Here is a 57671-nt window from a genome sequence, read left to right as displayed (position 1 = left end):
TTGTCAGTCATCAGTAAACATCCTTCTGGTAACGCTTCGCTTTGCGCAACTCTGTCACATAAGCCTCGGCAGCCTCACGATCCAGGTTGCCATGTTGTTCAACGATTTGAACCAAGGCGTCATGTACGTCTTTTGCCATGTGTGTAGCATCGCCACAGACGTAGATGTGGGCGCCATCCAGCAACCACTGGTAGACGTCAGCACCGTGCTCCAGCAAACGATGCTGCACATAAATTTTTTGTTCCTGATCGCGGGAGAAGGCCAAGGTGATTTTATCCAGCACCCCTTCTTTGACAAATCGCTGCCACTCGGTCTGATACAGGAAGTCCTGGGTAAAGTGAGGATTGCCGAAAAACAACCAGTTTTTCCCCTCGGCATCCTGCATTTCACGCTCTTGCATAAACGCTCTAAACGGCGCGACGCCAGTACCGGGACCAATCATGATCACCGGAGTATCGGGGTTTTCAGGTAAACGGAAGTTGTCGTTATGTTCAACAAATACCTGTACTTCGGCACCTTCTTCCAGACGCTTGGCCAGGTAACCGGAGGCGCCCCCCTGATGAGTATGTCCATGGGCTTCATACTCGACCAAAGCAACCGTCAGATGAACTTCGTCTTCTACCTCTGACTGGCTGGAGGCAATGGAATACAAACGGGGCGTGATACCACGCAAACTGTCCACCAGTTGTTGGGCTGACACCCCTTCTGCGGTGTGTTCTCGCACGATGTCGATGATCTGGCGTGTTTGCAGATATTCCCGCAACGCCCCTTTGTCCGCCAGTAAGGCTGCTAAGTCATCGGACTGAACCGTTGCCTGATAGGCCGTCACGAAGGTCGGGTAGCTTTGCGTCAGTTCGAGCCGCTCCACCAACGCTTCCTTAACCGTCAACTCATCATCACCAAGGCGTACTGTCTCTTGCGCATCTATTGCCAACAACGTCAGCAGGTCATCAACCATGTGAGGATCATTTTTGAACCAGATCCCCAATGCGTCTCCAGGCCGGTACTGAATGCCGGATCCTTCGAGGGATATTTCGATGTGTCGGATATCCTTGCTGGAATCCCTGCCAGTGATTTTCTGCGCTTCGGACAGGGTTGCCGTAAACGGGTGTTTCTTGGTGTACGTCTGGCTCGCCACACTCAACCCGACAGGGCCACTGGGCATGGCTACAACCTGCGATGAGGGTGCAGACAAGGCATCTTTGAGATCAGCAATCAGCGCCTCACCAAAGGCCTCGGTAGCGCTGTCATAATCAACATCGCAATCCAGACGAGGCTTGATCGCAACCGCGCCAAGGGCGGCCAGACGTTGATCAAAATCTTTTGCCGTTTGGCAGAAAAACTCATAGCTGCTGTCACCCAAGCCAACCACGGCATATTTCAGATCAGCGAGCTTTGGCGCTTTCTTGCTGGCCAAAAACTCGTGCAATGCCATGGCATCATCGGGTGGCTCACCTTCCCCATGGGTACTGACGACGATCAGCAGGTGGGTCTCATTCTTGATCTGCTTGGCTTTGTAGTCCGCCATGTTGCTCAGCGTGACTGCATAACCCGCCGCCTCAGCCAGCGCTTTGTAGCCGCTGGCAACGCCTTTGGCATTGCCGGTCTGAGATCCATACAGGATGGTCAGCGAGGCACTGGTTGCCGCCTCGGATGTCGGTGCAGCTACCACTTGCTGAATCGGTGTCTGGGCAAGGCCTGCCAGATACCCACTGAGCCACGTCAATTGTTGTGGATTGAGTGGCGAAATGGCCTGATTAATTTGATTCCACTGGCTATCACTGAGCACAGCGGGCGGCACGGCCGCCGGATTGTTGGAAGACATATACGCTAACCTTAACTAATACGGGGCTAAGGTTAGCGAGTCTTTTAAATAACAGGAAAGAATAAATTCAAATTTTTTATTACCGAATGAACTTAAGCGTCAGCCGGTTCAGAAATGCACTTCCAGGCCAACAAAGGGCCCATCAAAGTCCAGATCTGAATAAATATTGTCCAGGTCGTCCAGTTCCATTTGAATTTTCCGGTAACCCAACTGAAGGTTGGCATCGACTGCAGGGTTCTCCACCAACTCATAGGTAACGGCCAGTTGATAATCCTGCAATGTGTGATCATCTACTGACAGGAAGCTACCCTCCGCACCCAATGAAAAGCCGGTGCCCGGCAAGCCAAATGAGATGCGTGAGTACAACATCGGTACGAAACCAGAGAAAGACTCCTGACCGTCCAAGGTAGGATCTGACGTGTCAACAACCAGGAAATCACCGTCAACATACTTGGCATTAAGCCCGAAATCCAATGACAACAAGTCGTTGTCGAACAACTCGTAATAGAGCACCACATCGGTACTGGTCAGAGTAACATCCGTCATGACCTGTGATTGACTGACAAACACCTGGTCGCCGAAGGTAAAGCTGCTCGACAAGGTTGTTACCCCATCGGTATCCATGCTCGTGCGTTGCACTTTTATGTTCGGGATACCGGGGATCGGATGCTCCAATGCCACGTACAGGTTGTTGCGCGTGGCATCGTCGAAATCAAATTCGGTGATGGTGCTGGTATTCGCATACCCCCCCGAGGCATCCATTTGCCAGGCCTGGGCCCCCGCGTAGATGCCAAATACGGTGTCACTGTACGCAGCACCGCTGAACAACAGCGTCGCTGCAGAGAGCAAAAGTGTGTGCTTTTTCAACGTTTATCCTTGGTTTAACAGCTCTGTAAGCTCAATTAAAGCAGCATTTGCACGGGAAATATAGTTCGCCATCACTAACGAATGATTGGCCAACATACCAAAGCCACTGCCGTTCAAAATCATCGGTGACCAGACCGTTTGCTGGGTAGCTTCCAATTCGCGAATGATTTGTTGCAGACTGACTCGGGCGTTTTTCTTCTCCAACACCTGGGCAAAGTCGACCTCTACGGCTTTAAGGAAATGAATCAATGCCCAACTGGCACCTTTTGCTTCGTAGAAATTGTCATCCAGTTTCCACCAGCTGGTTTTGTCGATCCGTTGCGACGGTGTTGGTGTGGACTGGCGTGCTTCTGCATCACCGGCAAGGTCGGTGTTGAGGCGTTCCTGGCCGACACTGGCGCTGAGCTTCTGAGACAGACTACCAAGCCGTTTTTCGACTTGCTTTAGCCAATCACGCAGGTTATCCGCGCGGGTATAGAACTGGGCATCACCGTCGGCACGGTCGGCCAGATCACGTTGATAGCGCATCAACTGTTCGAGCGCATCGCCATAGGCCGATTCTGCCGAAGGAATGATCCACGAACGGTGATTAATGTTCAGGTTTGGCTGCGCTTTAACAAGGTGTGGGTTCTCAATCGACTGGGACTGAGAACGACTGAAATCTTTACGCATCGCCAGCGCCAGGTCGCGCACCATTTCCAATGCGCCAAATTCCCAGGCGGGCATATTGTCCATCATTACACTGGGCGGCATCACATCGTTGGAAAGATACCCTCCAGGCTTTTCCAGCAGGGTTTCGGTCACCGTGATCAGGGTATTGGTCAGTGTGTAGCCCGTGACCACCTGCTCCTGGTGCTGTGCCGCGCGCTGCTCTGCTTCTGCCCGCACGTCAAACGTCGACGGTGCGAAACTCCAGTACACTGACAGCAGCCACAGCAAGACGACCACTGCACCGGCGGCCAATGAGATCCATCGTGTATTCCACGTCAAAGACATACGTTACTCCTCGTGATGACCATGGTGTTCCTGACTGACAGACTGACCAGGCCGTACCGCCGTTGCCTGAAACGCAAACGGCGTACCTTTGTCAGTATACACCGTAATTGTCACCGACTGCCCCGGCGTCAAAGGCTCGCGAACACCAAACACCATTAGATGATAGCCTCCAGGCTGGAATGCCTGAGAGCCCTGAGCGGGAATGGTCAGACTGTCCTGTTTTTCCATCCGCATCATGCCGTCGTGCATAACATGACTATGAATTTCAATCCGCTGGGCGATGTCGCTCTCGGCGCTCACCAGCACCAGGGGAGCATCGGTATCATTGTGCAGTGTAAAATAGGCTGCGGTATTAGGCACGCCAGGCGGCAACACCCGAATGTGCGCCTGTTCAAAATGCACATGTGCTTTTGCGCTTAGCGTCATTAATGCCAACGCGGCAATCCATTTTTTCATATCATTTCCCCTGACCTTGGTAAGAGGATTATTCAGAAAAACACCTTCGATGGCTACGGAAATCAAAAAAAAAGCCACCGGGTCTTTAGGACCCGGCAGCACCAGGGAATGGATTTACGAGTGTGCCGGGCCTTTGCGCTTTACCAGCCAGACGATAATCGCCAATAACAACAGCATAGGCCAAAAAACACTCAGTCCTGCGACCAACAGACCAACCATCACTGCACCAATGGCAAGCACAATGGCGCCGACCACACTCAGTGCGATGACAAATCCAACAACTGCCATGATCACGCCCGCCAGAGTCACGCCAACCACTGATTCGAATGGCGTCAGGGTGTGGTCATCCACGTTGATGCCAATATCAAACCCTTCAGCGGCGATGAAACCAAAGCTGTAACTCAACAGCAGCGCCAGTAATACCACTATCGCGAACGTTCTCATGGTCTTCTCCTGTGATGGATGTTCTTCTCAGCCGTGAAGCTGTGTTTAATAATTTCGTGAGGGCAGCAACACCACACCCAACACGTAAGCCAGTGCAACGGCAACCGGGACGAACAGGAAAGCCGCGATGGCCACCCCACGAACCAACCATGGTTCTTGTCCGAAATAGCGTGCTACACCTGCACACACCCCGGATACCATGCGCCGAGCGGTGTCTTTGTATATCCGTTGTGTATCAAATACGCTTTTCATACCTTACTCCTCAGCTTGCCGTCGGTGGCGGAAACCGCTACCGACGGAGAACAATTAGGCTACTTTTTTACGCAGCGCTTCGAGTTCCTGCTCAACCGCATCGTTGGCTTCAAGGGCAGCAAACTCATCCTTCAACGTTGAGCCACTGGACACCAGGTCATAGGCATCAGCTTGTGCTTCGAGGTCATCGATTCGACGCTCGTAGTGTTCGAAGCGCGCGATGGCATCATCAATCTTCTCAACATTCAATTTACTCTTGGCTTTCAGTCGCACCGTGGCAGATTCCTTGCGTACCTGCAGGGACTTCTGCTTGGCTTTGGCTTCTGCAAGCTTTTCATTCAACCTTGCACTGTCATCCTGCAGTTTGGTCAGCCCTTCTTCTACCGTGCTAAGTTCATCGTTCAACGTTTGCACGTTCGCCTGGCATTGTTGACGCTCGACCAGCGCTGCCCGTGCCAAATCTTCGCGACCTTTCTGCATCGCCAGTTCGGCTTTTGCTTGCCAGTCGTCTGACAATTGTTGCTGTTTGTTGAGCTTGCGGGTCAACTCTTTCTTGTCTGCTAATCCCCGTGCTGCGACAGAGCGCACCTCAACCAGCGTTTCTTCCATTTCCTGTACCATCAGACGGATCACTTTGTGCGGGTCTTCTGCTTTGTCCAGCATTGCGTTGATGTTTGCCTGAATGATGTCGGTCATACGTGAAAACATTCCCATGATTTGTTCCTCCACATGCTAAATCGGTAATGTGCGTTGCACGTTGCAACTTGCATTAACCTTTTCAATTGCTGTGCCAACTCAGGCAAATATTTTAAGCTACTGTTTTATATGGATATTTTTAAAATCAGGAAAACAGGCAAATGTGCCAGTGTATTTTGAAGTGAAATGAATTTGGTGAAATTGACGAACTGTGTGGTCAATTTGCTCATTAAGAGAAACGGAACCGAATAGCGAGTGAATATTGCGGGTGGCACCAAGCTGAAACAAAGGGTTTCAGGCCGGTACCACAACCACTAGAGAGACTGTAGTCGCTGGGCTTCGGCGACAAGTTTAGGAAAATGCTCCATCGGCAGATAGCCGGATAGCTTTTCCAGACGGGCTCCCAACGCTGCATAGCTCTCAGCACTGACATTGATGTGTCCCATCTTACGTTTTTTACGCACCGACTTGCCGTACCAGTGCAGATGACACTCGGGAATACTCAACAACTGCTGAGAAAACTCTTTGCAACCGATGATGTTGATCATGGCACTGGGTCGTAACGCAGCCGTGCAGCCGAGTGGTAAGCCACAGATTGCCCGAATATGGTTTTCGAACTGACTGGTATCGGCTCCCTGCATCGACCAGTGACCTGAGTTGTGCACCCTTGGCGCAATCTCATTGACCAATAAACGGTCATCGACCTGGAAAAACTCCACGGCCAGCACGCCCACATAATCCAGTTCAGTGGCAAGTGCAGTAAATGCCTGTTGTGCCTGAGTTGTCAACGCTTCGGTAATACCCGGTGCTGGCGCCAACGACACATGCAACTGCCCCTGATAGTGCAGGTTTTCTGCCAACGGGTAGAACTGACAGCGTCCTTTTGCATCCCGAACACCGACCAGGGATAACTCACGACTGAAATCAGCCATCTGCTCCACAACCAGGGGAACCTTGTTCAGATCTAACTCGGCCAATGCGGTTTTCAATCCGGCGAGATCAGCCGCTTGGGCCAGCCGCCATTGTCCATAGCCATCATATCCATCTCGACTGGCCTTGAGTATGAGACGCTCCCCCAACGCCGCTACCGCTTCCTCCAATTGCTCAACATCCGTGACAATGCGGTGAGCACAATTGGCGATCCCCAGGCGTTCCAGCAAGCGCTTTTCGCGAACGCGGTCGGCACCGGTAAGGATCGCTTCAATGCCGGGTTTTAATTTACCGCTCACGTGGGCCTGTTCCAGAAGGTGTTCCGGCACGTGCTCAAACTCCACCGACAATACGTCGGCTTCTTCAATCGCCTGTGACAATGACATGCCCGCCGGCAACTTACTGATCGGATCTACAACCGTTTCTGACCCGACGTCGACGGCCTGTACTTCAATTCCCATAGGAACAGCTGACAGAGCCATCATTCGTGCCAACTGACCGGCACCGTATATCAGTACCCTCATTCAGGTAGCTCCAACTGACCATTGGCCAGCACCGTCTCTGTTTGTTGCTTCCGGAAGGCTTTTATTGCGGCAGCAACGTCCGGTTCTTGCAATGCAATGACCTGGGCGGCCAGTAAACCCGCATTTGCCGCACCTGCCTCACCGATTGCCAGCGTTCCCACAGCGACACCTTTGGGCATCTGCACGATAGACAACAAGGAGTCCAGCCCGCTGAGCTGACTTGAACGGACGGGAACACCAAACACTGGCAAGTGTGTGTGAGCGGCAATCATTCCAGGCAGATGAGCTGCCCCCCCGGCACCCGCAATGATCACGTCAATGCCGTTATCTGCAGCGGTTTCAGCAAATTCTGTCAACAGATTGGGGGTTCGATGGGCAGACACGACTTTGGCCTCGAAAGGTACGCCAAGTTGTTTCAGCATGAGTGCTGCTTTTTGCATCGTCGGCCAATCAGACGTTGAACCCATTACTATCGCCACTTTTGGCATAATCACTCTCCAGAATCTTACTGCAGTCTTGATGAATGTGGTTTACTCGTTCAGACCGTAATGTTTGTTATGCGGCCTGACCGGCTAAAAAGGGGGCAGATTGTAGCCCAAAAGTGCGCTAACCCCAATACTCTGGCATCACCAAGCCGCTAAACACTGTCGATTTCGCAACGAATCTGCTAAAACATCGCTTGACCTTATTGTTTTTGCCCACATTTACTATTCTCACAATGCGTCCTTAAAAAGCTATCAATATCAATGACGCACGGTATTCACCATCACATTTGAGGAACCCCATGATCAATGAATTTCTGAAAAAGGAGTCGGCCAGCGGGATACTGCTGATGATCGCAACGGCACTGGCAATGATTGCTGCCAATACGCCGTTTGCTGCGCAGTGGTACAACCAACTGATTGATCTACCGGTCATGTTTCAGGTTGGCGACTTGATCATCAACAAACCTTTGTTGCTGTGGATCAATGATGGCTTGATGGCAGTGTTCTTTTTTCTGGTCGGTCTGGAGCTGAAGCGGGAAATTCTCGAAGGCGAATTGTCTGAGCCGCAAAAAATCATATTGCCTGCGGCAGGCGCAGTAGGGGGAATGCTGGTACCTGCGTTGTTCTATGTCTATTTTACCTGGGACAATCCGGTGGCGCTGGCGGGCTGGGCCATTCCTGCTGCAACTGACATCGCTTTCGCGCTGGGCATTCTGGCCCTGCTGGGAAGCCGGGTCCCTGTCAGCCTGAAAGTATTTCTGGTTACCCTGGCAATCATCGATGATATCGGCGCCATTGCGATCATCGCCCTGTTTTACACCGAAAACATCTCTCAGGGCCCGTTGATTGTTGCCGCGGTCTGCCTCGCGATTCTCACGTTTCTTAACTTGCGCAATGTGCAAAGCGTACCGTCCTACATCCTTCTCGGCGCCGTATTATGGGTGGCAATGCTGAAGTCAGGGGTCCATGCCACGTTGGCGGGTGTCATGCTGGCGTTCTTTATTCCGATGCGTGACCCGGATCAACCGGAAAAATCTGCGCTGAAGGATTTGGAGCACAACCTTCACCCTTCCGTCAGCTTGGTTATCCTGCCCGTGTTTGCGTTTGCCAATGCAGGGATTGATTTGTTCTCTATCAGTATTGAATCCCTGTATCACCCGGTGACCCTGGGGATTATTCTGGGACTGTTCGTTGGTAAGCAACTCGGTGTGTTTGTATTTGCCAAGCTCGCGGTCATGCTCGGCTGGGCAAAATTACCGGAAGACATCAACTGGAAACAATTGTACGGCTGCGCCATCCTTTGTGGTGTTGGTTTCACAATGAGTTTGTTTATCGGCTCTCTGGCGTTTGAAGAGACCGGCAATAACCAAATCGCCGATGAGCGACTGGGGATATTGATGGGTTCACTGGCGTCGGCCGTGTTTGGTTACTTCTGGTTACGCAAGACCGCTGTCGACCAATAATCGCCACAGCGTCTCCAGCAATGCCTGTTTGTTGACCGGTTTTGACAAATAGGCATTCATGCCGGCTTCCAGACATGCTGCACGGTCTTCGCTAAACGCGTTGGCCGTCAGCGCCACCACCGGTACGCGCTGGTTTACCCCGTCCATTTCCCGCAACCGACGGGTTGCAGTTAACCCATCCATGTTCGGCATCTGACAATCCATTAACACAACGTCAAAGCGATGGGATTGAAGCGCTTCCAACGCCTGAAGGCCGTCCTTCGCTCTGACGATCCGTATTCCTTGATCAGACAGCATATCGAACAGAATTTCGGCATTGATGTCGTTGTCTTCAACCAATAAACAACGTAACCCGCTGGGCAATCGCAGGCTGGAGGACTCGGTGACAAGCTGTGCCGGCGGTTCGCATGCCGTAAACGGGATACTGACACGAACCTGAGTGCCCTCCTCAACCCGGCTGGACAGGGTGATATGTCCGCCCATCAGCTCTGTCAGTGCCCTGCAAACGGCCAGCCCCAATCCTGTCCCTCCGAAAATCCGGGTAGTGGAAATGTCGGCTTGTGAGAACTCATCGAAAATGTGCTGTTGCTGGTCGTCCGGTATGCCAACACCGGTGTCAGAAACGGTGATCTGAGCCCCGCCATCAGACCAACTCAGTTGCAATTCAACGCGCCCTTTGTGAGTAAATTTTATTGCATTACTGATCAGGTTATTCAGGATCTGGCCCAGACGGGTTTCATCGCCGACCACCCACGGCGGCACATCCTTGTCAATGTCAAGCAACAGGTCTATGCCTTTGGTTTTGGCGGTTTGCTGATGCAGTCCAACCACCTGTTGAACGGTTTCGAAGAGGTTAAACGGGATATGTTCCAGCGCCATCTTGCCGGCTTCAATTTTTGACCAGTCAAGGATGTCATTAATGATGTGCATTAACGCATCGGCGCTACGGGCAATGATATCGACCTTGTGACGGCTGTTATCATCCAATGGCGCCTGAATGAGGTTCTGACAACTGCCGATGATGCCGTTCATTGGGGTGCGAATTTCATGGGACATATTGGCCAAAAAGCGTGATTTCGCCTCACTCGCCTGGTTTGCCTGCAGCAGTGCCACTTCTAGCGATGCCGTTTTCTCTTCAATACGCTGTTCCAGCACATCGTTCAGTTCGCTGAGTTGCTGATTGAGTTCCAGTTGTTGCTCCCGCCCCGCGCGCACTTCATCAAACAACTGGACGATGCGCAGACGTAATTGTTCGAAACCCTGCTCCAACGCCGCGATCTCAGTAAGATAGGACGGTAGTGTTTGTCCACTGCCAGCGACAGAAGGATTAGAGGGATCAAAGTGACGAAATTGTTCCATCAACCCCTTCAATGGCTGAGACAAAATGCGGGCGACAATATGACTGACAAGGTTTGCTGCCACCGTCAGTAGTACCATCAGCACCAAAGCAATCATGATCCGGGTGGCAATTTGCTCTGCAAATTGGGCCCTGGGATACAACTTGATAACCCGCCAGCCCTGAACATTTTTATTGCTTGAAGCAGTGATCCATTGTTGCCCGTTCAACACTTTGGTGTTGGCTGCCGCACAAGCCTCGCAGTCAGCCAAAGACAACGGCGAAAGTGGCGGTAAATTCAGCGCATCAGAGGCAAATACCACATTGTCTGCCGGATCGATGATCAGCATTTCGACACTGACATCATTTTCACGGGCGTCGTATTGTTTGAAGCTCGACAGGTCGAGAGAGCCCTCAACGATGCCGCGGAACCCCAGCGTTGGATGAATGACCGGCGCAGAGACTGCAACAATGGGATCATTGCCAAACCCTCTGCCCTGCAAGGCATGTGATACATACGCGATACCGGTATCGCGAGGAAAGGTAAAATAGTCACGGTGGGCGACGCTAAGCTGACCGACCTGCTCCGCTTTTTCAACCAGCGCGGCGGGATATGCGTGAGCTATCAGCCCTTCAGCATCAGTGGTGAGCAAGGTCAGGAATGCCGGATATTGTTCCGCCAACTTGCCAATCACGGATTGTTGACTGTCGGGATATTCTGTCACCACGCCAGCTGCGATTCGTATCCCCCGTAAATGACCATCGAGAAAGTGCTCAAGCTGGTCATTGACAACCCGCGAACGCTGATGAAGATAGCGCTCAAGGCTGGCTTGATGTTGCTGCAAGTCGTAACCCAATCCGACGTAGGTGATAGCCACCGTTGAGAAAAAAAACAGTCCGGTAAACACATAACGAAACAGAAACGTCATATTGACCGGCGGTATGTCGTTTCTGGCCCAGATAAGGCAATAGCCTAAATACAGGAATTGCCCTAACAAGGTGATAGCCACCCCATTGGTCAGGTCTGTGAGTAATGTTCCGAGCCTCTCGAGTGTCACTCCCTGAGGAGTGAAGACCGCATATATTGGCACGGCAATCACTATCACCAACACCCAATACACCAGTGTCACGCGCACCGGACGGCTCAGTTCGCGCTCAAAACAGGTAACACTCAACAGTACCGGCTGTACCAGAAACACCCACACCATCCAGGACTCTGATGGCAGTAAGGGCATCAGTGCCGCGACACTGACCAGCAATGCGCCCCAAACACCAAAGCGCAGCGCTGCCACTACAGCAGCGCTGAAACCAATCGCAAAGGTCGCATCGGAGGAAAACGGTGCCGGCAGCAGGTTGCCGGCAACCCCCAGTAGCGCCAGGATCAGCAGAGAAAAAATGTCTCTGGCTACCATGACACCTCGTTCCTTGCTCAGATCATTCCCCGTACTGCATGTAATCGAGGGTCAGGTTAGTCAATAGTTTCACGCCTGTGATCATGCCACTGTCATCCACGTAAAATTCCGGAGTGTGGTGAGCAGGCGCTTGTGAAGCCGGCACATCCAAGGGTTTTCCTCCTACCCATAAATACAGGCCTGGCACTTTTTCCTGAAAGAAAGAGAAGTCTTCTGCACCGGTCACTGCCTTGCTGTACAGGGCATTTTCCTCTCCAACGGTACGGTGCAAGGTAGGCAACATTTTGCTCATCAACGCCGGGTCATTAAAGGTGATGGGGTAATTGTAATCCAGCGGCAAGGTCACCTCGGCTTGCGCACGCATACTGTCAGCAATGCCTTTTACTTTGCGCGGCAGCGCTTCATAGATGTGATCACGAGACGCCTGATTCAGGGTCCGAATGGTCCCCACCAGTTCGACTTCATTGGGGATAATATTGGACCGGTTGCCGCCATGAATAGAGCCGATGGTAATCACCGCCGCATCATCAATCAGTTTCAACTCTCGGCTCACGATGGTTTGCAAGCCCATGATGACCTGAGCAGCAGTCGTGATAGGGTCAACACTGAGCCAGGGATAGGCGCCATGGGCCTGTTTCCCCTTAATCACCACTTTAAACGGATCCACAGCAGCCATGGTGCCACCTTCGCGGTAACGCACTTTGCCAACATCAGTATTGGCACTGATGTGCAAGCCAAAAATAACGTCCACATCCGGGTTTTTCAGCACCCCTTCTTTGACCATAACTTCAGCACCGCCTTTCTCCCCTGCCGGTGCACCTTCTTCAGCCGGTTGAAAAATAAATTTCACCTTGCCACGCAGCTCATCCCGCTTGGCGGTGAGAATCTTTGCCGCCCCCATCAACATTGCCATATGGGTATCATGACCGCAGGCGTGCATGACCGGAACCTCATTACCGTTGAACTCTCCCCGCTGGGTCGACTTCCAGGGCAAATCATTTTGTTCAGGCACCGGCAGGCCGTCCATATCAGCACGTAGCGCTACCGTTGGACCTGGCTTGCCACTGTCCAGAATCGCCACAACACCGGTCTTGGCAATGCCCGTTTGCACCTCCAAACCCAACCCTTGCAGGAACTTGGCTACATACTCTGCGGTTTTATACTCGCGGTTTGACAGTTCCGGATACTGGTGTAGGTGATGTCGCCATTCAATCACCTGAGGATTGATGTCTTCTGCCATGGTTGCCACATCAGCAGCCGTTGCAGACAGTGAAAGTGTTGCAAGTGCAAACAGCACGGTTTTCATGTTGTTGATCCTTTCCGAGTTAGGTCAGTCCTAACGCTAAACCCAATCGGCCGACGACGCAAAAAAAAATCCGCTGTCACCTTGCGGTGAAGCGGATTTTTCAATCCTAAAAAAGGTTAACTCTTCTGACGCTTCATCGCATCAAAGAATTCGTCATTGGTTTTGGTCATGGCCAACTTGCCAATCAGGAATTCCATTGCGTCAATTTCCGACATTTCATGCACGATTTTACGCAGGATCCACATTTTCTGTAGTTCTTCCTGAGACGCCAGCAGTTCTTCACGACGGGTACCACTACGGTTGAAATCAATCGCCGGGAATACACGTTTTTCCGCAATCTTACGATTCAGGTGCAATTCCATGTTGCCGGTGCCTTTAAATTCTTCGTAGATGACTTCATCCATCTTCGAACCGGTATCAATCAATGCCGTGGCGATGATGGTCAGGCTACCGCCTTCTTCCACGTTACGTGCAGCACCAAAAAAGCGCTTCGGTTTATGCAATGCGTTAGCGTCCACACCACCGGTCAGTACTTTGCCCGACGAAGGGATAACCGTGTTATAGGCGCGGGCAAGACGGGTAATAGAATCCAGCAGGATTACCACGTCTTTTTTGTGCTCAACCAGGCGTTTGGCCTTTTCAATCACCATTTCTGCGACTTGAACGTGGCGGCTGGCCGGTTCATCAAAGGTAGACGCAACAACTTCACCCTGGACCAATCGCTGCATTTCCGTGACCTCTTCAGGGCGCTCGTCAATCAGCAATACCATCAATTCACATTCTGGGTGATTGGCAGCAATCGACTGGGCAATGTTCTGCAGCAACAGTGTTTTACCGGCTTTGGGTGGCGCAACGATCAAGCCACGTTGCCCTCTGCCAATAGGAGATGCTAAATCCAGCACTCGGGCAGTAATGTCTTCCGTACTGCCATTGCCACGTTCCATGCGCAAACGAGAATTGGCGTGTAAAGGTGTGAGGTTTTCGAACAGAATCTTATTGCGGGAGTTTTCAGGCTTGTCGAAGTTAACTTCTCGGATCTTTAGCAGTGCAAAATATCGTTCGCTGTCCTTCGGTGGCCGTATCTTCCCGGCAATGGTATCACCGGTACGCAAATTGAATCGGCGGATCTGGCTGGGCGATACATAGATGTCATCAGGACCTGCCAAATACGAAGAGTCTGCGGAACGCAGAAAGCCAAACCCGTCTTGCAGGATTTCCAGCACACCATCACCAAAAATGTCTTCACCGCTTTTTGCATGCGCTTTGAGGATAGAGAAGATGATGTCTTGTTTACGGGCCCGGGCCATGTTTTCCAGGCCCATTTCTTCCGCCAACGCGACAAGCTCGTTGATCGGTTTATTCTTAAGTTCCGTTAGGTTCATATCGGTGGGTCTTGTTAATTGAAGTCGTGCGAATTACCGCGATGTTTGTTTTCAAGAAAGTTTGAATGTTACGTAATAAATCTCTGATTCGAGCGAGAAAAAGATGCGTTCAAGGCTTGAACGGTTAAAACTTAGCACCAATTCCCAAGCCCGTCTAGTTAAAATATGGCTTTGTCTGGGGTTGGTGAAGAGAATCGCTCAGAAACGGCGTGCAATAAGGTCTTGAGTGAATGACAGGGGTCACTCACGGTAACCCCTGCAAATTGAGAGCGAATTACAGGTTATCGTTCAGGAATTCAACCAACTGTGTTTTCGACAGCGCGCCGACTTTCGTGGCTGCAACATTTCCGTCTTTAAACAACAACAAAGTGGGGATCCCACGGATGCCGTACTTTGGAGGCGTTTCATTATTTTCATCGACATTCAACTTGGCAACTGTTAACTTGCCGTCGAACTCGCCTGCAACTTCTTCAAGAATCGGCGCGATCATTTTGCACGGGCCACACCACTCCGCCCAGAAGTCAACCAAAACAGGACTTGCTGCATTGATAACATCTGCCTCGAAACTATCATCTGATAACTTGATAATTTTGTCGCTCATATTTTTCTCCAAATTCGGTCTCGCGCTGATAGCAAATCAGCGTAGTCATGAGTGTTATATAGAAACTGTTTTTTAATGCAAGCACTGATAAGCTATAAGCTATGCAAACGACACATTTAACAAATACGCATTTCGCCGACCTGCCCATCCATCCGGATGTCGTTGCAGCATTGTCGGCAGCGAACTTTAAACACTGTACCCCAATCCAGGCACTCAGCTTGCCACACTTGCTTGATGGCCACGATATTGCCGGTCAGGCCCAGACGGGTACCGGTAAAACCATCGCCTTCCTGGTCGCTACTTTTCATCAATTACTGAAAAACCAAGCAGAGAATAAGCAGCAACCTCGTGCCATTATTATGGCCCCGACCCGGGAACTGGCGGTACAGATCCACAATGATGCAGAATTGCTCAGCCAACACACCGGATTGTCTTTAGGGCTCATTTATGGGGGCGAAGGTTACCAAAGTCAACGGGAGACCCTCGAATCCGGTGTGGATATTATTATCGGCACCACCGGGCGCATTATCGATTACTACAAGCAGGGCGTGTTCAAACTGGACCACATCGAAGTTGCAGTATTGGATGAAGCGGACCGGATGTTTGACCTCGGTTTTATTAAAGACATTCGCTACATGTTTCGTCGCATGCCCGCCGCAACCCAGCGACTCAGTATGCTGTTTTCAGCCACCTTGTCATACCGGGTGCAGGAACTGGCCTATGAGCACATGAACAACCCAACCCATGTGCAAGTGGAACCGGAACAAAAAACCGCCAGCCGCGTAAAAGAAGAACTGTTTTATCCATCCGATGAAGACAAAATGCCGCTGTTGCTGACATTGCTCGAAGAAGAATGGCCGGATAAAGCCATTGTGTTTGCAAATACCAAACACGGCTGTGAAAAAGTCCACGACTGGCTGGCCGCAGACAATCATCGGGTAGGCCTGTTGAGCGGTGATGTGCCGCAGAAAAAGCGACTAAAAATTCTTGATGATTTCAGCAAAGATCGGCTGGATATTCTGGTTGCCACCGATGTAGCGGCGCGAGGCCTGCACATTGAAAAGGTCACCCATGTGTTCAACTATGATCTGCCTGACGATGCGGAAGACTATGTACACCGTATCGGTCGTACCGGTCGTGCAGGCCGCAGTGGTCATGCAATCAGTTTTGCGTGTGAAAAATACGCCCTGAATCTGCCGGCTATCGAAGCGTATATCGACCACCCTATTCCGGTGACCGATTATGATGCCAGCCAGTTGTTGCAAGATATCACCACGCCCAAGCCAACACACCGTAAGCGAATGCAAAGCGGACGCTCGTACAACAAGCGCGGCACAGGCAGTGGCAGTGGCAGTAATAATCGTGGCCGGAGTCGTCAACGTTGATGGACAGACCGATCGCAGCACAAGCTGCGGTAGACACACAGCTCTACGCAGCTGTTGATCTCGGTTCCAACAGCTTTCACCTGGTGGTGGTCCGCGTGGTCGCGGGCAATGTCCAAATCATCGGCAAGGTTAAGCAAAAAGTCAGACTGGCCGCCGGCCTGGATGACGAAATGATGCTCGATGACGCCAGCATGCAAAGGGGCTGGGAATGCCTGAAAACCTTCGCGGAACGATTGCAGGACATTCCCGTCAATCACATCCGGGTGGTTGGTACTGCCACCCTTCGTCTGGCCAAAAACGCCAACGTTTTTATCCAAAAAGCAGAAGCCATTCTCAACCACCGCCTGGAAGTCATCAGCGGTGAAGAAGAAGCGCGCCAGATTTATCTGGGTGTTGCTTACACCTCCGCCAACCAGGGCAACACGCTGGTCATAGACATAGGCGGCGCCAGTACCGAAGTCATCGTCGGCAATGACATGAACCCCATTAGCCTAGTCAGCCTGGAAATGGGCTGTGTCACCTTTATGGAACGCTATTTTGTCAACGGTGAGCTCAGCGAGGCAAACTTTCGCAATGCCATCGCTGCCGCGCAACAAAAACTATTGCCGGTCAGGGATGACTTCGTGTGCTTTGACTGGCAGCAATGCCTTGGCGCATCCGGTACGCCCCAGGCTATCACTGAAATACTGGTTGCACAGGACATCAGTGATGCCATTCGGCTGGATTATTTGCACAACCTGATGCAACAGTGCATTGACTGTGGTCATATTGACCGCTTGAGTATTGAGGGTCTGGAAGAGCCCCGGCGGCCGATTTTTCCGAGTGGATTGAGCATTTTGATCGCGCTGTTTGAACAGTTGAAGATTGACGAAATGCAAATCAGTGGCGGCGCTCTGCGCGAAGGCCTGATTTATGGCATGCTGGACAATATTCAACACACCGATCGTCGCCTGCAAACCCTGCAGGAACTGGTCGCCCGGTTTCACATCGAAGCCACGCAGGCGCAACGGGTAACCCAGCTGGCGTTGCGGCTTTATGAACAACTGTGCGCACAATCGAACATCTGTAATTTTGATGCCCGCGCGGTGCTTGAAGCTGCTGCGACGCTGCATGAAATTGGTTTGCACATCGAATACAAGCAATACCATCAGCACGGCGCTTACATACTCAATCATCTGCCCATGCACGGTTACACTCAATTACAGCGAAAATGTATTCGGGATCTGGTCAGAAGCCACCGTCAGGAGCTCCAGGCGTCAGCCTTTGACAATTACCATCCGGATGTACGTCCGCTGATGTGGGCGTTGTCACGTATTTTACGTCTGGCTTGTTTGCTGTCCATGCGACGTAAAGATCACTTACTGCCAGACATTCAGCTGACGGTCACGACGGATACCTGGTCACTGACCTTCCCTGATGGCTGGCTGAAAGCCCACCCATTGATTGATGCAGAACTCGCCAATGAAAAGTGGCTTCAACACAAAGCCGGCTTGGTGCTGAATTGCCAGGGATAAAAAACGGGGCGCCTGGCCCCGTTTTTTATCAGTACAATAAGCTGTATATCTTACGCCGGAAGGTCGACTTTAACGGCTCACCATCGGGCAAGGCGTTAATCATATCCAAGGTGACTTTTTTGGCGTCACCAAAATTCAGGTCCGCACGCAACACATCAAACAACAGCGCTAAGGCTTCTTCGGGCTGATGGGCCTGATGCAATTGGACGGCCAAATCGACCTTTACCTGCATGTCATCAGGATGGGCGGCGAGTTTTTCCTGCAATGCTTTGATTTCAGGGGACTCGGCGGCTTGCTCGGCCAATTCAATTTTGCCACTGATAGCATGGTAGTAACCGTCCTGATCAGCCAACCCCACCGGCGCTATCAGGGACTTGGCCAATGCCAAATTGCCCATTTCCACCGCGCAATCGGCCAGTGCCAGACGAATATCGACGCGGTCGGCATTCAAATCATGGGCCTGTTTAACCAGCGGAAAAGCCTCGGCATAGTTGCCTTGCTGAATCAAAGCAACGGCTTGTTGGTAATCATCATCTTCCGGTTGTGGCAAATGACGTTGCAGCATTTCACGGATCTGTCCCTCAGGCTGGGCGCCAGCGAAACCATCAATGGGCTGACCGTCTTTCACCAACATCACCGTTGGTAAACTACGTACACCGAATTGGGCTGCGATCTCTTGTTGTTCATCGCAATTGACCTTGGCCAGGATCATGTGCTGAGAATACTCTGCGGCCAGCTTTTCAAGCACTGGCATCAGGGTTTTGCACGGCTCACACCAATCCGCCCAGAAGTCCACCAATATGAATTTTTCGGTGGACATCTGCAAAATCACTTGCTGAAAATTTTCCAGCGTAATATCGACAACATTATCCATGGTTAATCTCTGACTTTCGTTTGTCGCAATGATGGGGGCATCACTGGCAATTTACAACCTTCCCCACCCAGCTAAATCACTTTGCCGACAAGATTTATCGGTGCATCTTCAGGCACGCTGCAAGGGCTATCACAATCTGCTAGTCTAGGATGACGGGTCTCAATCAGACAGGGAAACACCAGTGCATCACTTCAGTGTCATCAGCTCACTGTTTTCAGCATCCATTGCGATCTGTCTGATGACCTTGTTGATGGTCGCCCTGACCCACCGAATTAAACAGGACGATGCGCCTTACTATTCGTTGCTATTGCTGTGTCTGAGCACCGCGGCTTACCAGGCGTGTACCTGGCAATACCACCTCAGCACCTCAGAGGCTGAGGCACTGTATTGGCTCAGAGGTCAAATCAGTGCCGCAATCATCGGCCTTGGCGCCTATGGGTGGGGCTTTGCCCAATGGAGCCGACAGGCCTTCCCACGGGTATGGCTGACAGCCATCTGTGTAGTTTCTGGGGTGCTGTTATTGGCCAATATGTTTGCCCAGTACCCATTACGGTTTGCCAGCATAACGGGTTTTGTTCCGGCACAGATCAGCGAGGGTGGAAAATTCGCGCTGCTGAGCGGAGAGCCCGGTAGCTGGAATTATCTGTATCATGGTTTCGGCGTATTCATTCTAATTTGGTCTTTGTGGCGGATTCAGTCGTTTTTCCGGCGTCGCAATTACTTGCTCAGTTTCGGCCTGCTGATGTTTGTAATATTGCAGTTATCAGGTTCTGTGATTGCTGTGGCAATAGATGCGGGGCAGGTGCACAGTGTGTACTTGTCCGGTTTCCCAATGGCATTTTTGTTGCTCTTTGTGGGTGTCGCATTTGCCCTGAGACTGACTCACCAAACCTATTATCTACGCCGCCAGATTGTTCGACGGCAGCAAATCGAAGGAGCCCTGAGCGCGCTGGCCAAAGGGGTATCCTCCCAATCTGAAGGTAACTACTATCGCCAATTATTGGACAATCTACTAAGCCTGTTCTCAATGCGCATGGGGATGATAGGGCTGCTTGATCCAAGTGGTCAGTCAGTGACCACCACATTGGCCATCGACAACGGTGAAACCCTTGAAAATTTTACCTATTCCCTCAACAACACCCCTTGTGAAAATACCCTGGCCTCGGATATTTGCCTGTACACGGATCATGTGGCGGAAGTGTTTCCTGATGATCAAGCCTTACAACATATGGGCATGCAAGCCTATGTGGGCGTGCCGCTGCAGGATGCGGGTCAAAAGCCCGTAGGACTGCTGGTGCTATTGCACGATGCGCCCATCAAGCCAAGGGAGGAGCATCTAAAGGTTTTACACGTTTTTGCGTCCCGCGCCAGCGCCGAACTGGCACGGGATAAGGTCGAAGCCAACCTGAGGGATGCGGCATTTACCGATGCGCTGACTCGGTTACCGAACCGCCTCGGCTTTTTACACCAGTTATCTGCGCGCCTGGAAGGTTCTGATGAGCCACAACTGCCCGCAATTTTGATGTTGTTCAACATCGATGGCTTTCGGGATATCAATCGCATCTATGGCCACGACATTGCCGAACTGGTGCTTCTGGAGGTCAACCACCGTTTAAGAGAGTACGCCATAGACGGCTACCTGCTGGGCAGAACTGGCGGCGACGAGTTTGCCGTTCTCATCGTACATACCTCCCCCCATCCGGCACCTCTCATCCCCCTGCATTGGGAAGCGTTAAGCGTCAAACTGGGCGCACCCATTTTACTCGGTAATCGCCATATTACCCTGCAGACCAGCATGGGCGCGGTTGTACTACCCGATATGGCAGAGTCTGCATCTGAGGCGTTGCGCCATGCTGAATCAGCGTTACGACAGGCGAAACAAGCCGGTAAACAACAATACCGGGTGTATGATCCGGTCTTACAGAAAAGCCAGGATCGCAAAGAATATCTGGAGCGGTTGCTGCAACAGGCATTGCGCGACGACCAGCAACTCAAGCTATTCTTCCAGCCCCAACTGAATGCCAATAACGAATGCGTTGGTGCAGAAGTCCTGTTGCGCTGGGATCACCCGGAGGAGGGTCCCATTTCACCGGCCGAGTTTGTGCCAGTGGCAGAGAAATCCGGCCTGATAAACGGGGTCGGACAATGGTTGTTCCGTGCCATCATCGTACAACTGAGAACCTGGATTGACCAAGGTGAGCAGTTGCCGCCCCAATGCTCCGTCAACGTATCAGCGCTGCAGTTGGCCGACGAGGGTTTTGTCAGTCACCTGCTCGCCTTGCTGAACCGGTATGAGCTGCCTGAAGGACTATTGGTGCTGGAAATTACCGAGTCAGGCTTTGTTGAAGACATGCAACAGGCAATTGAAAAGCTCCATCAACTCAGAAACCAAGGCTTGCGCATAGCCTTAGATGACTTTGGCACCGGCTACTCGTCCCTGAGCTACATACGTCAACTGCCGCTGGATGAAATCAAAGTCGACAAATCCTTTGTCGATCAACTCGACGACCCCACCAATCGAGGCTTGATTGAATCGATCCTGGCGATTGGTCGTCACATGTCATTGGACGTGGTACTGGAAGGCGTCGAATCAAAACAGCAATTGCGCCAATTGATCGCTCTGGGGTGCCACCGATTCCAGGGCTACTATTTCAGCAAACCTCTACCCGCCTCGGCTTTTCTCGCGTTTATAAAGCAACATAGCGATAAAAAAGCCCCTTTAACCTGACGTTTACCCCTTCCCCCCGCGGCATCTGCGAAGGAGATGTCCCACCAGCTTTATCACATGGCCTGATATTGAAAGCGCCACTGTCGTCTTACCCTAAGCTCAACCTGTCAGTCACTTGCAAGCTTCGGCTCTGCTAACACTGACAAAACAGGGAAGCGAGCCAGGAAGGCTTATTGCCAGGATGGCAATAGGGCGTGTCACCAAGGATGTTGTGCCAATGTCTCGGTAGATACCGGACCGATGCTACCGATTGTCACTGCGCGCCTTCAGGGAAGAGTGTCTCCAGGGAGGGAGCCCTGTTTTTCACCCATCGCTGTGGAGGAGCGCGACATGCATCAACCGTTGTTCAGACAAGCCGCCATTGACGCCCCGCGCAATGCGCATCACGGGCAGCCCCTGCTACAACCGACACGCCGACAATCGCTGTTCGCGTTAATGGTGCTGCTATTGCTCTGCGCTGCCGTGGCATGGCTGACATTGACGCAAAGGACCCAATACTTATCCGTTAATGGCTGGTTGGTGCCAGAAAACGGTCTGCTTCGGGTTTATGCCCCCCGCGGCATTGATCACGTTGAATCGGTATTGGTTAATGAAGGCGATAGGGTGCAGAAAGGACAAGTCGTCGCCCACTTGAGGCATGCTCAATCCTCGTTGGGCAGAGACGTGACGGCAACATTGTGGCAACAACAACTGGATGCTGTTGCCAAACAAGCGGCACTCGACCAGCAATTATTGTCCCATCAACGCATGTCTGCACAGCAGCAATTGGCCTCGGCGCGCCGCCAACAAACGCACCTGGAATCCCAATTGGATGTTATCCGTCAACGCATAGCTTCGATTCAACAACAGGTTGCACGAACGTCAAGATTGGTAGCCAGCAATGTAGCTGCCCGAGAAACCCTAACCCAACGCCAACAGCAGTTGATGAGTGAACAAAACACCCATTTATCTGTGCAACAACAACATGAATCAGCACAGGCAACCGTTCAACAGCACCTTGCTAAACTCGAGCAAATCCGGCTGACGGAGCAACAACAGCGTATTGCGGCACAAGCTTCGCTAAGCCAACTAAACCGTCAAATGGCCCTGCAACAGACAGCACAGACCTATGCCGTCCTGGCGCCTGCAGATGGGATCATCGCCAATCTGCACGTTGTTGCTGGTCAACGCGTCGCTGACGCATCACCGGTCGTAAAAATTATTCCTCGTCATAGCAGGCTTCTGGCCCGCCTGGCGGTACCAACGCACATGGCCGGCCAATTGATCCAGTATCAATCGGTAAGGTTGCGCATTGATGCGTTCCCGTACCGGCAGTTTGGCAGCCTGAAGGGCACCGTCATTGATATTGACGATGCCGTGACCTTGCCCAGTGAATTGCAGGATAGTCCGCTTTCGCTCGCCTCCGCCGCGTACCTGGTCACCGTCGCAATCGACGCTACTGACCATGGCAATCAAGTGTCGGCATTGCTCGGGTCTCTGCGTCTCGGAATGACCCTCATCGGGGACATCGCCACTCGGGAGCAATCCATGCTGGCGTGGATGCTGGAACCACTTAAAGGCTTCAGGAGTTGAGCCATGACATCAACTCACCTGACATTGCTTCCGGCGACCAATCGACTGTCTTTCTCGGTACGTCGACGACTGGAAATCCTGTTGCAATCACAAACCGGAGAGTGCGGCCTGGCATGCATCACGATGATCGCAAATTACCACCAGCACCTCACCGATCTGTTTACCCTGCGTCATCGCTACCCCAACCACGCGCAAGGCATGAATTTGCAGGATGTCTTACAGGTAGCAGCATCGCTTAACCTGGCAGGAAGAGCCATGCGGCTCGAACTGGAACAACTCCATGAGCTGAGTCTACCGTGCATTTTGCACTGGGATCTTGACCACTTCGTCGTACTGAAGCAGGTCAAGCGACGGGGCGTGTGGATCCATGACCCTGCCCAGGGTGAACGATGGGTTGACCTCAAAACCCTGAACACCGCGTTTACCGGTATTGCATTAGAGCTGACACCAACCGTCCCTCAATCAGCACAGCAGCCGGTCGCCAAGACCACCTTGGCCTCACTGTTTCCAGATACCAAAGTCCTGCTACCCGGACTGGGTATCATGGCCGTACTGTCATTGATATTGCAGGCACTTGCCATCGTCTCACCACTCTATTTGCAGTGGGTTGTGGACGATGTATTGGTGTTTGCCGACGTCGGCTGGCTCAAAGCGCTCACCCTGGGGTTTGTGCTGTTATTGCTGATTGAATTGCTCACTCGCTACGTTCGTCAACGGGTGGTGCTGCGCATGTCCAGTCAGATTGGCGTATTGCTGTCTCAGCGGGTTTTCATCCATCTGGTGCACCTACCACTGTCGTTTTTCCACACCCGCCATCTGGGCGACATTATGTCCCGATTTCAATCCTTGCATCAGGTCAGAGACTGGCTTGCCCAGGGCGTGGTGACTGTCATCGTCGACGGATTACTCGCCATCACGACTTTGTTCGTCATGTGGCAGTATGCGCCGACACTGACAGCTTGCGTGATCTTTTCGTCGCTGCTGTACCTGTTGGTGAGACTGCTAACTTTCGCCCGCTTTCGACGCACCTCGGAGCAACAGCTAAATGCCCAGGCAAGCGAACAAACCCATTTTATGGAAACCCTTCGCTCGATGCAGGCAATCAAGCTGTTTGGTTTGGAAGTCCAACGCCAAAATGACTGGGTTAATCGTTGGGTGAATGCCACCAACGAGCAAATCCGTCTCGGCCTGTTTAACCTCTGGTTTGATACCAGTTACGGCTTGCTGTCCGGGCTGACAAACGTGTTGGTCATTTTCCTGGGGGCAAGTGCGGTGTTACAAGGTCAGTTATCGGTCGGCATGCTGTTTGCGTTCGTTGCCTACAAACAGCGCTTTACCCACGCCAGCGAAGGCCTGATACAACAATGGTTGACCTTCCTGATGTTACGTCTGCACTTTGAACGTCTGGCCGACATTTTATCCACCCCGCACGAAGCGATTGGCGAACAAGCCGCCGCCGGCGTTCCCTGTGATGGCCGGGCTACCCCCGGTGGATTGTGTGTACGTGCACTGACCTTTTGCTACCCGGGTGCAACCTCCCCGCTCCTTGACCAGTTGTCCTTTGACATTGAGCCCGGCCAAACCATCGCCATCACCGGCACCAGCGGTTGTGGTAAATCAACACTGCTGAAATGTTTATTGGGACTGCTCAGGCAGGACAGCGGCGACATTTTATTTAACGGTACCGACATTCGCCAACAACCAGGCTACCGGCAACGCGTCGCAGCGGTACTCCAGGATGACACCTTGCTAAGCGGTTCGGTGCTCGAAAACATCGGCTTTGGCGAAACCACTATAGACATAGAGCGGGCCCATGAGTGCGCCCGGTTGGCGCAGATTGAACAGGATATTCTTACCATGCCCCTTGGCTATCACACCCTGATAGGGGATCTGGGCAGTCACCTCAGTGGCGGTCAGAAACAGCGGCTTTTGTTGGCTCGGGCCCTTTACCGCAAGCCGGACATCCTGTTCCTCGATGAAGCGACAAGTCACCTCGACATCGGCTGTGAAAACCATATCAACAGCCTGGTAGCAACCCTTTCAATGACCCGGGTGATCATTGCCCACCGACCTCACTCCCTGGCCCTCGCACAACGGATTTTGCGCCTCGAGAATGGTCGGCTGACAGATGTCACCCAGGTTGTGAAAAACGCAGTACCTCAACCATCACTAACGCAAGGATAAAGCTATGAAAACCCAACAACTGACTCACCAGGACGCGTTGTCTAAACGTGAATGGCAGGTGGCCAATAAAGTCTCTGAAGGACTCAGTAACCGATCGATTGCTGACCAACTGTTTATCAGCGAACGTACGGTTAAGTTTCACTGCACTAACATTTTTCGCAAGCTGGCGGTGTCCAATCGAAAGATGCTGATAACGTTGTTCGCTCGGCAACGATTTGAAAATGCCTGAGTTGTACATGGGGTGAGACACCGGTCGCGCCCCAAATCCCATCCAATGTCCAGTGTCAACGGCGCATTGATTGACTAGGCTTAATGTGGCAATCAACCGATTGCAAGGACATTTAAACCACGACAAGGAGTCGACCATGTCACACCCTTTTTCACACTTTACACCGATGGAAGATCATCAAACAACGGCCATTCAAGGCGGCGCACTGGTGCCAAAAACATCTCCCCCGCTGTCTGAGCAATCTCCGCCCGAGCCCATCATCAAGCCACCGGTTGGTTCAACCATGGCGATGGGTGAAGAAGGTGGGTTTCGCTACCCCTATGAATGATTAGCCAAGGCAGGCATAGGTCTGCCTTTTTTTCGGATGACAATTGATGACCTGTAGCATTATTTTGGGCAGTGAGCGTGACTACCATGCCCACCACCTCGCCAACTACTGCAAAAAACGCGGATGGCTCGTTCATTTGTTCGACGCGGCGGCGTTCCCTCATCGCGACCAGATCAGTTGGTCAACCGCTCCTCAACAAGGCTGGCTGAACATCAACGGAAAACATGTAGGGTTTGAGGATATCCACAGCGCTTTCTGGAGCTCTCTGGAGCCCCACGCACTGGCACCGTCACTGCAACCTCAGCAGCAAGGCATCGCCCTGGCGGATTGCAGTGCCATGCTGAAAACCTGGTTCCAATGGGATGGCATCTTTTGGGTGAATTCGTACGCGGCGATTCACGCCCACCGGGTCAAGCCTCGCCAAATGGCGGTAGCGCAAGCCCTCGGTGCTCTGATCCCGAAAACGTACACTGGCAATCAGCCAGCTGCCATTGTATCCCTGGCGCGACAATTTCCGTGTATTTTCAAACCCGTGTTTGGCGGAGATCATGCTGCACCGCTCACCCCTCACCATGTCAATAATGGTCACCTTGAGCGAGTGCTTCGCTATGCCCCGGTCACCGTGCAGCAATACATTCCCGGCACAAACGTCCGCACCTATGTGGTGGGACAGCGGCATTTCAGCGCAGAGATTCGTGCCACAACCATCGACTATCGCCAGGACCCCGACGCCAGAATTGTGCCCGTGACACTGCCTGACAAAATGGCTCGATTAGCGCTCTCGCTGGCTGACTCACTGGGAATGGTGTGGGGAGGCATTGATTGGCGTCTCAGTGATGACGGCGACTATTACTTCCTGGAAATCAATCCCAGCCCTATGTTCATTGGCTTTGAGCGTCAAACCGGTTTCCCCATCACTGAAGCGCTTTTTGACCTGTTGACCAACGTCACTGGTAGCTGTCATTCATCGCCGGAAATCAACCACTCAGCGCAACTCACCCCACCACCCAGACATCCGATACCCTGATCTGATCACATCCGCACAGTTATCACGTATAGTGGTTTGGAAAATCAATAATCAATGCTCGTTCGATGTTATTTACCGACCGTATTGATGCATAACAACAAACACAAACTCTCAGGAAATTGTCATGGTTACTCAGCTACAACGCATCCTGCGAAACGGGCTGCTGATCGGCACTGCCAGTTGCGCACTGACGATTGCATCCCCCGTCTTAGCTCAGTCTGAAGACGACACAGATTCTAAACCAGAATGGGACATCACAGCCCCGCCTTTCCCGTTGCATGATTTGACGATCAAAACCGATGAAATCACCTGGTCCAGCCTCGATATCACGCCCGACGGTGAGCAGATGGTGTTTGATATGTTGGGCAACATTTTCGTGGTCGATGCCAACGGCGGTGACGCAAAAGCCCTGACCCAGGATTTTGCCTGGAATCTTCATCCTACCGTCAGTCCTGACGGCAAGAAGATCGCTTTCATTTCGGATCGGGATGGCTTATCCAACCTGTGGGTAATGGATATCGACGGTAGCAACCCCACCCAAATCACCACCGAAAAAAATAACCTGATCCATTCCCCCAGTTGGAGTCCTGACGGACAATACATCGCGGTCATGAAAGGCATCATGTCGAGCCGCAGTATTCCAGCCGGCGAAATTTGGATGTATCACATCAGTGGTGGGGATGGCCTGCAAATCAAAGCGCGCCCGCACGGTAATGTCGAACAGAACAACATCGCTGATCCGGCGTTCTCACCTGACGGAAAATACCTGTATTTTACCACCGATGTCACGGGCAGCTCGCGATTCAACTACAACCGAGATCCACTCAAGGAAATCTTTGCCATTACCCGTTATGAACTGGCCACCGGGGAAGAACAAACCTTTGTGAGTGGTACCGGTGGTTCTGTCGTACCGACGCCTTCACCGGATGGAAAGTCACTGGCCTTTATTCGTCGCATCAAAGACCGCACTGCGCTGTTTGTCAAAGATCTGGAAACCGGCGTAGAACGGGTTATCTACCAACACCTTGAGCGCGACATGCAGGAGGGATTCGGTTCAGAAGGCTATTTTGCCTATTTTGACTGGACCCCGGACAACAAAGCAATTGTGTTCTGGACCGGTGGTAAATTTCACCGTATCGACGTCAACAACCAGCAACTGACAACACTGGCGGTGAATGTTGAAACGACCATGCAATACGCTGACGCTGTGCGCCATCAGGTCGATGTAGCTCCAGATGATTTTGACGTCAAGATGATCCGCTGGGCGCAAAAGTCACCCGATGGTGAATCACTTGTTTTCCAGGCGTTGGGTAAGCTTTACGTACGTGATGTTGACAGCGGTAAGACACGACGTCTGACCAAACAAGACGACCACGATGAGTACTACCCCCGCTATTCCAACGACGGCAAGTACATTGTTTACACCACCTGGAACGATCAGGCACTAGGCAGTGTGCGCATGGTGTCTGCCCGCGGCGGCAAAGGGAAAGTCGTTACCGAGCATCCGGGTCACTACATTGAGCCGAGTTTTTCCAACGACGGTTCCAAAATCGCCTATCGCAAAGTCACCGGTGGTTACCTGCTCAGTCCCAAATGGTCAGTCGACCCCGGGCTGTATGTGGTGGATGTAAAATCCAAACAAGCAACCCGCATAGCACAAAGTGGCTCGGCTCCGCATTTTTCAGCCGATGACGAGCGGGTCTATTTCACCACCAGTGTGTCCGGCTCAGACTATCCCGAAACCCAATTGGTGAGTGTTAACCTGCAAGGCAACGATCAACGGGAACACCTGTACGGTGCCGACAAGGTCAGTGAATACCGCGTATCGCCCGACGGTAAATGGGTTGCGTTTGTGCATCAGTACAATGCCTACGTTGCCCGTTTTCCAACCATCGGCAAGCGCGTCAATATCGGTCCTGACACCACCGCTTATCCTGTCCGGCAGGTCTCCAGTCGTGCCGGCGAGTACCTGACATGGTCTGCCGACAGCCAGCGCTTGAGCTGGTATCACGGTCCCTATTTCTTCGAACGTCCGTTAACAGAGGCCTTCGCGTTTATGCCCGGCGCGCCGGAAACCTTGCCTGAGCCGTTGAAGGAAGGTCTGGATCTGTCGTTTAAGCGCCCGTCTGACAAACCTAGCGGTTACAAAGCATTGGTTGGCGGCAAAGTGGTCACCATGCGCGATGCAGACAACACCCAGGAAGTCATTGAAAACGGCGTTGTTGTGATCAAGGACAATCGTATCGTTGCCGTTGGTGCCCAAGGTGAAGTCGAAGTGCCCGAAAAGGCTCAGATCATTGATGTAAGTGGCAAAACCGTGATCCCTGGATTGATCGATGCCCACGCGCATGGTGCCATGGGCTCCTACGAAATCATTCCGGATCAAAACTGGAGCCAGTTGTCCAATCTGGCATTTGGTGTCACCACAATCCATGACCCCTCAAACGATACCACCGAAATTTTCGCCGCCAGTGAGCTGCAAAAAGCCGGTGAACTTGTCGCTCCGCGCATCTTCTCAACCGGTACCATACTGTATGGTGCGGAAGCCCTGGGCTATAAGGCCATCATCAACAACTACGACGATGCACTTTTCCATCTGCAACGTCTTAAAGATGTCGGTGCCATCTCCGTCAAGAGCTACAACCAACCCCGTCGCGACCAACGACAGCAGGTTCTGGCTGCAGCGCGGGAGCTGGAGTTGATGGTTGTCCCTGAGGGCGGCGGTAAGCTGATGCAAAACCTGACCATGATGGTCGATGGTCATACCGGCCTGGAACACTCCCTGCCGATCGCCAAAGGCTACAATGATGTCACGCAGTTGTGGGCGGCTACCGATTTCGGTTATACACCGACCTTTGTTGTCTCCTACGGCGGCATGATGGGTGAAGAATACTGGTACGATCGCACTGAAGTGTGGAAAAACCCGCGCCTGACCCGTTACACCCCTTCCTTCCTGTTGGATGGTCGTGCCATTCGTCGTCCTACCGCGCCGGATAATCAGTACAACCACGTGAATGTCGCCAGTTACGCAAAAACCCTGCGCGACAAAGGTGTAGGCGTTCACATTGGTGCCCATGGTCAGCGTGAAGGTCTGGCCGCTCATTGGGAGTTATGGATCATGCAACAGGGTGGCTTCACGGCCTGGGAAGCCTTACGCGGCGGTACCATTGATGGCGCCAGACACCTCGGTATGGATCACAGTATCGGGAGTATCGAGTCCGGCAAGCTGGCTGATCTGGTGGTGATTGACGGAGACGTACTGACCGACTTACGTCGCAGTGAATACGTCACCTACACCGTGATCAACGGTCGGGTATATGACGCCGCGACCATGAACGAAGTGGGTGCCAAGCATCGCCGTGCCCCCTTGTTCTTCGAACAGGACAACGCGCTGTACATGCCGTCGGAAACACAACAGTACATCGATGCGAAATCCCACAAGCATCATTGGGTACACAACTAAAACCGTTGCAGCAATTGCAATAAAAAGGGCGCTTCAAGCGCCCTTTTTTTATCCCCTTCACAGACCTAACGGTTGCGACCGTACGCCTCGTGGGATGAAACCCAGTCTGATGATGAAATCGCCGACGCCAGGGAGATTTCTCCGGCCAGCGCCACAGCACCGACAATTTCGGCAAATTTCAACACCCGGTCACGGCCGTAACAGTCCATCAACTCCAGACACTCCCGCTGGGTACCAATACCCGTACCGCCGCCATAGGTCGCCACGATCAATGAAGGAATGGTCAGCGACAAGTACAGATCACCTTCGTCGGTCAGTTCGGAATACAGAATGCCGGCAGACGACTCCGACACATTCGCCACGTCTTGGCCGGTGGCAATGAACATCGCGGTGATGCCATTGGGTGAATGCAAGCCGGTGTTATTCACACCCGATAAAAATGACCCCACGGCGGCAACGCGACCGTGATAATCAATCTGTTTGGGTTCAACACGCATGACATTGAGCAAATGCTCTCGCTTAATGGTCGCCTCAGCGATGACCCGCTTACCCCGCGTCCGCATAATGTTGATCTGTGACGCTTTCTTATCCGTCGCCAGATTGGATTCCAGATAGAAATTCTTGATCCCCGGATAGTGATCCAATATCCAGCCGCAGGCCGCAAACGTAGCCCGACCGACCATGTTCTGCCCGGCTGCATCACCGGTTTTGTAGTTAAAGCGCAGGTAAGCAAATTTGTTCGACAGGATCCGGTCAATGTACGTCAGCTTGGCCACCGTCGACGTGGCTTCGGCTTCTTCACGAATTTGTTCAATGTTTTCATCCACCCACTGGACAAAATCCCTCGCCCCGCGGGCATCCTCGAACACAAAAACCGGCGCGCGCTGCATGGCGTCTTCGACCACGGTGACTTTTGCACCGCCGTTCATGTTGAGCAGCTTAATTCCACGGTTGTACGAAGCCACCAGTGTTCCTTCGGTGGTCGCTAACGGCACCAGGAACTCACCTTTGGCATGTTCACCGTGCACAATCACAGGCCCAGCCAGGCCCATCGGCACCTGCGCTACACCGATAAAGTTCTCGATATTGCCTTTCAGGGTCTGGGGATCAATGGAGTACTTGCCAACATGATTGACGGTACCACCGGTGTACTGCTCAAAATACCGCTGGCGTTCAGCAATCACCTTTTCACCGTAGTCGTCCATCGGGTCCCGGGGAATTTTGCTGTCATCCTCTGTGGGTTCCGTCAGTACATCTTCCACCGCAAAACTGAGCTTGCCAAACGGCGTTGCTTCAAAGCTGATTTCAATGCAAGATTTTTGCTGCTCGGGACCATGCTCAACGTGCAAAATGATGCCAACACTGGCCCGCAACGGAAAGGGTAGGTCATCACCGTCATTGAGCTCGGTAAGCGGCATCATGTGATCGGGACTGATCTGCACACTGATCTTTTCCGCCGGCACTTCACGCCCATCCAGAATGATCTTATTGACTCGCTTCAATGTGGCGTCTTTGAGTCGGTTTTTGAGCAGGAATTTGACCCCGCCAGGCACACTGCTCAGGCTGCCGTGGGTATACAGTTGTTTCAGCAAAATTTTGGGTATAAACACCGAACGCTCTCCTGTTGTACTGCGTTTTTTTAAAGCTGTAGGTTCGAGGTTGACCCGAACCCGCGCTTGTCACCATGATCTGGCGCAAGCCTGTTGTAAATTTTTTGTAACTACTACACATTCTGTATAGGCTGTAAACAGAGCTTTTGGCAACGTATTTGGTACCGGCATGAGCGATAAATCCATAGAACAGACTTTTGAAAACCTGAAGAAAACCGTGCCGCTGCTGATCAAACACCACCTTTCGGCCATTCCGACCCACTATGCCCTGTGGTACACCTACGTGGCCAATGAACAACCTTCGCTGAACAAAGCCATTGAGCAAGCGTTGGCCGATGGTGGCAGTGTGTCGGCAGCAAAGTCTGAAGCGCTGTTTCGCGAATTTGTTGCCGACGAGCAAGACATGACAGCCTGGCAACTGCGCCAGTCCATGGAGGCCATGCTGCAGGAGCTGGACCATTCCATGCAGGACACTCGCAGCGACACGCAGGTGTTCAAGCAGGTCATGGATTCAACCCTGGACGACCTTTCCAAAGTCGAAAAAGAGGGCTGGAGTATGCAGGAGGTGATGGCACTGGTGCGTAAACTGGTTAAAGAAACCCAGGCCATCCGCAAAAGCACCATCACCTTCAATGGCGCGTTGCAAAGTGCCAATCAGGAAATTCAACAATTGCGGGCGAAGCTGGCCGAAAGTGAACAGGCTGCATTGTATGACGCGTTAACCGGCTTGTGTAACCGACGTTATTTCGACTCTGAAATTGACAGCAAACAGGGGGTCACCCCCTTGAGTATCATCCTGCTGGACCTCGATCATTTCAAACAGATCAATGACAACCACGGTCATTTAATGGGCGACTTGGTGTTAAAAGCGGTTGCCAAAAAACTGCAGGATGTGTGTCGGGATACCGCCCAGGTCTTCCGCTACGGCGGTGAGGAATTCGCCGTTCTGATGCCCGGGTCTGCCCTGCCAACTGCGCGACAGTTGGCGGAAACCATGCGTCGCAGTGTGGAGAAATTGGTGGTCAAAGACCGTCGCAGTGGTAACGTACTCGATGGCATCACGGCATCGGTTGGCGTCGCAGAGCGGCGCAGCAAGGAATCGGTTGAGCAGTGTATCGACAGGGCAGACGGTTACCTGTACGATGCGAAACGACTGGGGCGCAACCGCGTGATGCCGATGTCCTCCTGACACAAGCCGAATTCCGATCATTTACGCGCGTTTTCTGCAAAATTCGCCTTTAATTGTCATATTCCGGCGCAATACTGCGACTCACCGGTGATTATTTTAGCACCCATTTTAGTCCGAAATTTGTCCTAACTGACTGGGAACTAGGGAGTTTTTACTTGACGCCTAAACAGCCTATTTCAAGTAATTGATTTAAAACGAAAACGAATCATGTATCTGTGGCCAATTTCTTGTATAATGCCGCGCAATTTTTTATCAGAACATAGAGTGAAGCAATGTCCGACCTATCGTTATATCGTAACATTGGTATCTTTGCCCACGTTGACGCGGGTAAGACCACCACTACTGAACGTATTTTGAAACTGACCGGTAAGATCCACAAGACCGGTGAAGTACACGACGGTGAATCTACCACCGACTTCATGGAGCAGGAAGCTGAGCGTGGTATTACCATCCAGTCAGCAGCGACTACCTGTTTCTGGAAGAACCACCGCATGAACATCATCGACACTCCCGGACACGTTGACTTCACCGTTGAAGTTTACCGTTCACTGAAAGTGTTGGACGGTGGTGTTGGTGTATTCTGTGGTTCTGGTGGTGTTGAGCCCCAGTCAGAAACCAACTGGCGCTATGCTAACGAATCTGAAGTATCACGTATTATCTTCGTGAACAAACTGGACCGTATGGGTGCAGACTTCTACCGCGTTGTTGACCAGGTCAAGCGTGTTCTGGGTGCAAACCCACTGGTCATGACCCTGCCTATCGGCATCGAAGATGACTTCAAAGGCGTTGTTGACGTACTGGAACAGAAAGCATACATCTGGGATGACTCTGGTCTGCCAGAAAACTACGAAGTCGTAGATATCCCTGCTGACATGGTAGAAAAAGCTGCTGAATACCGCGAGCAACTGGTTGAAACTGCCGTTGAGCAAGACGACGACCTGATGATGGCTTACATGGACGGTGAAGAACCTTCCATCGAAGACCTGAAGCGTTGTATCCGTAAAGGTACTCGTGACCTGGCGTTCTTCCCCACGTTCTGTGGTTCAGCGTTCAAAAACAAAGGTGTTCAGAACGTTCTGGACGCGGTTGTTGACTACCTGCCTTCACCCACCGAAGTTGATCCTCAGGACCTGACAGACGAAGAAACCGGTGAGCCTACTGGCGAGAAAGCGGTTGTTTCTGTAGATGAGCCTTTCCGCGCGCTGGCATTCAAAATCATGGACGACCGTTTCGGCGCCCTGACCTTTATCCGTATTTACTCCGGTAAACTGAACAAAGGTGACACCGTACTGAACTCTGCGACCGGTAAAACCGAGCGTATCGGCCGTATGGTGGAAATGCACGCCAATGACCGTACTGAGCTGACGTCTGCCCAAGCCGGTGACATCATCGCTGTTGTGGGTATGAAGAACGTACAAACCGGTCACACCCTGTGCTCTACTGCGCACCCTTGTACGCTGGAGCCAATGATCTTCCCTGAGCCGGTAATCTCTATCGCTGTTAAGCCTAAAGATAAAGGCGCAACTGAGAAGATGGGTATCGCTATCGGTAAACTGGTTGCAGAAGATCCTTCCTTCCAGGTTGAAACTGACGAAGATTCCGGTGAAACCATCCTCAAAGGTATGGGTGAATTGCACCTGGACATCAAAGTTGACATCCTGAAGCGTACTTACGGCGTTGAGCTGGAAGTGGGTCAACCGCAGGTTGCATACCGTGAAACCATCACTCAGTTGGTTGAAGATTCTTACACCCACAAGAAGCAGTCTGGTGGTTCTGGTCAGTTCGGTAAGATCGATTACCGCATCAAGCCTGGTGAAGTGGGTTCTGGCTTCACGTTCCAATCTACTGTTGTTGGCGGTAACGTACCAAAAGAATTCTTCCCTGCCATCGAGAAAGGTTTCAAGGTGATGATGGAAGAAGGTCCTCTGGCGGGTTACCCGGTACTGGACGTTGAAGTTGAGCTGTTCGACGGTGGCTTCCACGCTGTTGACTCCTCTGCCATTGCGTTCGAAATCGCCGCTAAAGGTGCATTCCGTCAGACCATGCCAAAAGCTGGTCCTCAGTTGCTTGAGCCGATCATGAAAGTTGACGTGTTCACGCCAGACGATCACGTAGGTGACGTTATCGGTGACCTGAACCGTCGTCGTGGCATGATCAAAGACCAGGAAGCCGGCGCTACCGGTGTTCGTGTTAAAGCAGACGTACCTCTGTCCGAAATGTTCGGCTACATTGGTCACCTGCGTACCATGACCTCTGGTCGTGGCCAGTTCTCCATGGAGTTCAGCCACTACATGCCTTGTCCGCAAAACGTTGCTGAAGCTGTCATGGCTGAAGCCAAAGAGCGTAAAGCGGCCAAATAAGGTCAACTGACCCTATCTTCTGAAAAGCCCCGCCAATGCGGGGCTTTTTTTTATGCCCGCACAATTGCTTTTCAGACAATTATTCAGTTAGATAAGCAGATGTAGCCAACCTGCCCGCTGAAGTCTGATGGTCGATAACCGGCGCCGTTCAAATGTCATTCCACTGTTTTCTAACAGTGCATCCCGCCGCGGTGTCCACCCGGTGGTTGAACATTTCATGCATTACTTCGAACCAATCCCGGTCACCGACAGCCACCAGCAACAACAGTGTTATGCATTGCGGCACCAGGTGTATTGTCACGAACTCGGCTTCGAACCGAGGCGGGACAATGGCGAAGAAAGTGACAGTTATGATGAATATGCCCGCAGTGTGATGGTTAATCACGCCCCCAGTGGCCAGCTGGCCGGGTGTATCCGTATCATCTGCCCCGACAATGACCAGCAGTTGCTGCCGCTTGAACGACTCTATGCTGCAACTGAGGGCGCGCTGTCCATCCAACCTTCAACCTTGCCCAGAGACAGCATCTGTGAGCTTTCCCGCATCGCCATATCGCCGTTGTTTCGACGGCGTACCGCGGACAGTCATCCCGGTGCCGCCACCGGTGTCATCGATGCCAGTGCCTACGGGGATCTGGAAGTGCGCTGTTTTCCGCTGCTTGCCATGGGGTTGTACTTATCTGCTGTGGCGCAGTGCTGTCAGCTTAAGCGTCAGCACGCCTTTGCGATGATGGAACAGTCACTGGTCAGCAGCGTTGAGCAGGCCGGACTGACCCTTGAACAGATTGGTGAGTGGCGCGACTATCACGGCCAGCGTGCACCATTTTTGATCTCACCGATGGCACCAAACCGCCATTCAGACGGCCTGCGCAGCTTACAACAGGCCATTGAGGCGGCGTTGTCCGGTTGATGATGACGTTGTATTGGGATTAAAAAGGCGCGGTAAAACGCTTTATCACTGCCGCAACCGCCGCTTGCGCCTCGTCACTCAGTGACAGGTCAAAGGCAGCCAGATCCTCTGCCAGTTGTTGCGTTGACGTCGCGCCGATAATGGTCGAGGTCACACCATCGACCTGATGGCACCAGGCCAATGCCAGTTGCGAAGGGGTAAAACCCAACTCCTGCGCCAATGCCACATAGTGTGCCACCGCTTGTTCCGATTGCGGGGTATTGCGAAACAGTCCCTGACGCTGAGTTAAGGTCCAGCGGCTACCATCAGGGCGGGCACCATTGAGGTATTTTCCGCTCAGCATACCACCGCCCAGCGGCGACCACGGCAAGTAGGCCACTCCCTCATGCGCGCATTGTTCTATCAGGTAAGGCCAGTCTTTACTGTGTAACAGACTGAATTCGTTTTGGATCGACACGATACGTGGCAGATCATGGGCTTCGCTGAGGGACAAAAATTGGCTGATCCCCCAAGGCGTGTCATCAGACAGCCCGCAATAACGGATCTTGCCCGCTTTCACGCAGGCGTCCAAACCACGCAAAATATCCAGCATACCGTCCCGTTGTGCCTCAGTATCAACGTCCGTAAAGCGCACCTGATTTGGCCATTGCTTGCCGAAATGAGGAGAGGTGCGGTTCGGCCAGTGCAACTGAAATACATCGATGTAATCGGTTTGTAGCCGCTGCAGCGACGCATCGACCGCGGCTTGCACAGCAGCTCCGGTGATGTCTCCGCCACCCCGTATATAGCCAAGACCATTGCCGGCTATCTTGGTGGCGAGTACCAGTTGGTCCCGTTTGTCGGCATGCCGGGATAGCCAGTTGCCAATGATGCGTTCTGTGTCTCCGTAGGTGTCCTGATTCGGCGGTACCGGGTACATTTCCGCGCTGTCGATAAAATTCACCCCGTGATCGAGTGCCATGGCCAATTGCTGGTCGGCGTCTTGCTGGGTGTTTTGCTGCCCCCACGTCATCGTCCCGAGACAGATAGGAGATACCCGCAAATCACTGCGGCCAAGAGTTACGTAGCGCATGTCAGAAAGCCTCACGTTCAACACTGATGAACGTATTGCACCATGTTTGACAACGAGGCACCAGTGCCGACACGACGAAAAAGGCCCGCCATAAGGCGGGCCCAATCGTTCTATGACACAACAAGACTATTTGCGGTCGCGAATGTTGCGCAACTGCACGCGGCCGGACCCGTCATCGATAAGGTGGAATGACTGGGCGTCATCAACATCGATATTACCTGAGCCGTCATCCACCACCACGTCGCCGTTAATGGTCACCAGCTCGATATTGCCGGAACCGTCTTCCACTTCAACGTCACCGGTCACCGTGCGCACTTCGATATTACCCGAGCCGTCATCAATTTCGACGTTTCCGGTCACGGTATACAGCGCCAACGCGCCAGAGCCATCGTCAATGTTAACATTCCCGGTTACCGTGGTGATTTTCAGGTCACCGGAGCCATCATCCACATAAAGCGCACCGGTGATCGTGTGGATTTCAAGATCACCGGAGCCATCGTCCACCCGTACCGTGTTCTTGATATCACTGATCACGGTGTTGCCCGCGCCATCGTCAACCTCAAGCATCAATCGCGACGGCAGTTTTACATCCACATCCATGTAGACATCAGCATTGCCCATGCGGCGATGGAATTTCGCCACCAACAACGCTTTATCGCCCCGCTGGGTCAATGACAATTCAATATCACCGGGTTCCAACTCATCGAATTCGCGACCACCGAGTTTCACGTCGACCTGAATATCTTCGAGTCCATCGACACCTTTGACCCGCAGTTCGCCCCGTCCGGCATCGATGTACAGTTCATTGATATCAGCACTATTGAGTTCGAGGTTACGGGTTTCATCGGCGTGAGCTGCGCCCTGGGCCAACAACAATGCGCTGAGCGCAATAGGCAGTGTTTTCATGATAGTCCTTGTCTTTACACGTTGATTTGAACCTTAGTCGCCAGCCCACCCAAAAAGGTTTAAAGGGCCGGCGAAAAGAATGTTATCAGGCTTGGCTGACCGGAAGGCGCTCGGTCATGTTGCCGGGTAACCAGCGCAGCACCCAGGCACGGCTGTTGTGCCAGTAGGCTGACAACAACAGCAAACTACCACCGACGATAACACCGGTAATCGCAAAGCTGTAGTTGGCCAGTGCCGACGTTTCCATCAGATTCGATAGCGCATAGACCACGTACACCAGCGCAGAGACCATGATTGCCCGGCGATCGACCGCCATGGAAATTAACACCAGAAACAGGTACAGGCCAATCACAATCAACGATGTGCTCAAACCGGTGATGCCGTCGATGATGCCCAGGCCGGAAAATACCGGATGAACCAGCATAGGCGCGGCCAACAGGTGTAACCAGAACGCCACGTCACTGCGACGAGTCTGGCGCTCAGGATCAGACATGTCCCAATACATCGCCAGGCCAAAGGTCAGCACACCAAAGGCGAACAACAATTGCAACAGCAAGGACGACGCCATGGGATACACAGACGCAATGACGCCCATGGTCGCGCCGATGCCGGCGGCACAGCCGGCAGCAACCGTGATCGGCACCCGGAAACGACGCCAGTGCAGCCATGCGGCGCCTAACGCCAGCACACCAGCAATGATGAAATGCAGCTCCTGCGGATGGTGCTGATAAGTCACCGGTACAGCGAACACTGCGCCGACAAAGGTCAGCAACAAACCAATACCGGGTAACGCCATACGACGGCGTTTAACAAAGAATTCGGCCAATAACCAAGCCGCGATTGCAACGGCACTGGCACCTAGCATGGGATGCACGATCCCACCCAGACCGCCCAGAGAAACCAATAACAACGCGCCGGCGATCACGACAAAGACATCATTAAAGCCACTCAGTAAGCGAAACGATTCTTCGTCGGCCAGGGACGTTTGGCGGGATTGCGCCACAAAGTGGCGGAAAGCGTTAACCTGCGCTGTATCGAGCACCTGATGCTCTACCGCAGCATTTAAATCATCATCAGTGTACATGTGTTAATCCTTTTTGTTTTTGACACACCGATAATGCAAGTGCCAAGCCAGCAAAAATACTCTTTATATTCAATGATTTAAATATTAATGCCAACTTCACTGTGGTTAATTTCGCCACCCAATTGGCGTAATTGACAGCGATTCTGCGATTTTACTCATTGGTTTCGCTGTCTAGCTCATCGGGCTGTAGTGGCACAGTTTCGACCTCGCTCACAGGGCTGGCTACTGTGTCGACGTAACGTGGAATACACGCCGCAACATCAAATTCAAACCCAATCTCATTGTCCGCTTTTTGGGCCACTAACATCGAGTCTTCATCGATGATCAGTGAGCGCTGATGTGGTGCTTTCTGACACATCGAATCGGGATAGGTTTCAAACCAAAAGATGAACGAGGCGATGAGACGATTCAGTATCGGAGTGACCGGTTCGACCTCAATGTTGCTTTGCGGCGTTTTGCGTCCAACTGTTACCTGCAACTGAGTCTCCTCTGTGCCATCTTCTTCAGTCGCCTGGCTCAGGGTTGCCAGTTGCTCGTCAAACAAGCCTATCTGCTGGGTGTACGGCTCCATCACCGCCACCAACACACTCATCACAAAGGGGATCATCACAACACGCATCAACATGGTCACAATCACAAAATGTTCATCTTCCCAGTGCAGGCGCACTTTAATCCGTACCAGGCGCAGTAAAATCCCCAACATCAACCACAAGTTAAGTAACAACAACGCGAGTGCCAGAAAAGCCACCGACGCAATCAGCAACCAGTAGGGCAACATCAATAGCGTGGTAAAACCAAGCGTAAACACAAATGGCGTGGGCTCCATGCCGACAATGGCACTGATTTTCATTGCCGATACCGCGAGCGACACATTGGCGGTGGTGGCGTACAAAATAACGATGACGCCTTTACCGAGACGATGATCCCACAACCGTTGGAACAAAAACCACAATTCCCGCAGCAAACCAACGCCGGCGATGGCCCCTACCAAAAGCCATTGCTGGTCTTTTTCAGGTGTTTCGTTTGCCAGCCCACCAATGGCCACCACCGCGGCCAGCAAATAGCACCATTGAGTAAAGTTTAACCCGGCAATTTTCTGACTGAAGCTTGCGCCTCGCCATGGCAGTTGGGGTAGCCAACGTTTCCAGGCCGGTTTTTCAAGATTGGGAAGGGCATCCATGTTCAATTCACTGCGCGTAAGTATTTTGGTGTACTATACGGGAAGAGTTAAACGCGCAGCAACCAAGGAGAGCCGGTGATCACTGTTGGGTTTCGCAGTTGGATACTGACAGCGGCTTTATTTGTGTCTGGCGTTGCAGTTGCCAACGCCCCCCGGACTTTTGTGATTGGTGCCCAATCCATCGACTATTATCCCCATTACGACTTCGCCGCCCGCAACGACAAAGGCTTTGCCTGGACGGTGTTAGAGGACGTGGCGCGGGAATACAATTTTCGCTTTGTTTATCTGGCCATGCCGATCAAGCGCCTGCAACGGGAACTGGCCAAGGGTAATGTCGATTTCCTCTACCCTGACAATCCCAAGTGGCACAGCGGTGCGGATCAAGAACAGGTCAAACGGCATTATTCAGCGCCACTGTTTCACGCCATGGGCGGTACCATGGTGTTACCGGAGTTTCGCGACAAGCCGGTATCAGCGTTTCGGGCGCTGAGCGTCCCATTCGGCTTTTCACCAGTGATGTGGATAGATAATCCGCAATTCAGCCATGTACGCATCGTAGCCGTGACAGATGCCTGGGCGGCATTGGATATGGTGGCCCGGGAACGGGTCAGTGGGGCTGATATTGAGTATCATGTGGCAAGACACCAGATGCGTCGTAAACGTCTCACCCATCCGCTGGTTTTGGATCCACGTTTACCCTACGACATTGTGGGGTTTCATATGGTCACGCTAAAATACCCGGAGATCATCGAGCTGATTAACCAGTACATCGAAAAGTACCCCCAGCGCATGGCCGCCTTTCGCCAGCGCTATCAGCTCACCGAAGCGGATCAGATCCTTGAACAGGTAACCATCAGTCGTCAATAAAACTGCGGCCTTTCTGCAAAATGCGGGTTGCCAGTTGCACTTCTTTCAGGAACAGCACCAATGCAGAGATCAGCAACAACAGCGCTAACACAAACATCACAACGATGACCTGATCCATTGGTAGATGCCAAAAATCGGCGATGAACAAACACACAACCACCGAACACACCATCAGACCTGATGCGGTACACATCCCGATAGACCAGTTGATGATTTTGATCCGCCGCCACAAGGTGCGCAGTTCATACTGCACAGCCGGCAACCGCGCATCATCCTGCAAGATAGCAGCCTTGCGCTCAATCACTCGGGCACGGTCAACGATACGGCCCAGGCGACCTGACATCACATTCAAAAAACCGGCTATCCCGGCCAGCAAGAACACCGGCGCAACCGCAATCTGGATAACGGCTGCCAAGGTTGTAATCGATGGGTCAAATTCCACGCGGCACTCTACTTTGGTCTGGTTTAATCATTCGGATGGGCCCAATCCTGCTCGCTGGGTTGGTAAAAATAGTCAAATCCCCGCGCCTCAGCATAATCCGACAATACCTTGAGTAACACCGCTTTGTGCGGTGAATTGGCAGCGATGGCATAAAAGGTGTCAACCGTGGTCAACGTTTGCCCAATGGCATCGAGAGGTTGCTGTTGGCCCGGTTGGTGTAAATGATATTGAAAGGGACCTCGATAGGAAATCAGGTGTTTTGCCCGCCCCCGCAGGAACATATCAATGGCATCAAGGCTGTTGGGCAAATCAATAAAGGTAAAACCGCTATTGATCAGGATTTGCCGGTAACCGTCATAATCGTAACCTCGGATCCCTGCAATGACATCACTGCCCTTATCTTCACTATGGGAATACAACTCAACAAACAGTTGCGAATACGGGGTATCAGAGAACAGCGTTCCTTCAGGCATGGCACGCGTCGATTTAACATTGACGGTAAAATCGACTTCGCCCTCTTCCATCAACCGGTAAATGCGCAGCGCCGACGCGCAGACGACATCAACCTCAAGACCTGCAGCGGTTAATATGCGCCGGGTTTCACGGATCACATGCCCGACACAGGCCTGTTTATCGGCGTCCCATACACTGTTTGGCGGGAATAACACCGCGCCGAAAGTGATCGGGCGTGAGGGTGACGCCTGCTGGGCATAGCACTGGCCAACAACCAAACAACTGACAATGATCCAATGCCAAATTCGCACCAAAACCGATTCCCGTAGTAGCACTGTGACAGACCTGCGCAACCGACAAACCCCGCGCATCATTGCATAGTCTAGCCGACAACTTGCACATCCATGTAACCATCCTACGTGAATGCCGCGGTTGGGTAAATATTTGTGACATCCCAACCGCGCACGCGCACATTTCCTTCGGTTAATACCTGTGCGCTGATGACAGATAAATAGCTAGCCTTGCTCATCATCAAAGATCTGTTCAATCGCTAAACCGAACACACGAGCCGCCTTGAAGGCCAGTGGCAAGCTGGGATCAAATTTGCCGGTTTCAATCGCATTGACGGTTTGCCGCGACACATCAAGGGCCCGGGCTAGGTCCATCTGCGTCCAGTTACGCTCAGCCCGCAGCACTTTCAAACGGTTTTTCATTGGTATTTCCTGCTGCCGATGACCAGACTGACCAAATAACTGATCCCCATCACAAACAGAATATTGGAGGGGCTTGGTGTTTGTTCCAGCAGCCGCACCGGCTCCAGCAGTCCATAAACCGCGCCCGACACCATGCTGACTCCCAGCGAAATAGCCATAGCATTCATGTGCAGTTTACGCTGCAGTTCGTCCATCCCATCCAGGTGGCGCTTGTTGGCAATGATCATCTGCACACCCACCAGCAGGTTTACCACAATGGCGACAACGCTGACGGTGGTCTGATAGTCCCAGATGAAGGCCGGCCCGAATGCCACCAGGGCCAGTGAAATCAACCAGGCCATGGTCCAGATTGTTAGCTTTCGAATCGATGTTTTATAGCGTTGTTGCAATGTCTCTGTGGGTGCCTGTGACATACCCATTCTCCTTGGCGTTAAAAGTAAAGCGTACTTGACATGAGAGCACAATAGCCGGGCTCACCAAAGATGTCAAGCAGACTTTACTATTTATCAAGTGTTGATGACATCAGACACCGTTATTGATATGACCGCACCATGACAGACAACCAAGGGCTTCAGGTGTCAGTACTTAAGTACTATGTTTTTAGCCGACAAATTGGCAATAATGAGTCTTTTGCGCCGGGAGTACAGAGGATGAAACGTTTCGCAATTGGCTTATTGCTGTCATTACTGACCCTGCCTGTTATCGCCAACGAATTATTGGTCAGCAAACAATCGTTTAGCATTGATAACTTTGAGACGTTTAACGGCAAACGCATCCCCAAGGTTACGGTGGGTTGGGAAAGCTATGGACAACTGAATGACGACAAGTCCAATGTGATCCTGATCACCCATTACTTCACTGGCAGCTCCCATGCGGCCGGACGCTACACCGCTGAGGACAGTCAACCGGGTTACTGGGATGCCATCATCGGCCCCGGTAAAGCCATCGACACTGATAAGTATTTTGTCATCAGTTCAGACACGCTGGTGAATGCCGCTGTCCACGACCCCAACGTGATCACCACCGGTCCGGCGACGATCAACCCGGCCACCGGCAAGCCCTATGGTCTTGATTTCCCGGTTGTCACCATCCGCGATTTTGTCAATGTGCAAAAGGCCCTGCTTGAATCCCTTGGGATCAATAAACTGCATGCCGTGGTCGGTCCTTCGATGGGTTCATTGCAAGCCATCGACTGGGCGAGCGCCTACCCTGACTGGGTGGAACGTATGGTGTCGGTCATTGGTATGGTGCAAAGTGACGCCTGGACCACACTGGCGTTGGAACAGTGGAGCGCCCCTATCCGCCTTGATCCCAACTGGCAGCAGGGCAATTACTATGATGGCACACCACCCACCCAAGGGTTGACCAATGCCCTGATGCTGATCACTCAGCAAGCCCTGTATCCCGATTTTATTAACCAGTTGCAACGGGACCATGCTCCCCTGGAAAAGGCGCCGCTCAATGACATCAACGCATCCCACAGCGTTGTCAACTGGCTGACCAATGCGGCGGCGCAACGGGCCAGTGTGATGGATGCCAACCATGTGCTGTATCTGGTCCGGGCCTGCCAACTGTTTATGGCCGGACATGGCGATAGTCTGCAACAGGGACTGAGCAATATCACCGCCAAATCGCTGTTCCTGCCCGCCACAAACGACCTGCTACTGATGCCCTACATGGCAAAGCAGGGTCACGACAAGCTGGTAGAACTCGGCAAACCCAGCCAATACGACGAGATCACCGGCACTCAGGGGCACCTCGATGGCATTTACCGTATTCAACAACAGGCTGACACGCTACGGGCGTTTTTAGACGGCCCTTTGTAGTGTCCGCCAAAGCAGAGCCCCCAAGGTTAATCTGCGCCACATTGTCACGGGACATTGAACAAAATTTGGCTATTATTATGCCATGAAGTGGTTAATCCATGCCCTGTTGGCCTTGTCCATTTGTTTCCCCGCGCTGTCGCAGCCCGTAGGGTTTCGGGTGGTATTCATTAATCCCGGACACCCGGATAAAGACGCCACCGGCCGCTTCTGGTCCAACGTCAATCGGTTCATGCAAGCGGCAGCGACGGACTTTGGCATTGACCTGATCTCTCTGTACGCCCAGCGCAACCACCTGTTGATGACATCGCTGGTCACCCAGATTGACAATCTCAAGCCCGACTACGTGATCCTGGTCAACGAAAAGGGGTAGCGGTCAGGATGTTGCAGCAACTAGGCAACAGCCCGTTTCCGGTGTTCATGTTGCTCAACACACTCGATAACGCCGAGTACGATGCGTTGCCCAAGCCCCAACAACAACGCCTGATTGGCAGTGTGCAGCCAAACAACCACAGTGTGGGTAAACGCCTGACAGAAGATCTGATCGCACTGTTTCAGCAAAAAGCATCTCGCGCCCCACTAACCCTGTACGCACTGCAAGGGGATTACACCACCCCTGCCTCGCTTGCCCGTCAGCAGGGCATGTTGTCAGCGCTGGCCAATGTCCCGTCAATACGGGTGATCGACAGCACGGTGGTCAACTGGTCCCGACATCAGGCATACACCAAAGCCCTGGGTTTAATCCAGCGTCAGGCCATTGATGTCGTCTGGGCCGCCAATGATCCCATGGCATTTGGTGCCAAGCAGGCCTTGCAGGAACTTTCTCAACAGGGCACCACCCTGATAGGCGGGATTAACTGGGATGCACAAGACAGTCAGTTCCCGCTGGATGTGTCCTACGGCGGACACGTGACACTGGGCGCACTGGCGATGGTGATGTTGCATGATTTTCATCACGCACTGGCAGAAAAGGATCACATGCACCAGGTAGTCGACATCTTTGAGCGCGGAACACCCACACACATTGCAGCCTTCAATCAGCTTCTGACCGACAATCATCTGGAGAACGTCGACTTCAGGCAATTCAGCAAGGCCAGCCCCGCACCACGGCCGTTTACGATTGACAACATCCTCGGAACAGGGAAACAACAGTAGTGTAGCGCAACCGGCACTCACAACAGCCTTTTGACACCACTCGGAATATTTGACGCACAACATCGTAATACCTATGCTTTACAAGGGCTTAGACTTACGATTATCAGAACATGCAGACGCCTGCAGTACTCACGTTGTTCACTTACAGGATCTGCAAACACGCCTTTGCAGCGTTTTTTCTCTGCACCCTGCCCGTCAGCGCCGCGATTTTACAGGGCCAGACCCAATTTGAGCGCATCGGCGACAACACCCTTATCCCCGACAATGTGGTCACCGACCTTGCCCAGGACCAGGCCGGATACCTGTGGATCGCCACACCTGCTGGTGTTGTTCGCTATGATGGCTATCGGTTCAAATTGTTTGAGCACGATCCTGAAGACACCAGCAGTCTGGGTGGTAACTTCGTGCGCAATATCAAGGTGATGGACGACGGCACGCTGTGGCTGTCCAACGAACCGGGGGGGGTCTCCATCTATGATGCGGCCACCGAACGATTCCGTCGCTTGCTGTCGGCCGAAACGTTGCTGTCGTACCCCAACCTGTCGAGCGTGTCACAAGTGATACGGGGCAACGATAGCGACGTTTGGTTGTCGACCACCGCCGGGGTTTTTCGGGTCGGCATGGACGGCACCCTCATCAAGCATTACACCACAGAAGATGGGCTTCCTCACAATGGCGTCAGGGCGTTACTGCGCGACAACCAAGGCGCTATCTGGGTCGGCACCCGCGCGGGCCTGGTACGCTACGATGCTGCCCGCGACCACTTTGAACAGTTGAAAGCGGTATCTGAACAAGGCAATCGCGCCTTGTATGTCAGGAGCCTGTTCCAGGCCGAAAATGGCCGGTTATGGATAGGCACTAACAGTGCAGGGCTGTGGACCTATGATCCGCAATCTGACCGCTTGCAACCTGTGCGGTCAAGTCAGCCTGAAACGTCACAAACCGGCAGTATCTACGACATTCTGCAGTTCAGTCAGGACGAACTCTGGATAGCGCGTTTCGGTGGCATTGACCGCATTTCCGCCCACACCGGCCAGTGGCTGTCACGGATTATTCACGACCCTTCCGACAGTTTCAGTCTGGCCAACAATGACATCCGCACCTTGCTAAAAGACCAGGCTGGCAATCTGTGGGTGGGTGGCTATGGCGGTGGTGTGCAACGGATGTTGAGCAATACTGAGGGGATCAGCACGTTGCGCTTCAGTCTGCTCAAAAAGCACGCACTCACCGAGCCCAATGTCAGTAGTGTGCTGGTGTTGGCTGACGGAACTATCTGGGTTGGCACCCGTGGTGGCGGCATCAACATCGTGGACCGTGATGTTGGTGTTGTGGGCGGACATTTTCCCGACAAAGATAACCCGGCGGCGTTGCAGGCGGGCTGGATCACCGCGCTGGCGCAACAACCTGACGGCGATATCTGGGTCGGTGTCAATCCTGGCCAGCTGTACCGCTTTGACCCGGACAGCGAAGCGTTTCACCGTTACGGACCCGAGCAAGGACTGCCACGCAGCAACATCAGAGCGCTGGCCATTTCCCGGCGCGGTGGTGTCTGGATAGGGACGAACGCGGGACTACTGTACTGGGACAATAGCACGGATCGTGTTGTCACCTATGCCATGCAGGATGGTCAGGCCATGCTGGATGGCATTAACGCGCTACACGAAGATGAGCAGGGACGCCTGCTGATCGCGACCGGTGCAACCGGATTGTATGAAGTACGCCCTCACGAATCCGCCATACGCGCCATCGCCGGTGAAGATGAGCAAGGGCGGCTTCTGCAGACCATCAGTATTGTAGGCATGCTGCTGGATAGCCAACACCGCTTATGGCTCGACACCCCAGCCGGGTTATACCTTGCAAGACCAACACCAGAAGGCGAAGTCAGTCTGATAAACCACAGCCTGCTCGCCGGATACGCAGGCCGACCGATGGGAGCAAACCTGCTAGAGGACGCAAGGGGTCGACTATGGACACCGTCCTTCATCTACGACCCGGCCACCACCACCATGCATCCCCTGCAACAGGCTGACGGCTTTGATATCGGCACCAGTTGGTACCGTGCCTACACCCAGGCCCCCGATGGGCTGATGTTGTTTGGCGGCAGCCGCGGCCTGTTAATGGTTGAGCCGCAAAACTTCACCTTCTGGGATTACAAGCCACCTATCGTTGTGTCTGAGCTGCACATCAATGGCAAACCACACAATGCCGGTCAACTGGCGCAGCGGGGTTTGTCCTTGCGCCCTGACCAACGTTCCTTCAGCATTGAATTTGCAGCGCTGGATTTATCGGCGCCGCAAAACAACCGCTATCGCTACCGACTGGAAGGCTTTGACGATGAATGGATCAGCGTCGATGCCACACGCCGACTGGCCAGCTACAGTAACCTGTGGCCCGGCCAATACACCTTGACCGTTGAAGGCACCAATCGCGCCGGTCAATGGAGTGACACGTCACTGTCCATTCCGGTGCGGGTAAATGCTGCGTTCTGGCAAACCCCGTGGTTTCTGGGTGCGGCTATCGTGTTGATTGTCCTTGTGATCTATGTCGGTATTGGTATTCGCACCCGCTGGATACAGAAACAGGCCAAAGCGCTGGAATTGTTGGTGGAAGAGCGCACAGCGGCACTGAAAAAGGCCCAAAACGACTTTATCGAGCGGGAAAAAATGGCCTCATTGGGCGTGTTGGTGGCCGGCGTATCCCATGAAATCAACACGCCGATGGGGATTGCACTGACAGCCGCCTCAGGCCTGAGCGACGATTGCGATGTGTTGTTGAGCAAAGTCGACAACAACCGCCTCAAGCGCAGTGAGCTGGATCACTACCTTGATAAAGTGCGTGCGTCCACCAGCATTATCCTAAAGAGCCTGGAACGGGCCTGTACCCTGATAGCCAGCTTCAAACAGGTGGCGGTGGATCAGACCAGTGAGCAATACCGTAGCTTCAGAATGCGCACTTTTCTGGAGGATGTGGAACACTCACTACATTCCCTGTATGCGCGAGGCGGGCATCGCCTAAACATCACTTGTGCTGACGACATTGAACTGGAAAGTTACCCCGGTCCGCTGTTTCAGGTGTTCAGCAATCTGATCAACAATTCGGTGATCCACGGCTTCAACCAACAACAGCCGGGCACCATCGCCATCACGGTAAAAATGAACAAAGACATGGTGGTTATCGAATATGCCGATGACGGCGTTGGCATGACGGACGAGGTGCGCAAAAAAGCCTTCGAGCCGTTTTTTACCACCAAGCGCGGTGTCGGCGGCTCAGGATTGGGCCTGCATTTGGTCTACAATTTTGTGACCCAGTTACTGGGCGGCAGTATCCGCATTGAGAATAAGACGTCTCGTGGCTTCGCCTGTTTGATCACCATTCCCAGAGTGGCACCTAGAAAAGCTCAAGAACCCGAAAAGCATTGATATTCAGCGCTTCTGGCCCTTTTGGCATTTGCTTTTTGGGCAGCTGATTGCGGCTACCTTGCCGTAAAGTGCGACAAATGTCGCAATTAACACTTGCCATACTGCGACACTTGTCGCACACTGGCCGCACACTCACCCATGACGAGATTTTTTATGCATCAGCCAACTGCGCCCGAACTCGCCATTCTTAAACTGCTGTGGCAACAACAACCCCGCTCCGCCAGGGAACTTCACGAGCACCTGACAGGCCATTTTGACTGGAGCTATTCCTCAACCCGCAAGACTCTGCAAAGAATGGGTGAAAAAGGGCTGGTTGCCATTCAGGAACAAGGCAACAAAAAGATCTACCGCGCTCAGGTCGAAAAGATGGCTGTGCTGGCGTCGATGGCGACCGATCTGGCCAAGCGCGTGTTTGAATTAGACGGTCCGCTGCCGGTGGCGATGTTTGCCGACAGCCACCTGATCAAAGACGAAGAACTACAAGAGCTTGAACGCCTGCTCAATCAACCCAAAGAGGATTAGCCCATGGAACTCGTCTTCCTGAACCCGCTGATGGGGCTGATACTCCAGATCCTGATATGGAGCCTGCTCGTTTCACTCATCGTCCACGCCAGTATCCGCTGGACGCCCATGTTGCAGTACTGGTCCGCGGTATGGAAAGTGGCATTACTGATTTGCCTGTTACCCCTCATCCCCTGGTCGGTGCTGGCATTACCGGCATTTCAGGTACCCATAGATTATCCATTGCTGCCCACGATGCCAGCACTCTGGCAGGAAGGGCTGACATTGACGCAGCCCTCGGCGCACGATTTGGCGGAAAGTCCGGCACAAACAGCATTGGCGCATGTCATTGGTCTGACAACCCTGTTCATCCTGATCGTGTCGCTTATAAAAACCTTGGGCTTTGGCTATCAGTTGGTTCGCTTTAACCGTTCACTTGCCAGCCTGGAACGGATAGACATCAACGCACCCGAAATGACGTTTTTAACCCTATCGCAACGGGCTGCATTGCGCCAAAGCAAGGTCCGACTGTGCTATTCATCGGCGCCGCTATCGCCATTTACGGCCGGTATCATTCACCCCGTTATTGTATTACCGAACAGTTTTTTCACCCTGCCTCAAGCACAGCAACGGCTTTTATTGGAGCACGAACTCACTCACATCAAACGTCGCGATGTGCTGTGGTTGATGTTGTCGCAACTGAGCGGCTGCCTGCTTTGGTTTGCACCCGCACTTCAGACATTCAGGCGCAAGCTGAACCTGGCTGTCGAAGTGGAATGTGATCGTAGTGTGCTACAAACCTTTCCTGAGCTAAAAAAAGACTATGGCCGAGCACTGCTCAATATGGTGCGACACATCAACAGGCCCGTTGCATCTCAGGCAGCCTTTTTTAACAACCAACAGTTTTCTGATCTAAAGCAGCGCATCACTTTCACCCAAAAAACCGTCCAGACTTTCGGAGACAAGCCAATGAATAAATGCATACTGGGGCTGAGTGCCCTGATATTTAGCGCCACCTCGTGGGCGATGAACAGCCACGCACCAAGCCTGATGCCGGTGGAGGACTTTATCGCCCTGCATCACCATGCCTCCAGGCACATTGACCACAAAACCCCGAACACAACACCGACAGGTATTTGGGTGAATCCGGTAAAAACCGCCTGGGTCAGCTCAAGTTTTAAAGCCAAACAGGCTATCCGCGAATACAAGCCACACCTGGGCATTGATTTGGCCGCCAACAGCGGGGAAGCCATCGTGGCCGCCGGTGATGGCATCGTGATCATTGCTGACAGCCAGAGCTTGCACAAAAACCATGGCAATGTGGTGGTCATCGATCACGGCAACGGGATCCTGACCATGTATTCGCACCTGGAGCGCTTTACGGTGGAAAAAGGCGCCACCGTCAAGGCCGGGCAACAGATTGGTAGCGTGGGTACCACGGGCAAGACAACAGGCCCGCACCTGCATTTCGAAGTGATTGCCAATGACCGGCATATCGACCCGGCAGCGTTGATTGCGTTCAATAGCAAATAGCCCTGCACGTCGCGTTTAACCAACAAGCCATCGCCCTGCTTTGCAGGGCTTTTTTATTGCGCCTACGGATGGTAGTGGGGCAAGGCGTTAGCCGCTCGCAGACTATCGATGCCGCTACGTTGATTAGCTGTCATTGCCAGCTTGCGTTCCTCTTGTGTCGCAAAGGATTTATCCCAGTCCAACACCTTAGGAGTCATCAGCGTGTGCCATAACGGCGGGATCAGGGCGATAACCAGGGTGGTCAGATAGCCGCCAATCATCATCGGCGCGTGAGGAAACGGTTTTAAATCATGGTATGGCACCTCGCCCTGGGCATGATGATGAGAATGACGGCTCAGATTGAACATTGCCCAGGAGGTGATGCGCTTGTTGGTATTCCAGGAGTGGCGCGGCTGCACCGGTGTCGCGGGATCCCGCACCATGCCATAGTGCTCCATATAGTTGACCACTTCCAACAACGCCTTACCCAACAAGCCACACAGGATGAGATAGCTAACCGCCACCATACCACCAATGGCATAAGCACCGGCAAGGACAACCAGACTCATGGCGTATCCACGCAAGACCGCATTGTGCAGAGAAAACAGGCCCAGCCCTTTTCGCTTCAGACGTCGACGTTCAATCTGCCACGCACTGATATTGCCGTTAAGGGTTGAGGCAACAATATGCCAATACACGTTCCGTCCTCGTGGCGCGGTTGCGGGGTCTTGTGCGGTAGCCACATAGCGATGATGACCGTAAACATGTTCAATCGAAAACGCCGCGTCAAAACTGAATGCCAGCATCCAGCGGCCAATCAGCATCGACATCGGGTCCCACGTGCGGTGAGTAAGCTCATGGCCGGTCACCGTGCCAATCGTGCCGATCATCAAACCAACCAACACCACGCCCGCGCCATGCTGCCAGGCCGTGGTGGCCTGTTTAGCCGCCACCAGATCGTAGCCGATGTAATGACTCAAGCTGGCGCCAAGGTTACCCACATCCGCCGGACTGACGCTCCAGATAAATGCGCCCACGATCATCATGAGCAAAGGTAACGCCAACCACAGCATGCACGTGAGCACACCGGGGTGGATAAAATGAGGGGTCGTGGTGTCATCACCACAAATAGCGTCTCCGCCAATGTAAAACGCCATCACAGTCACTAAACCGAGCACCATCCAGTGCCCGCCAGCCAGAATCGCCAACAGCGCAGTTAGCCCGACAAGGTGGATAAGAAGAAACTTTGCATAGTGGAAGATGTTCATTGTCATTCCCCTGAACTTACTGATTGACCAGCAACGTCCGCTGCGGTTAAAAAACGGTCAGAGAACACGGACGCCTTCTCAACACCGGACTGGATCAGTTGGGCTTGAGTGGCATCAACCATGGCCGGTGGGCCACAAACGTAGGCGTGCGCACCGATAAGTGGTAATCCATCAATTAGCGCGGTCACCCGCCCCCGCAGCCCTTTCCAGCCAGAATCGGGGGCCTCGTTTGACAGGGTCGGTAGAAAATCAAACGGCGCGTTCCACTCACGGGCGATCCTGTGGATGCGCTCAAGGGCATACAGGTCCTGCTCGGTTCTTGCGCCGAACAGTAAGCGGGCGGGCCTTTTACAGCCGATAGCGTCCTCGAGCATCGCCAGTATCGGCGCCAGACCGCTACCCGCAGCAATCATCACCAGCGGTGCATCCGCGTCTCGCAACCAGAAATCGCCCTTTGGCCCGTCTACCGTTACCGTCATACCCAACACCGTGTTGTCACCAACAAACGAGGAAAACTTGCCACCGGGCACTTTGCGGACAAAAAAGTCCAGCGTGGCGTCCGGGTTTGGGGCGCTGGCAAAGGAATAGCTGCGTTGCATATAACCCTGTTCGGGCAGAGAAAGGTCAGCGTATTGGCCGGGCTTAAAAACAAGAGCATCATCCAGCTGTACCCGGATGGCGGTGATAGCGGGCGTTAGTCTTTGCTGGTCAATGATCGTGCCTGTCACCCTCTTCACAGGGTAGGTATTGGTACCGACCTCGACATCGATGTTTGTACGAGGGACGCTTTGACACGCCAGTATATAGCCCTGATCCAGTTCGGCCTCACTGAGGATGTAGCCAAACTCGGTGAGCGCTTTAACACTGCCCCTGAGCAATTTGCATTTGCAGGTTCCACAGCCGCCGACCCTGCAACTGAAGGGAACGTCGATGTGCGCCCTGAGCGCTGCATCCAGCAAGGTTTCCTTGTTGGACAGAATCACCTCAGCACCATTGATGGTTGCCGTCAGGGGTGGCTTGGCCTTACGTGTAAATAGCGAAAACATGATGGCTCTTGTTGATGAGTTCATTGTTATGTTAAGCGACTTCTGCGAGGATAGAGGAGGCATTAATTTGCATTCATGGGGATTTTATTTGCACCTTGAGTGCAGCCTTCGCTCTTAACGCCAGACAGGACTCAACACCGATGGACAAGCCTGATGTCACGCTCCCCAGCCTCTACCTGACTCAAATCATCGAGTTGCTCGACGAACGCGGCATAGACACACGGGCCTGGTTGGCGGCATCAAGCTTCGATGCAGACCAATTGACCAATGAAACCCTGAGCCTGTCATGGCAAGCGTTACGCAGCCTGCTCGCTGATACGCAGCGGTTATTGCCCCATCAGCCTTTGGGGCTATTGCTGGGTTCCCGGTTGTTGATCAATACCCACGGCAGTCTTGGGTATGCCGCCATGAGTGGCGGCAGCGCACGGCAAGTCATCGATTTACTGGTGCGCTTTTTACATTTGCGCACCGATCTGATGAGCATCCAAGTGGCAGAACACGACGACCTGTTGCACCTGCATTTTGTTGAAAACAGACCTCTGCAACAGCTGAAACCGGTACTCACCGAAACCATCATGCTGGCGGTGCGTAACATTCTGGACTTCATCATGCTGGGAGCCTGCCCTATTCAACAGGTGTACTTTCCGTTTAATGGCGATGCGGCAGTCGCCCGACGCTATTTTGAGTGTCCGGTGACTTACCAGGCCGGTTGGGCCGGCTTTACCCTGCCAGTAGCCAACATTGATAAACCCCTCAAGCTTGCCAATAAACGGGGCTTCGAGAGTGCGTTACGTGTGTGTGAAGAAGAGCTGCACAAGCTGACCGCCAATGAAGATTTATCCAGCCGAGTGCGACGAACGCTGCTGCAGAGCCAGACGGGCTTTCCTTCGCTGGACATGGCCGCGCAACGTTTCTATATGACCAAAGCCACCTTTCATCGCCACCTCTGCAAAGAAGGCACGTCTTACCGGGACATTCTGGAAAGCGTGCGTCAGCAACTCGCCCTGCGCTACCTGGAAGAGGGCCACATGACAATCAAAGAAATTGCCTATGCACTGGGCTACGCCGAGTTGAGTAATTTCAGGAAAGCCTTTAAGCGCTGGTATGGCAAGGCGCCATCGCAGTATTTGAAGCAGGGTTAGGGTTAACGTGGTTCAGCCGTATGCAAACACAACTGGCACAACACAGAGCTTGTTGCGCGCATACAACACCGTTGACTCTGACCAGCGGTCCTGTAAATTGCCCCCGCAGCACAACAATTAACGGAGAAAGCATTCGCTATTTAAAGGGACTTCTGGCTTTGGCACTGCTTTGGGCGGGAACTGTCAACGCCAACACGGTGTACGACTCATCCAGAGACAGACACATCCCGGTGACACTGTCTTATCCTGTCGACCAACAACGCTGCACAAAGCAGCAACAGTGCCCGGTGGCCTTTGTCAGCGCCGGTTATGGAGTGTCCCACAACCACTATACATTTATCACCCAGCACCTAAACAGGCTGGGGTATCTGGTGGTTGCGGTGGCCCACGAACTGCCACAAGACCCTCCCCTGTCAGTACAAGGTAACCTATACCAAACCCGGCAAGAGAACTGGATACGCGGTGCTCAAACCCTCGACTTTCTGACCCGGCACCTGGCCGATGCTCAACCGAACTACCGGTTCGACGCAGTGCTGTTAGTGGGACACTCCAACGGCGGTGATATCTCGGCGTGGTTAGCCAACGAAGGCAAGCCCTACGTTGACAAAGTGATCACCCTGGACCATCGTCGTGTTCCACTACCGCGCTCCAAGGAGGTCAGGGTGCTGTCCATTCGTGCCAGTGACTTCCCCGCCGATGAGGGCGTTCTGCCAACGGAGGAAGAACGACAAACCTATGCAAGCTGCGTGGTGAAGATCCCCGAATCACGGCACAACGATATGTCTGACCATGGACCTGCGTGGTTAAAGCAGACCATCACAACTGTCATTGACGACTACCTTGTCAGGCAAGCCTGTGACTTGCCTGATTGAAGGCGACGATAGATATAGTCGGTTAGGGGGTTGAGTGAGTTGTGGACGTTCGCCAAGCGCTAAAACACCATCGTCATAGCGGTGGAGGCCGCAATCTCCTTTGGGTTGATGACTAACCAAAACAGTGTTGATTCGAGTGAGTCAGGTAATGTGGGAGGTCCCGGCCTTCGCCGGGATGACGATTCTTCGTAGCTGCACATGAGCACTTAGAGCGAGCAATGGACATTGGTTTGTTCCATTATGTCGGTCTGCTCATAACAAAGGGCTGACGTTCAATCACGCCATTTTAGATGTTGCTGATATTCTTCTCACTTTCCACAAAGTCTCAATCGCAGCGCGAGAGTAGAAACGTTTGCTAACCCGTTGCTACTATTGGGTTAATCAATGGACAACTATGGACGTCGAAGTGGTGCTGAAACGGGCATACCGCGAATTCGTAGTAATACACTGTTAGCCGCCAAAAAAGGGAATCAAGGACGATGGATATATTTTTAGCTTTTTTCTTACCTGCTATCGTGTTTACTGGTCTTTTAAGATCGTTAAGAATCAAATGGTTAATCGCAATACCCATTGTTGCAGTGCTAGCAGGCCTGTATGTGTACGCATTTAACATTGCTTACTGCAAATTCGAGCCAAGTTTCTGTAAACCTGACGCGCTTTCAGGCGTTGGGTACATATTTCATTGGGTTTACATTGTTGCGTTAACTTCTGTCTTTGAATTCATTTTAGTAAGGATAATTTCAAAATCGCATGTCAGCTGACAAGCAAATTAAGACGTGTGCATTTCGCGCACACTGGGACATTGCTGACCTAAGCGTAAAAGATTCCCTGCTCAACAACACTCCGTTCTGTCCGAGTAAGCGACATCAGTGGATGGTGGCATGTCTACGTTGTACCCGCTTGAAAACCCGTAGTGAACCCATCCCTGGTACCGCACCCAGCCGGTACTTCCTGTACCGGCGTTCGTTCCTTTCGGCGTGAGATGTTCCAATTCGCTCCCAGCAAATTTGTCACGGGGAATCCGCTCATAGGCCGTACTACAGGTGCGGGCCTTTCTTCGGACATAAAAAAAGGCGCTACAAGAGCGCCTTTTTTGCGAAGGTGTATCTAATCGATATTATTACTTCGGGCATCCTGCACGGCCACGTTACTCCGGGCGCAGACTGAGTAAGCGACATCAGTGGATGGTGGCCTGTCTACGTTGTACCCGCTTGAAAACCCGTAGTGAACCCATCCCTGGTACCGCACCCAGCCGATACTTCCTGTACCGGCGTTCGTTCCTTTCGGCGTGATTACCTATCACCCCGAATCGCCTGCGGCGAACGGAGCCTCACCCTTCAGGCCATCGTCACTACGTTCCGATGTTCCAATTCGCTCCCGGCGAATTGGTCAATGACTTTAGCCGCAAGAAAAAGAAAAGGCCGCACTAGGCGACCTTTTCATTATCTTGCTATCAAAAATTATTATTCAATAATTTTTGATACAACGCCCGCACCTACAGTACGGCCACGTTACTCCGGGCATCCTGCCCTTCGCCTTTCAGGCCATCGCCACTGCGTGGCAATGTTCAAATTTGCTCCCGGCAAATTTGTCACGGGGAATCCGCTCATAGGCCGTACTGCAGGTGCGGGCCTTTATTCGGACATAAAAAAAGGCGCTGCAAGAGCGCCTTTTTTGCGAAGGTGTATCTAATCGATATTACTCGATGATTTTAGATACAACGCCCGCACCTACAGTACGGCCACCTTCACGGATTGCGAAGCGCAGACCTTCGTCCATCGCGATAGGAGCAATCAGCTCTACAACGAACTTCAGGTTGTCGCCAGGCATTACCATTTCTACGCCTTCTGGCAGCTCTACAGCACCCGTTA

At 52.6% G+C, this 57671-nt stretch carries 49 protein-coding genes (1 of these 49 running past the window's edge); 22 read left to right on the top strand and 27 right to left on the bottom strand.

Translation table 11 applies throughout. The features are described from left to right. The 10 genes from cysI to purE form a co-directional block, all read right to left on the bottom strand. Positions 1-11 carry the start of an assimilatory sulfite reductase (NADPH) hemoprotein subunit gene (gene cysI / locus LJ739_RS18390; RefSeq protein ID WP_229162969.1) on the bottom strand. 1699 nt of this gene lie to the left of the window's left edge, so only the first 11 of its 1710 coding nucleotides appear in the window; its start codon is at positions 9-11; its stop codon lies off the left edge, out of view. Continuing rightward, entirely contained in the window at positions 11-1825 is a 1815-nt protein-coding gene (locus LJ739_RS18385) for an assimilatory sulfite reductase (NADPH) flavoprotein subunit (protein ID WP_229162968.1), read from the bottom strand. The genes cysI and LJ739_RS18385 overlap by 1 nt, the downstream gene beginning before the upstream one ends. Before the next feature lie 108 nt (positions 1826-1933). Continuing rightward, positions 1934-2692 (bottom strand): TIGR04219 family outer membrane beta-barrel protein, encoded by a 759-nt coding sequence (locus LJ739_RS18380; protein ID WP_229162967.1) that lies wholly within the window; start codon positions 2690-2692, stop codon positions 1934-1936. A gap of 3 nt (positions 2693-2695) precedes the next feature. Further along, complete coding sequence (locus tag LJ739_RS18375; protein ID WP_229162966.1) at positions 2696-3688, bottom strand: DUF2333 family protein; 993 nt, start codon at positions 3686-3688, stop codon at positions 2696-2698. A gap of 3 nt (positions 3689-3691) precedes the next feature. After that, positions 3692-4144, bottom strand: coding sequence for a copper chaperone PCu(A)C (locus LJ739_RS18370; protein WP_229162964.1), 453 nt, complete (start codon positions 4142-4144; stop codon positions 3692-3694). Positions 4145-4258: 114 nt separating this feature from the next. Continuing rightward, positions 4259-4588 carry a hypothetical protein gene (locus LJ739_RS18365; RefSeq protein WP_229162962.1) on the bottom strand — a complete coding sequence of 110 codons (330 nt, stop codon included), beginning with the start codon at positions 4586-4588 and terminating at the stop codon, positions 4259-4261. Positions 4589-4633: 45 nt separating this feature from the next. Next, positions 4634-4840 (bottom strand): PspC domain-containing protein, encoded by a 207-nt coding sequence (locus tag LJ739_RS18360; RefSeq protein ID WP_229162960.1) that lies wholly within the window; start codon positions 4838-4840, stop codon positions 4634-4636. A gap of 54 nt (positions 4841-4894) precedes the next feature. Further along, positions 4895-5554 carry a phage shock protein PspA gene (pspA, locus tag LJ739_RS18355; RefSeq protein ID WP_229162958.1) on the bottom strand — a complete coding sequence of 220 codons (660 nt, stop codon included), beginning with the start codon at positions 5552-5554 and terminating at the stop codon, positions 4895-4897. A gap of 296 nt (positions 5555-5850) precedes the next feature. Further along, complete coding sequence (locus LJ739_RS18350; RefSeq protein ID WP_229162956.1) at positions 5851-6990, bottom strand: 5-(carboxyamino)imidazole ribonucleotide synthase; 1140 nt, start codon at positions 6988-6990, stop codon at positions 5851-5853. Then, positions 6987-7478 (bottom strand): 5-(carboxyamino)imidazole ribonucleotide mutase, encoded by a 492-nt coding sequence (gene purE / locus LJ739_RS18345; protein WP_229162954.1) that lies wholly within the window; start codon positions 7476-7478, stop codon positions 6987-6989. The genes LJ739_RS18350 and purE overlap by 4 nt, the downstream gene beginning before the upstream one ends. Before the next feature lie 296 nt (positions 7479-7774). Between purE and nhaA the strand changes: the two genes are divergently transcribed. Then, positions 7775-8938: a Na+/H+ antiporter NhaA gene (gene nhaA, locus LJ739_RS18340; RefSeq protein ID WP_229162953.1), complete on the top strand. Its 1164-nt coding sequence runs from the start codon at positions 7775-7777 to the stop codon at positions 8936-8938. Here nhaA and LJ739_RS18335 read toward each other — a convergent pair. From LJ739_RS18335 to trxA (LJ739_RS18320), 4 genes are all read right to left on the bottom strand, one after another. After that, positions 8912-11686 (bottom strand): ATP-binding protein, encoded by a 2775-nt coding sequence (locus LJ739_RS18335; RefSeq protein WP_229162951.1) that lies wholly within the window; start codon positions 11684-11686, stop codon positions 8912-8914. The genes nhaA and LJ739_RS18335 overlap by 27 nt on opposite strands. 22 nt (positions 11687-11708) lie before the next feature. Next, complete coding sequence (locus LJ739_RS18330; protein ID WP_407646817.1) at positions 11709-12992, bottom strand: amidohydrolase; 1284 nt, start codon at positions 12990-12992, stop codon at positions 11709-11711. A 116-nt stretch (positions 12993-13108) separates the two neighbouring features. After that, positions 13109-14374, bottom strand: coding sequence for a transcription termination factor Rho (gene rho / locus LJ739_RS18325; protein ID WP_229162949.1), 1266 nt, complete (start codon positions 14372-14374; stop codon positions 13109-13111). A gap of 274 nt (positions 14375-14648) precedes the next feature. Continuing rightward, on the bottom strand, positions 14649-14975 hold the full coding sequence (trxA, locus tag LJ739_RS18320) for a thioredoxin TrxA (RefSeq protein ID WP_229162947.1): 327 nt from the start codon (positions 14973-14975) through the stop codon (positions 14649-14651). 101 nt (positions 14976-15076) lie between these two features. On the opposite strand from trxA (LJ739_RS18320), the gene rhlB reads away from it, so the two are divergent. Both rhlB and LJ739_RS18310 read left to right on the top strand, forming a co-directional pair. Next, positions 15077-16360, top strand: a complete 1284-nt coding sequence (rhlB, locus tag LJ739_RS18315; protein WP_229162945.1) for an ATP-dependent RNA helicase RhlB — start codon at positions 15077-15079, stop codon at positions 16358-16360. Next, positions 16360-17874, top strand: coding sequence for a Ppx/GppA phosphatase family protein (locus tag LJ739_RS18310; RefSeq protein ID WP_229162943.1), 1515 nt, complete (start codon positions 16360-16362; stop codon positions 17872-17874). Before rhlB ends, LJ739_RS18310 begins: the two co-directional genes overlap by 1 nt. 28 nt (positions 17875-17902) lie before the next feature. On the opposite strand, the gene trxA (LJ739_RS18305) is transcribed toward LJ739_RS18310, so the two are convergent. Then, positions 17903-18748: a thioredoxin gene (gene trxA, locus LJ739_RS18305; protein WP_229162941.1), complete on the bottom strand. Its 846-nt coding sequence runs from the start codon at positions 18746-18748 to the stop codon at positions 17903-17905. Positions 18749-18929: 181 nt separating this feature from the next. Here trxA (LJ739_RS18305) and LJ739_RS18300 point away from each other — a divergent pair, with 181 nt between their 5' ends. From LJ739_RS18300 to LJ739_RS18270, 7 genes are all read left to right on the top strand, one after another. Next, positions 18930-21476: an EAL domain-containing protein gene (locus tag LJ739_RS18300; protein ID WP_229162938.1), complete on the top strand. Its 2547-nt coding sequence runs from the start codon at positions 18930-18932 to the stop codon at positions 21474-21476. A 330-nt stretch (positions 21477-21806) separates the two neighbouring features. Further along, on the top strand, positions 21807-23048 hold the full coding sequence (locus LJ739_RS18295; RefSeq protein ID WP_229162936.1) for an HlyD family secretion protein: 1242 nt from the start codon (positions 21807-21809) through the stop codon (positions 23046-23048). A 3-nt stretch (positions 23049-23051) separates the two neighbouring features. After that, positions 23052-25232, top strand: a complete 2181-nt coding sequence (locus LJ739_RS18290; RefSeq protein ID WP_229162934.1) for a peptidase domain-containing ABC transporter — start codon at positions 23052-23054, stop codon at positions 25230-25232. 4 nt (positions 25233-25236) lie between these two features. After that, complete coding sequence (locus LJ739_RS18285) at positions 25237-25461, top strand: response regulator transcription factor (RefSeq protein ID WP_229162932.1); 225 nt, start codon at positions 25237-25239, stop codon at positions 25459-25461. A 136-nt stretch (positions 25462-25597) separates the two neighbouring features. Next, on the top strand, positions 25598-25789 hold the full coding sequence (locus tag LJ739_RS18280) for a hypothetical protein (RefSeq protein WP_229162927.1): 192 nt from the start codon (positions 25598-25600) through the stop codon (positions 25787-25789). A gap of 46 nt (positions 25790-25835) precedes the next feature. Continuing rightward, complete coding sequence (locus tag LJ739_RS18275) at positions 25836-26816, top strand: ATP-grasp domain-containing protein (RefSeq protein ID WP_229162925.1); 981 nt, start codon at positions 25836-25838, stop codon at positions 26814-26816. A 124-nt stretch (positions 26817-26940) separates the two neighbouring features. After that, on the top strand, positions 26941-30279 hold the full coding sequence (locus LJ739_RS18270) for an amidohydrolase family protein (RefSeq protein WP_229162923.1): 3339 nt from the start codon (positions 26941-26943) through the stop codon (positions 30277-30279). A 65-nt stretch (positions 30280-30344) separates the two neighbouring features. Here LJ739_RS18270 and LJ739_RS18265 read toward each other — a convergent pair whose 3' ends face one another. After that, entirely contained in the window at positions 30345-31889 is a 1545-nt protein-coding gene (locus tag LJ739_RS18265; RefSeq protein WP_324254917.1) for a hydroxymethylglutaryl-CoA reductase, read from the bottom strand. A 169-nt stretch (positions 31890-32058) separates the two neighbouring features. Between LJ739_RS18265 and LJ739_RS18260 the strand changes: the two genes are divergently transcribed. The 3 genes from LJ739_RS18260 to LJ739_RS18250 all read left to right on the top strand — a co-directional run bounded on the left by LJ739_RS18260 (position 32059) and on the right by LJ739_RS18250 (position 36345). Further along, on the top strand, positions 32059-33078 hold the full coding sequence (locus tag LJ739_RS18260; RefSeq protein WP_229162916.1) for a GGDEF domain-containing protein: 1020 nt from the start codon (positions 32059-32061) through the stop codon (positions 33076-33078). Between the two features lie 272 nt (positions 33079-33350). Beyond that, on the top strand, positions 33351-35438 hold the full coding sequence (fusA, locus tag LJ739_RS18255; RefSeq protein WP_229162915.1) for an elongation factor G: 2088 nt from the start codon (positions 33351-33353) through the stop codon (positions 35436-35438). A 127-nt stretch (positions 35439-35565) separates the two neighbouring features. Beyond that, the gene (locus tag LJ739_RS18250) at positions 35566-36345 is read left to right on the top strand and encodes a PEP-CTERM/exosortase system-associated acyltransferase (protein WP_229162912.1); all 780 of its coding nucleotides are present in this window, start codon (positions 35566-35568) and stop codon (positions 36343-36345) included. A 19-nt stretch (positions 36346-36364) separates the two neighbouring features. Here LJ739_RS18250 and LJ739_RS18245 read toward each other — a convergent pair whose 3' ends face one another. The 4 genes from LJ739_RS18245 to LJ739_RS18230 all read right to left on the bottom strand — a co-directional run bounded on the left by LJ739_RS18245 (position 36365) and on the right by LJ739_RS18230 (position 40587). Then, positions 36365-37417 carry an aldo/keto reductase gene (locus tag LJ739_RS18245; RefSeq protein ID WP_229162911.1) on the bottom strand — a complete coding sequence of 351 codons (1053 nt, stop codon included), beginning with the start codon at positions 37415-37417 and terminating at the stop codon, positions 36365-36367. A 126-nt stretch (positions 37418-37543) separates the two neighbouring features. Continuing rightward, positions 37544-38323, bottom strand: a complete 780-nt coding sequence (locus LJ739_RS18240; RefSeq protein ID WP_229162909.1) for a DUF4097 family beta strand repeat-containing protein — start codon at positions 38321-38323, stop codon at positions 37544-37546. A gap of 85 nt (positions 38324-38408) precedes the next feature. After that, complete coding sequence (locus tag LJ739_RS18235; protein WP_229162907.1) at positions 38409-39407, bottom strand: hypothetical protein; 999 nt, start codon at positions 39405-39407, stop codon at positions 38409-38411. Positions 39408-39558: 151 nt separating this feature from the next. Further along, entirely contained in the window at positions 39559-40587 is a 1029-nt protein-coding gene (locus LJ739_RS18230) for a hypothetical protein (RefSeq protein WP_229162905.1), read from the bottom strand. Between the two features lie 75 nt (positions 40588-40662). Here LJ739_RS18230 and LJ739_RS18225 point away from each other — a divergent pair, with 75 nt between their 5' ends. Further along, positions 40663-41454, top strand: coding sequence for a type 2 periplasmic-binding domain-containing protein (locus LJ739_RS18225; protein WP_229162903.1), 792 nt, complete (start codon positions 40663-40665; stop codon positions 41452-41454). Here the strand turns inward: LJ739_RS18225 and LJ739_RS18220 are convergent. The 4 genes from LJ739_RS18220 to LJ739_RS18205 form a co-directional block, all read right to left on the bottom strand. Beyond that, complete coding sequence (locus LJ739_RS18220; protein WP_229162902.1) at positions 41441-41896, bottom strand: DUF2721 domain-containing protein; 456 nt, start codon at positions 41894-41896, stop codon at positions 41441-41443. The two genes, LJ739_RS18225 and LJ739_RS18220, sit on opposite strands and share 14 nt — an antisense overlap. 23 nt (positions 41897-41919) lie before the next feature. Next, complete coding sequence (locus LJ739_RS18215) at positions 41920-42660, bottom strand: type 2 periplasmic-binding domain-containing protein (protein WP_229162900.1); 741 nt, start codon at positions 42658-42660, stop codon at positions 41920-41922. Between the two features lie 204 nt (positions 42661-42864). Further along, entirely contained in the window at positions 42865-43062 is a 198-nt protein-coding gene (locus LJ739_RS18210; RefSeq protein ID WP_229162898.1) for a helix-turn-helix transcriptional regulator, read from the bottom strand. Further along, positions 43059-43475: a hypothetical protein gene (locus tag LJ739_RS18205; RefSeq protein ID WP_229162896.1), complete on the bottom strand. Its 417-nt coding sequence runs from the start codon at positions 43473-43475 to the stop codon at positions 43059-43061. Before LJ739_RS18205 ends, LJ739_RS18210 begins: the two co-directional genes overlap by 4 nt. 237 nt (positions 43476-43712) lie before the next feature. Between LJ739_RS18205 and LJ739_RS18200 the strand changes: the two genes are divergently transcribed. From LJ739_RS18200 to LJ739_RS18175, 6 genes are all read left to right on the top strand, one after another. Then, complete coding sequence (locus LJ739_RS18200; RefSeq protein ID WP_229162895.1) at positions 43713-44888, top strand: E22 family MetX-like putative esterase; 1176 nt, start codon at positions 43713-43715, stop codon at positions 44886-44888. A gap of 82 nt (positions 44889-44970) precedes the next feature. Further along, positions 44971-45258 carry a type 1 periplasmic-binding domain-containing protein gene (locus tag LJ739_RS18195; protein ID WP_229162891.1) on the top strand — a complete coding sequence of 96 codons (288 nt, stop codon included), beginning with the start codon at positions 44971-44973 and terminating at the stop codon, positions 45256-45258. Positions 45259-45266: 8 nt separating this feature from the next. Continuing rightward, positions 45267-46040 (top strand): substrate-binding domain-containing protein, encoded by a 774-nt coding sequence (locus LJ739_RS18190; RefSeq protein WP_229162889.1) that lies wholly within the window; start codon positions 45267-45269, stop codon positions 46038-46040. 110 nt (positions 46041-46150) lie between these two features. Beyond that, entirely contained in the window at positions 46151-49459 is a 3309-nt protein-coding gene (locus LJ739_RS18185) for a ligand-binding sensor domain-containing protein (RefSeq protein ID WP_229162887.1), read from the top strand. Positions 49460-49612: 153 nt separating this feature from the next. Further along, a complete protein-coding gene (locus LJ739_RS18180; protein ID WP_229162885.1) occupies positions 49613-49981 on the top strand; it encodes a BlaI/MecI/CopY family transcriptional regulator in 369 nt (122 codons plus the stop codon). Between the two features lie 3 nt (positions 49982-49984). Continuing rightward, positions 49985-51493 carry a M23/M56 family metallopeptidase gene (locus LJ739_RS18175; protein WP_229162883.1) on the top strand — a complete coding sequence of 503 codons (1509 nt, stop codon included), beginning with the start codon at positions 49985-49987 and terminating at the stop codon, positions 51491-51493. 62 nt (positions 51494-51555) lie between these two features. On the opposite strand, the gene LJ739_RS18170 is transcribed toward LJ739_RS18175, so the two are convergent. Both LJ739_RS18170 and LJ739_RS18165 read right to left on the bottom strand, forming a co-directional pair. Next, on the bottom strand, positions 51556-52740 hold the full coding sequence (locus LJ739_RS18170) for an alkane 1-monooxygenase (protein ID WP_229162881.1): 1185 nt from the start codon (positions 52738-52740) through the stop codon (positions 51556-51558). Positions 52741-52742: 2 nt separating this feature from the next. Further along, the gene (locus LJ739_RS18165) at positions 52743-53786 is read right to left on the bottom strand and encodes a 2Fe-2S iron-sulfur cluster-binding protein (protein WP_229162875.1); all 1044 of its coding nucleotides are present in this window, start codon (positions 53784-53786) and stop codon (positions 52743-52745) included. Between the two features lie 140 nt (positions 53787-53926). On the opposite strand from LJ739_RS18165, the gene LJ739_RS18160 reads away from it, so the two are divergent. Together LJ739_RS18160 and LJ739_RS18155 are read left to right on the top strand one after the other, a co-directional pair. Then, positions 53927-54928: an AraC family transcriptional regulator gene (locus LJ739_RS18160; protein WP_229162874.1), complete on the top strand. Its 1002-nt coding sequence runs from the start codon at positions 53927-53929 to the stop codon at positions 54926-54928. A gap of 158 nt (positions 54929-55086) precedes the next feature. Then, entirely contained in the window at positions 55087-55800 is a 714-nt protein-coding gene (locus LJ739_RS18155; protein WP_229162873.1) for an alpha/beta hydrolase, read from the top strand. Positions 55801-57498: 1698 nt separating this feature from the next. Here LJ739_RS18155 and LJ739_RS18150 read toward each other — a convergent pair. Further along, positions 57499-57671: EF-Tu C-terminal domain-related protein (locus tag LJ739_RS18150; protein WP_456151875.1), on the bottom strand; the 173-nt coding region annotated here is incomplete at its 5' end.

It is taken from the genome of Fluctibacter halophilus (assembly GCF_020687825.1).
GTDB lineage: Bacteria > Pseudomonadota > Gammaproteobacteria > Enterobacterales > Alteromonadaceae > Fluctibacter > Fluctibacter halophilus.
Note: the sequence above shows the minus strand (reverse complement) of the source record. Positions and strands in the feature narration are given on the sequence as shown.

Bases quoted from the DNA above. Each gene is read 5' to 3' on its own strand.
- LJ739_RS18250 (WP_229162912.1), top strand. From the start codon at position 35,566: ATGGTCGATAACCGGCGCCGTTCAAATGTCATTCCACTGTTTTCTAAC.
- LJ739_RS18170 (WP_229162881.1), bottom strand. From the start codon at position 52,740: ATGAACATCTTCCACTATGCAAAGTTTCTTCTTATCCACCTTGTCGGG.
- LJ739_RS18165 (WP_229162875.1), bottom strand. From the start codon at position 53,786: ATGTTTTCGCTATTTACACGTAAGGCCAAGCCACCCCTGACGGCAACC.
- LJ739_RS18375 (WP_229162966.1), bottom strand. From the start codon at position 3,688: ATGTCTTTGACGTGGAATACACGATGGATCTCATTGGCCGCCGGTGCA.
- LJ739_RS18285 (WP_229162932.1), top strand. From the start codon at position 25,237: ATGAAAACCCAACAACTGACTCACCAGGACGCGTTGTCTAAACGTGAA.
- LJ739_RS18235 (WP_229162907.1), bottom strand. From the start codon at position 39,407: ATGTACACTGATGATGATTTAAATGCTGCGGTAGAGCATCAGGTGCTC.
- LJ739_RS18260 (WP_229162916.1), top strand. From the start codon at position 32,059: ATGAGCGATAAATCCATAGAACAGACTTTTGAAAACCTGAAGAAAACC.
- rhlB (WP_229162945.1), top strand. From the start codon at position 15,077: ATGCAAACGACACATTTAACAAATACGCATTTCGCCGACCTGCCCATC.
- LJ739_RS18175 (WP_229162883.1), top strand. From the start codon at position 49,985: ATGGAACTCGTCTTCCTGAACCCGCTGATGGGGCTGATACTCCAGATC.
- pspA (WP_229162958.1), bottom strand. From the start codon at position 5,554: ATGGGAATGTTTTCACGTATGACCGACATCATTCAGGCAAACATCAAC.
- LJ739_RS18230 (WP_229162905.1), bottom strand. From the start codon at position 40,587: ATGGATGCCCTTCCCAATCTTGAAAAACCGGCCTGGAAACGTTGGCTA.
- purE (WP_229162954.1), bottom strand. From the start codon at position 7,478: ATGCCAAAAGTGGCGATAGTAATGGGTTCAACGTCTGATTGGCCGACG.
- LJ739_RS18280 (WP_229162927.1), top strand. From the start codon at position 25,598: ATGTCACACCCTTTTTCACACTTTACACCGATGGAAGATCATCAAACA.
- nhaA (WP_229162953.1), top strand. From the start codon at position 7,775: ATGATCAATGAATTTCTGAAAAAGGAGTCGGCCAGCGGGATACTGCTG.
- LJ739_RS18370 (WP_229162964.1), bottom strand. From the start codon at position 4,144: ATGAAAAAATGGATTGCCGCGTTGGCATTAATGACGCTAAGCGCAAAA.
- LJ739_RS18240 (WP_229162909.1), bottom strand. From the start codon at position 38,323: ATGAAAACACTGCCTATTGCGCTCAGCGCATTGTTGTTGGCCCAGGGC.
- LJ739_RS18195 (WP_229162891.1), top strand. From the start codon at position 44,971: ATGAAGTGGTTAATCCATGCCCTGTTGGCCTTGTCCATTTGTTTCCCC.
- LJ739_RS18295 (WP_229162936.1), top strand. From the start codon at position 21,807: ATGCATCAACCGTTGTTCAGACAAGCCGCCATTGACGCCCCGCGCAAT.
- LJ739_RS18275 (WP_229162925.1), top strand. From the start codon at position 25,836: ATGACCTGTAGCATTATTTTGGGCAGTGAGCGTGACTACCATGCCCAC.
- LJ739_RS18365 (WP_229162962.1), bottom strand. From the start codon at position 4,588: ATGAGAACGTTCGCGATAGTGGTATTACTGGCGCTGCTGTTGAGTTAC.
- LJ739_RS18290 (WP_229162934.1), top strand. From the start codon at position 23,052: ATGACATCAACTCACCTGACATTGCTTCCGGCGACCAATCGACTGTCT.
- LJ739_RS18360 (WP_229162960.1), bottom strand. From the start codon at position 4,840: ATGAAAAGCGTATTTGATACACAACGGATATACAAAGACACCGCTCGG.
- LJ739_RS18160 (WP_229162874.1), top strand. From the start codon at position 53,927: ATGGACAAGCCTGATGTCACGCTCCCCAGCCTCTACCTGACTCAAATC.
- trxA (WP_229162941.1), bottom strand. From the start codon at position 18,748: ATGGATAATGTTGTCGATATTACGCTGGAAAATTTTCAGCAAGTGATT.
- LJ739_RS18200 (WP_229162895.1), top strand. From the start codon at position 43,713: ATGAAACGTTTCGCAATTGGCTTATTGCTGTCATTACTGACCCTGCCT.
- LJ739_RS18270 (WP_229162923.1), top strand. From the start codon at position 26,941: ATGGTTACTCAGCTACAACGCATCCTGCGAAACGGGCTGCTGATCGGC.
- rho (WP_229162949.1), bottom strand. From the start codon at position 14,374: ATGAACCTAACGGAACTTAAGAATAAACCGATCAACGAGCTTGTCGCG.
- LJ739_RS18190 (WP_229162889.1), top strand. From the start codon at position 45,267: ATGTTGCAGCAACTAGGCAACAGCCCGTTTCCGGTGTTCATGTTGCTC.
- LJ739_RS18350 (WP_229162956.1), bottom strand. From the start codon at position 6,990: ATGAGGGTACTGATATACGGTGCCGGTCAGTTGGCACGAATGATGGCT.
- LJ739_RS18185 (WP_229162887.1), top strand. From the start codon at position 46,151: ATGCAGACGCCTGCAGTACTCACGTTGTTCACTTACAGGATCTGCAAA.
- trxA (WP_229162947.1), bottom strand. From the start codon at position 14,975: ATGAGCGACAAAATTATCAAGTTATCAGATGATAGTTTCGAGGCAGAT.
- LJ739_RS18210 (WP_229162898.1), bottom strand. From the start codon at position 43,062: ATGAAAAACCGTTTGAAAGTGCTGCGGGCTGAGCGTAACTGGACGCAG.
- LJ739_RS18335 (WP_229162951.1), bottom strand. From the start codon at position 11,686: ATGGTAGCCAGAGACATTTTTTCTCTGCTGATCCTGGCGCTACTGGGG.
- LJ739_RS18385 (WP_229162968.1), bottom strand. From the start codon at position 1,825: ATGTCTTCCAACAATCCGGCGGCCGTGCCGCCCGCTGTGCTCAGTGAT.
- LJ739_RS18330 (WP_407646817.1), bottom strand. From the start codon at position 12,992: ATGAAAACCGTGCTGTTTGCACTTGCAACACTTTCACTGTCTGCAACG.
- fusA (WP_229162915.1), top strand. From the start codon at position 33,351: ATGTCCGACCTATCGTTATATCGTAACATTGGTATCTTTGCCCACGTT.
- LJ739_RS18245 (WP_229162911.1), bottom strand. From the start codon at position 37,417: ATGCGCTACGTAACTCTTGGCCGCAGTGATTTGCGGGTATCTCCTATC.
- LJ739_RS18310 (WP_229162943.1), top strand. From the start codon at position 16,360: ATGGACAGACCGATCGCAGCACAAGCTGCGGTAGACACACAGCTCTAC.
- LJ739_RS18180 (WP_229162885.1), top strand. From the start codon at position 49,613: ATGCATCAGCCAACTGCGCCCGAACTCGCCATTCTTAAACTGCTGTGG.
- LJ739_RS18205 (WP_229162896.1), bottom strand. From the start codon at position 43,475: ATGTCACAGGCACCCACAGAGACATTGCAACAACGCTATAAAACATCG.